The sequence below is a fragment of the Rhodococcus sp. NPDC058505 genome (assembly GCF_042720095.1).
In the GTDB taxonomy this organism is placed as follows: Bacteria; Actinomycetota; Actinomycetes; order Mycobacteriales; family Mycobacteriaceae; genus Rhodococcus_G.
In genome coordinates this window covers 1-56,426 of record NZ_JBHXNB010000023.1, presented here as the reverse complement: position 1 = coordinate 56,426, position 56,426 = coordinate 1, and the positions used below count along the sequence as shown (strand labels likewise).

56 protein-coding genes and 2 riboswitches (1 of these 58 running past the window's edge) are annotated in these 56,426 nt (G+C 70.8%); of the genes, 34 read left to right on the top strand and 22 right to left on the bottom strand.

Going from position 1 to position 56,426, the window contains the following annotated elements; genetic code table 11:
* Positions 1–439, top strand: the 3' portion of a protein-coding gene (locus tag ACFWPA_RS16415) for an NUDIX domain-containing protein (protein WP_378506072.1). The gene continues 434 nt to the left of window position 1, outside the view; only the last 439 of its 873 coding nucleotides appear in the window; its start codon lies off the left edge, out of view; the stop codon is at positions 437–439.
* An 85-nt stretch (positions 440–524) separates the two neighbouring features.
* On the opposite strand, the gene thiE is transcribed toward ACFWPA_RS16415, so the two are convergent.
* Positions 525–1,235 (bottom strand): thiamine phosphate synthase, encoded by a 711-nt coding sequence (thiE, locus tag ACFWPA_RS16410; protein WP_378506073.1) that lies wholly within the window; start codon positions 1,233–1,235, stop codon positions 525–527.
* 26 nt (positions 1,236–1,261) lie between these two features.
* A riboswitch (TPP riboswitch) is annotated at positions 1,262–1,373 on the top strand.
* On the opposite strand from thiE, the gene thiO reads away from it, so the two are divergent.
* From thiO to ACFWPA_RS16365, 9 genes are all read left to right on the top strand, one after another.
* On the top strand, positions 1,362–2,447 hold the full coding sequence (thiO, locus tag ACFWPA_RS16405) for a glycine oxidase ThiO (RefSeq protein ID WP_378506074.1): 1,086 nt from the start codon (positions 1,362–1,364) through the stop codon (positions 2,445–2,447). Its footprint overlaps the riboswitch before it by 12 nt.
* 4 nt (positions 2,448–2,451) lie before the next feature.
* The gene (thiS, locus tag ACFWPA_RS16400; protein ID WP_378506075.1) at positions 2,452–2,667 is read left to right on the top strand and encodes a sulfur carrier protein ThiS; all 216 of its coding nucleotides are present in this window, start codon (positions 2,452–2,454) and stop codon (positions 2,665–2,667) included.
* A complete protein-coding gene (locus ACFWPA_RS16395; RefSeq protein WP_378506076.1) occupies positions 2,660–3,415 on the top strand; it encodes a thiazole synthase in 756 nt (251 codons plus the stop codon). The genes thiS and ACFWPA_RS16395 overlap by 8 nt, the downstream gene beginning before the upstream one ends.
* Before the next feature lie 40 nt (positions 3,416–3,455).
* Complete coding sequence (gene ppk2, locus ACFWPA_RS16390; protein WP_378506077.1) at positions 3,456–4,454, top strand: polyphosphate kinase 2; 999 nt, start codon at positions 3,456–3,458, stop codon at positions 4,452–4,454.
* 107 nt (positions 4,455–4,561) lie between these two features.
* The gene (locus ACFWPA_RS16385) at positions 4,562–5,497 is read left to right on the top strand and encodes an ABC transporter ATP-binding protein (protein ID WP_378506078.1); all 936 of its coding nucleotides are present in this window, start codon (positions 4,562–4,564) and stop codon (positions 5,495–5,497) included.
* Positions 5,497–6,291, top strand: a complete 795-nt coding sequence (locus ACFWPA_RS16380) for an ABC transporter permease (RefSeq protein WP_378506079.1) — start codon at positions 5,497–5,499, stop codon at positions 6,289–6,291. Before ACFWPA_RS16385 ends, ACFWPA_RS16380 begins: the two co-directional genes overlap by 1 nt.
* A 48-nt stretch (positions 6,292–6,339) precedes the next feature.
* Positions 6,340–7,173: an adenylate/guanylate cyclase domain-containing protein gene (locus ACFWPA_RS16375; protein WP_378506080.1), complete on the top strand. Its 834-nt coding sequence runs from the start codon at positions 6,340–6,342 to the stop codon at positions 7,171–7,173.
* A gap of 102 nt (positions 7,174–7,275) precedes the next feature.
* Complete coding sequence (locus ACFWPA_RS16370) at positions 7,276–7,716, top strand: PLD nuclease N-terminal domain-containing protein (RefSeq protein WP_378570973.1); 441 nt, start codon at positions 7,276–7,278, stop codon at positions 7,714–7,716.
* 66 nt (positions 7,717–7,782) lie between these two features.
* On the top strand, positions 7,783–7,968 hold the full coding sequence (locus tag ACFWPA_RS16365) for a hypothetical protein (RefSeq protein ID WP_378506082.1): 186 nt from the start codon (positions 7,783–7,785) through the stop codon (positions 7,966–7,968).
* On the opposite strand, the gene thiD is transcribed toward ACFWPA_RS16365, so the two are convergent.
* Positions 7,956–8,822 carry a bifunctional hydroxymethylpyrimidine kinase/phosphomethylpyrimidine kinase gene (thiD, locus tag ACFWPA_RS16360; RefSeq protein WP_378506083.1) on the bottom strand — a complete coding sequence of 289 codons (867 nt, stop codon included), beginning with the start codon at positions 8,820–8,822 and terminating at the stop codon, positions 7,956–7,958. The genes ACFWPA_RS16365 and thiD overlap by 13 nt on opposite strands.
* Positions 8,823–8,833: 11 nt before the next feature.
* Positions 8,834–10,378, bottom strand: coding sequence for a phosphomethylpyrimidine synthase ThiC (gene thiC, locus ACFWPA_RS16355; protein WP_378570971.1), 1,545 nt, complete (start codon positions 10,376–10,378; stop codon positions 8,834–8,836).
* Positions 10,370–10,497, bottom strand: a riboswitch (TPP riboswitch). It overlaps the preceding gene by 9 nt.
* A gap of 133 nt (positions 10,498–10,630) precedes the next feature.
* Here thiC and ACFWPA_RS16350 point away from each other — a divergent pair.
* Positions 10,631–10,972, top strand: a complete 342-nt coding sequence (locus ACFWPA_RS16350) for a GNAT family N-acetyltransferase (RefSeq protein WP_378506085.1) — start codon at positions 10,631–10,633, stop codon at positions 10,970–10,972.
* Positions 10,973–11,078: 106 nt separating this feature from the next.
* A complete protein-coding gene (locus ACFWPA_RS16345) occupies positions 11,079–11,453 on the top strand; it encodes a GNAT family N-acetyltransferase (protein ID WP_378506086.1) in 375 nt (124 codons plus the stop codon).
* 16 nt (positions 11,454–11,469) lie between these two features.
* Here the strand turns inward: ACFWPA_RS16345 and ACFWPA_RS16340 are convergent, their stop codons facing one another.
* The 4 genes from ACFWPA_RS16340 to ACFWPA_RS16325 form a co-directional block, all read right to left on the bottom strand.
* Positions 11,470–12,531 (bottom strand): methyltransferase, encoded by a 1,062-nt coding sequence (locus ACFWPA_RS16340; RefSeq protein ID WP_378570969.1) that lies wholly within the window; start codon positions 12,529–12,531, stop codon positions 11,470–11,472.
* Positions 12,532–12,689: 158 nt separating this feature from the next.
* Positions 12,690–13,505, bottom strand: coding sequence for an exodeoxyribonuclease III (locus ACFWPA_RS16335; protein WP_378506088.1), 816 nt, complete (start codon positions 13,503–13,505; stop codon positions 12,690–12,692).
* An 85-nt stretch (positions 13,506–13,590) separates the two neighbouring features.
* On the bottom strand, positions 13,591–14,646 hold the full coding sequence (locus ACFWPA_RS16330; RefSeq protein ID WP_378570966.1) for a GNAT family N-acetyltransferase: 1,056 nt from the start codon (positions 14,644–14,646) through the stop codon (positions 13,591–13,593).
* A complete protein-coding gene (locus tag ACFWPA_RS16325; protein ID WP_378506090.1) occupies positions 14,639–15,229 on the bottom strand; it encodes a peptide deformylase in 591 nt (196 codons plus the stop codon). Before ACFWPA_RS16325 ends, ACFWPA_RS16330 begins: the two co-directional genes overlap by 8 nt.
* 232 nt (positions 15,230–15,461) lie before the next feature.
* Here ACFWPA_RS16325 and ACFWPA_RS16320 point away from each other — a divergent pair, with 232 nt between their 5' ends.
* From ACFWPA_RS16320 to ACFWPA_RS16295, 6 genes are all read left to right on the top strand, one after another.
* Positions 15,462–15,788 (top strand): DUF3263 domain-containing protein, encoded by a 327-nt coding sequence (locus ACFWPA_RS16320; protein ID WP_378506091.1) that lies wholly within the window; start codon positions 15,462–15,464, stop codon positions 15,786–15,788.
* 91 nt (positions 15,789–15,879) lie between these two features.
* Positions 15,880–16,440: a LytR C-terminal domain-containing protein gene (locus ACFWPA_RS16315; protein ID WP_378506092.1), complete on the top strand. Its 561-nt coding sequence runs from the start codon at positions 15,880–15,882 to the stop codon at positions 16,438–16,440.
* A 109-nt stretch (positions 16,441–16,549) separates the two neighbouring features.
* Positions 16,550–17,221 carry a superoxide dismutase family protein gene (locus ACFWPA_RS16310; protein ID WP_378506093.1) on the top strand — a complete coding sequence of 224 codons (672 nt, stop codon included), beginning with the start codon at positions 16,550–16,552 and terminating at the stop codon, positions 17,219–17,221.
* Between the two features lie 112 nt (positions 17,222–17,333).
* Positions 17,334–18,452, top strand: coding sequence for a glutamate--cysteine ligase (locus ACFWPA_RS16305; RefSeq protein ID WP_378506094.1), 1,119 nt, complete (start codon positions 17,334–17,336; stop codon positions 18,450–18,452).
* Positions 18,453–18,544: 92 nt separating this feature from the next.
* Entirely contained in the window at positions 18,545–19,795 is a 1,251-nt protein-coding gene (locus tag ACFWPA_RS16300) for a DUF5933 domain-containing protein (RefSeq protein ID WP_378570978.1), read from the top strand.
* Positions 19,796–19,934: 139 nt separating this feature from the next.
* Positions 19,935–20,753, top strand: a complete 819-nt coding sequence (locus ACFWPA_RS16295) for an endonuclease domain-containing protein (protein WP_378570964.1) — start codon at positions 19,935–19,937, stop codon at positions 20,751–20,753.
* Positions 20,754–20,808: 55 nt separating this feature from the next.
* Here the strand turns inward: ACFWPA_RS16295 and mnhG are convergent, their stop codons facing one another.
* From mnhG to ACFWPA_RS16255, 8 genes are all read right to left on the bottom strand, one after another.
* Positions 20,809–21,156, bottom strand: a complete 348-nt coding sequence (mnhG, locus tag ACFWPA_RS16290; RefSeq protein ID WP_378506096.1) for a monovalent cation/H(+) antiporter subunit G — start codon at positions 21,154–21,156, stop codon at positions 20,809–20,811.
* The gene (locus tag ACFWPA_RS16285; RefSeq protein WP_378506097.1) at positions 21,153–21,413 is read right to left on the bottom strand and encodes a monovalent cation/H+ antiporter complex subunit F; all 261 of its coding nucleotides are present in this window, start codon (positions 21,411–21,413) and stop codon (positions 21,153–21,155) included. The genes mnhG and ACFWPA_RS16285 overlap by 4 nt, the downstream gene beginning before the upstream one ends.
* Positions 21,410–21,967 (bottom strand): Na+/H+ antiporter subunit E, encoded by a 558-nt coding sequence (locus tag ACFWPA_RS16280; protein WP_378570962.1) that lies wholly within the window; start codon positions 21,965–21,967, stop codon positions 21,410–21,412. Before ACFWPA_RS16280 ends, ACFWPA_RS16285 begins: the two co-directional genes overlap by 4 nt.
* Positions 21,964–23,580: a Na+/H+ antiporter subunit D gene (locus tag ACFWPA_RS16275; protein WP_378506099.1), complete on the bottom strand. Its 1,617-nt coding sequence runs from the start codon at positions 23,578–23,580 to the stop codon at positions 21,964–21,966. The genes ACFWPA_RS16280 and ACFWPA_RS16275 overlap by 4 nt, the downstream gene beginning before the upstream one ends.
* On the bottom strand, positions 23,577–24,242 hold the full coding sequence (locus ACFWPA_RS16270; RefSeq protein ID WP_378570960.1) for a Na(+)/H(+) antiporter subunit C: 666 nt from the start codon (positions 24,240–24,242) through the stop codon (positions 23,577–23,579). Before ACFWPA_RS16270 ends, ACFWPA_RS16275 begins: the two co-directional genes overlap by 4 nt.
* The gene (locus ACFWPA_RS16265) at positions 24,239–27,070 is read right to left on the bottom strand and encodes a Na+/H+ antiporter subunit A (RefSeq protein ID WP_378570958.1); all 2,832 of its coding nucleotides are present in this window, start codon (positions 27,068–27,070) and stop codon (positions 24,239–24,241) included. Before ACFWPA_RS16265 ends, ACFWPA_RS16270 begins: the two co-directional genes overlap by 4 nt.
* A 232-nt stretch (positions 27,071–27,302) precedes the next feature.
* On the bottom strand, positions 27,303–28,592 hold the full coding sequence (locus tag ACFWPA_RS16260; protein ID WP_378506102.1) for a hypothetical protein: 1,290 nt from the start codon (positions 28,590–28,592) through the stop codon (positions 27,303–27,305).
* Positions 28,589–29,944, bottom strand: coding sequence for a hypothetical protein (locus ACFWPA_RS16255; protein WP_378506103.1), 1,356 nt, complete (start codon positions 29,942–29,944; stop codon positions 28,589–28,591). Before ACFWPA_RS16255 ends, ACFWPA_RS16260 begins: the two co-directional genes overlap by 4 nt.
* A 96-nt stretch (positions 29,945–30,040) precedes the next feature.
* Here ACFWPA_RS16255 and ACFWPA_RS16250 point away from each other — a divergent pair, with 96 nt between their 5' ends.
* Positions 30,041–30,793: an isocitrate lyase/phosphoenolpyruvate mutase family protein gene (locus ACFWPA_RS16250; protein WP_378506104.1), complete on the top strand. Its 753-nt coding sequence runs from the start codon at positions 30,041–30,043 to the stop codon at positions 30,791–30,793.
* 12 nt (positions 30,794–30,805) lie between these two features.
* On the opposite strand, the gene ACFWPA_RS16245 is transcribed toward ACFWPA_RS16250, so the two are convergent.
* The 5 genes from ACFWPA_RS16245 to ACFWPA_RS16225 form a co-directional block, all read right to left on the bottom strand.
* Positions 30,806–32,983 carry an AAA family ATPase gene (locus ACFWPA_RS16245; protein WP_378506105.1) on the bottom strand — a complete coding sequence of 726 codons (2,178 nt, stop codon included), beginning with the start codon at positions 32,981–32,983 and terminating at the stop codon, positions 30,806–30,808.
* Between the two features lie 10 nt (positions 32,984–32,993).
* Positions 32,994–34,112 (bottom strand): alpha/beta hydrolase, encoded by a 1,119-nt coding sequence (locus ACFWPA_RS16240; protein WP_378570956.1) that lies wholly within the window; start codon positions 34,110–34,112, stop codon positions 32,994–32,996.
* A gap of 5 nt (positions 34,113–34,117) precedes the next feature.
* Complete coding sequence (locus tag ACFWPA_RS16235) at positions 34,118–34,987, bottom strand: CDP-alcohol phosphatidyltransferase family protein (RefSeq protein ID WP_378506107.1); 870 nt, start codon at positions 34,985–34,987, stop codon at positions 34,118–34,120.
* Complete coding sequence (locus tag ACFWPA_RS16230) at positions 34,984–35,697, bottom strand: phosphatidylserine decarboxylase (protein ID WP_378506108.1); 714 nt, start codon at positions 35,695–35,697, stop codon at positions 34,984–34,986. Before ACFWPA_RS16230 ends, ACFWPA_RS16235 begins: the two co-directional genes overlap by 4 nt.
* 119 nt (positions 35,698–35,816) lie before the next feature.
* A complete protein-coding gene (locus ACFWPA_RS16225; protein ID WP_378506109.1) occupies positions 35,817–36,287 on the bottom strand; it encodes an SRPBCC family protein in 471 nt (156 codons plus the stop codon).
* 198 nt (positions 36,288–36,485) lie between these two features.
* On the opposite strand from ACFWPA_RS16225, the gene ACFWPA_RS16220 reads away from it, so the two are divergent.
* The 12 genes from ACFWPA_RS16220 to ACFWPA_RS16165 all read left to right on the top strand — a co-directional run bounded on the left by ACFWPA_RS16220 (position 36,486) and on the right by ACFWPA_RS16165 (position 48,227).
* Positions 36,486–36,650: a hypothetical protein gene (locus ACFWPA_RS16220; protein WP_378506110.1), complete on the top strand. Its 165-nt coding sequence runs from the start codon at positions 36,486–36,488 to the stop codon at positions 36,648–36,650.
* A 57-nt stretch (positions 36,651–36,707) separates the two neighbouring features.
* A complete protein-coding gene (locus ACFWPA_RS16215) occupies positions 36,708–37,157 on the top strand; it encodes a helix-turn-helix transcriptional regulator (protein ID WP_378506111.1) in 450 nt (149 codons plus the stop codon).
* A gap of 10 nt (positions 37,158–37,167) precedes the next feature.
* On the top strand, positions 37,168–37,581 hold the full coding sequence (locus tag ACFWPA_RS16210; protein WP_378506112.1) for a VOC family protein: 414 nt from the start codon (positions 37,168–37,170) through the stop codon (positions 37,579–37,581).
* Complete coding sequence (locus ACFWPA_RS16205) at positions 37,578–38,204, top strand: glyoxalase (protein ID WP_378506113.1); 627 nt, start codon at positions 37,578–37,580, stop codon at positions 38,202–38,204. The genes ACFWPA_RS16210 and ACFWPA_RS16205 overlap by 4 nt, the downstream gene beginning before the upstream one ends.
* Positions 38,205–38,274: 70 nt before the next feature.
* The gene (locus ACFWPA_RS16200) at positions 38,275–40,656 is read left to right on the top strand and encodes an ATP-binding cassette domain-containing protein (protein ID WP_378506393.1); all 2,382 of its coding nucleotides are present in this window, start codon (positions 38,275–38,277) and stop codon (positions 40,654–40,656) included.
* Between the two features lie 120 nt (positions 40,657–40,776).
* Entirely contained in the window at positions 40,777–41,127 is a 351-nt protein-coding gene (locus tag ACFWPA_RS16195) for a GntR family transcriptional regulator (protein WP_378570953.1), read from the top strand.
* Complete coding sequence (locus tag ACFWPA_RS16190) at positions 41,124–42,119, top strand: DUF1648 domain-containing protein (RefSeq protein WP_378570951.1); 996 nt, start codon at positions 41,124–41,126, stop codon at positions 42,117–42,119. The genes ACFWPA_RS16195 and ACFWPA_RS16190 overlap by 4 nt, the downstream gene beginning before the upstream one ends.
* A gap of 49 nt (positions 42,120–42,168) precedes the next feature.
* The gene (locus ACFWPA_RS16185; protein ID WP_378570949.1) at positions 42,169–42,948 is read left to right on the top strand and encodes an HAD-IIA family hydrolase; all 780 of its coding nucleotides are present in this window, start codon (positions 42,169–42,171) and stop codon (positions 42,946–42,948) included.
* 179 nt (positions 42,949–43,127) lie between these two features.
* Complete coding sequence (locus ACFWPA_RS16180; RefSeq protein WP_378506117.1) at positions 43,128–43,667, top strand: DUF6764 family protein; 540 nt, start codon at positions 43,128–43,130, stop codon at positions 43,665–43,667.
* Between the two features lie 333 nt (positions 43,668–44,000).
* Complete coding sequence (gene groL, locus ACFWPA_RS16175) at positions 44,001–45,626, top strand: chaperonin GroEL (RefSeq protein WP_378506118.1); 1,626 nt, start codon at positions 44,001–44,003, stop codon at positions 45,624–45,626.
* Positions 45,627–45,912: 286 nt separating this feature from the next.
* The gene (locus ACFWPA_RS16170; RefSeq protein WP_378506119.1) at positions 45,913–46,941 is read left to right on the top strand and encodes an alpha/beta hydrolase; all 1,029 of its coding nucleotides are present in this window, start codon (positions 45,913–45,915) and stop codon (positions 46,939–46,941) included.
* Between the two features lie 68 nt (positions 46,942–47,009).
* Positions 47,010–48,227, top strand: coding sequence for an anaerobic C4-dicarboxylate transporter family protein (locus ACFWPA_RS16165; RefSeq protein WP_378570948.1), 1,218 nt, complete (start codon positions 47,010–47,012; stop codon positions 48,225–48,227).
* A gap of 1 nt (position 48,228) precedes the next feature.
* Here ACFWPA_RS16165 and ACFWPA_RS16160 read toward each other — a convergent pair whose 3' ends face one another.
* Complete coding sequence (locus ACFWPA_RS16160; protein ID WP_378570947.1) at positions 48,229–49,335, bottom strand: N-formylglutamate amidohydrolase; 1,107 nt, start codon at positions 49,333–49,335, stop codon at positions 48,229–48,231.
* 45 nt (positions 49,336–49,380) lie between these two features.
* Between ACFWPA_RS16160 and ACFWPA_RS16155 the strand changes: the two genes are divergently transcribed.
* The gene (locus ACFWPA_RS16155) at positions 49,381–50,214 is read left to right on the top strand and encodes an alpha/beta fold hydrolase (protein WP_378570946.1); all 834 of its coding nucleotides are present in this window, start codon (positions 49,381–49,383) and stop codon (positions 50,212–50,214) included.
* A gap of 9 nt (positions 50,215–50,223) precedes the next feature.
* Positions 50,224–52,527: a serine/threonine-protein kinase gene (locus ACFWPA_RS16150; protein ID WP_378570945.1), complete on the top strand. Its 2,304-nt coding sequence runs from the start codon at positions 50,224–50,226 to the stop codon at positions 52,525–52,527.
* 81 nt (positions 52,528–52,608) lie between these two features.
* Here the strand turns inward: ACFWPA_RS16150 and ACFWPA_RS16145 are convergent, their stop codons facing one another.
* The gene (locus ACFWPA_RS16145; protein WP_378570944.1) at positions 52,609–54,645 is read right to left on the bottom strand and encodes a prolyl oligopeptidase family protein; all 2,037 of its coding nucleotides are present in this window, start codon (positions 54,643–54,645) and stop codon (positions 52,609–52,611) included.
* Between the two features lie 273 nt (positions 54,646–54,918).
* Between ACFWPA_RS16145 and lpdA the strand changes: the two genes are divergently transcribed.
* Positions 54,919–56,322 carry a dihydrolipoyl dehydrogenase gene (gene lpdA / locus ACFWPA_RS16140; protein WP_378506125.1) on the top strand — a complete coding sequence of 468 codons (1,404 nt, stop codon included), beginning with the start codon at positions 54,919–54,921 and terminating at the stop codon, positions 56,320–56,322.
* The last annotated feature ends 104 nt before the right edge of the window (positions 56,323–56,426 follow it).

Here is a 56,426-nt window from a genome sequence, read left to right as displayed (position 1 = left end):
CAGCTGGGCGGCGCTGCGGGCCGCCCCGGTGCGCCTGCTGCTCGACACCGCGAACGTCGTCGGCTCCCGCCCCGACGGGTGGTGGCGGGACCGCGCGGGCGCCACCGGCAGGCTGCTCGCGGGCATCGCGGCGACCCTGCCGAGGACGATCGAACTCCCCGACGGCGGCTTCGGCTGGCTGCCGCGGGTCGAGGCGGTCCTTGAGGGACGGGCGGCGCAGGTCGCCGCCGTCGACACCCGGGTGCCCGTGCACGTCGCGTCGGGCAGCGGGGACGACACGCTGGCGGAGCTCGCGGGTGGCCCCGCCGCGGTGGGCACGCTCACCGCGGCGCCCGGCGAACTGACCGTCGTCGTCACCGCCGACCGCGGGCTCCGCGACCGGCTGCCCGCCACCGTGCTCCGGCTGTCGCCGTCCACTGTCCTGTCCTGGCTCGACTAAGGTTCCGCGCCCCGCGGGTTCCCTAATGTCACATCGAGTATCGCTAAGTGAGCCAATGTGACATTAGGGAACCCGAGGAGGCGGGTTAGCGGGATGCGGCGGCGTTGCGGTCGAGGGCGTCGCCGAGGGCGCGGGCCGCGGCCTGCGGGTCGCGGGCCTCGGTGATCGCGCGGACCACGCAGATCCGGGTGGCGCCCGCCTCGAGAACCTCCGGCAGCCGCCGCTCGTCGACCCCGCCGATCGCGAACCACGGCAGCGTCGGCTCCGCGGCCGCGACCTCCCGGACCAGCTGGAGGCCCGCGGCGCCCCGGCCCGGCTTGGTCGGGGTCGCCCACACCGGCCCGGTCGCGAAGTAGTCGACGCCCTCCTCGATCGCGGCGAGCTGCGCCTGCGCGCGGCTGCCGGTGGACCGGCCGATCACGACGTCGGGTCCGACGATCCGGCGCGCGTAGTGCACGGGCAGATCGCCCTGCCCGAGGTGCAGAACGTCGGCGCCCGCCGCCAGGGCAAGGTCGGCGCGGTCGTTGACGGCGAGCAGCGCGCCGTGCCTGCGACAGACCGCAGCAAGTTCGGCGAGCGCGGCCAGTTCCTCGCGCGCCTCGATCCGGCCGAACTCCCGTTCCCCGACCGATCCCTTGTCCCGGAGCTGGATGATGTCGACGCCGCCGGACAGCGCCGCGTCGGCGAACTTCGCCAGGTCGCCGCGCTCCCGTCGGGCGTCGGTGCACAGGTACAGGCGCGCGGTCGCGAGACGTTCGCGCGGGGCGGGGCGTTGAGCGGCATGCGAGGTGGGCACGTGGCCAACGGTAGTCTCTGGGGGAACGATTGAGACACGGGAGTCCCGGCGGACGCGGGGCTGAGAGGGGGCGTGCGCGCCCCGACCGTCAGACCTGACCCGGATCATGCCGGCGCAGGGAGTGAGGTGGATGTGGTGAACGGAACCGTTGCGGTGGTCGGCGGCGGCGTGATCGGCCTGTCGATCGCGTGGCGCGCAGCCCGGTCCGGGTGGTCCGTGACGCTCTACGACCCGGCCGTCGGGTCGGGGGCGTCGTGGGTGGCGGGCGGGATGCTGGCCCCGCTGTCCGAGGGCTGGCCCGGCGAGGACGCGGTGCTCGCCGCCGGATCCGCGTCGCTGGACCGGTGGCCCGGCTTCGGCGGGGAACTGGAACGGTCGACGGGCGAGACGCTGTTCACCTCGCAGAGCTCGATGACGGTCGCGTTGGACGCCGCGGACGCCGCGGACCTGCGCACCGTCGCCGACTGGCTCGCCGGGCACGGCCACGACCTCGACCTGCTCACCCGGGCGCAGATCCGGGCCGCGGAACCGTCGCTTGCCCCGGCGATCCGGCTGGCGCTGGTCGCCCCGACCGAGCTCGCGGTCGACAACCGTGCGCTGGTCCGGGCCCTGCGGGCGGCCGCCACCGACGCGGGTGTGACGTTCCGGGCCGACACCGTCACCGACCTGGAGGCCCTGCCCGACGACCAGGTGGTGCTCGCCGCGGGGACCGCGTCCGCCCGGTTGTGGCCGGGGCTGCCGGTGCGCCCGGTGAAGGGGGAGGTGCTCCGGCTGCGGCACCGGCCGGGGGTGGCGCCCGCGCCGAGCCGAACCGTCCGGGCCAGCGTGCACGGTCGCCCCGTCTACCTCGTTCCGCGGGGGGACGGACTGGTGCTCGGCGCGACCCAGCACGAGTCTGGTGACGACACCGCCGTCACCGTTGCCGGGGTGCGGGACCTGATCGCCGACGCGCAGGCCCTGATGCCGAGCATCGGCGAGTACGAACTGCACGAGACGACCGCGGGACTGCGGCCGATGAGCCCCGACAACCTGCCGATTCTCGGCCGCGTCACGGACCGGGTTGTCCTTGCCGCCGGGCACGGCCGCAACGGCATCCTGTTGACGCCGCTGTCCGCGGACGCGGTGGTTGCCGAACTGGACGGGACACCGCTGCCGGAGGCGGTGTCCTGCCTGCCCGACCGTTTCGGCACACTGGTGTCGACGCACGAGTGAGGAAATGACGACCATGGTGAACATCGGCATCACCGTCAACGGCGAGGACCATCAACTGTCCGAGCCGATGACGGTGGCACAGCTTCTCACCCACCTCGACCTGCCCGACCGAGGGGTCGCGGTGGCAGTGGACGGCGCCGTCGTGCCCCGCTCGTCGTGGGATCGGAACGTCGAAAAGGGTTGGGAGATCGAGATCCTGACGGCGGTGCAGGGTGGGTGACCAGCTGACGATCGCCGGCCGCACGTTCGGGTCCCGGCTGATCATGGGGACCGGCGGCGCCGCAAACCTGACGGTGCTCGAGGAGGCACTGGTCGCGTCGGGCACCGAACTGACCACCGTCGCGATGCGCCGGGTGGACGCCGTCGGCCGCACCGGGGTGCTGGACCTGTTGCGGCGGTTGGACATCGCGCCGTTGCCGAACACGGCGGGCTGCCGGGGTGCCACGGAAGCGGTGCTCACCGCGCAACTGGCCAGGGAGGCTCTCGAGACCGACTGGGTCAAGCTCGAGGTGATCGCCGACGATCGCACCCTGCTCCCCGACGCCATCGAACTGGTCAGCGCCGCAGAACAACTCGTCGACGACGGCTTCACGGTGTTGCCGTACACGACCGACGATCCGGTACTCGCGAAGCGGCTGGAGGACGTCGGGTGCGCGGCGGTGATGCCGCTCGGTGCGCCGATCGGCACCGGACTAGGCATCTGCAATCCGCACAACATCGCGATGATCGTCGAGCAGGCCGGGGTTCCGGTCGTCCTGGACGCGGGCATCGGCACGGCCAGCGACGCGGCCCTGGCGATGGAACTCGGCTGCGACGCGGTGCTGCTCGCGACCGCCGTCACCCGGGCGAAGGATCCGGTGTCGATGGCGTCCGCGATGGCATCCGCCGTCACCGCCGGGCACCTCGCACGGCTGGCGGGGCGGATTCCGAAGCGGTTCTGGGCGCAAGCATCCTCCCCCGACCTGTAGATCCCGCCGAGGTCGTCGGTCCGGCGGTAGGCTCGACAGCGTGAGCGAGCAGCACGGGCAGTCGCGCGACGGGCACGCACCGGACGGGGTGTTCGAGCCGGCCGCACCGACGCAGATCGACGTCACCCCGGAGATCGACGAGATCGGCGAGTTGCTGCGCAAGTCGGGGCGGGTCCGGCCCGACGACGGGCCGGAGGCGCCGTGGCGGCACGGCTACCCGTACGACCGGAAGATGACCCGGCGCCAGTACGAGTTCCGTAAACGTGCCCTGCAGATCGAGATGCTCAAACTGCAGGCCTGGGTCAAGGAGAACGACGAGAAGATCGTCATCATCTTCGAGGGCAGGGACGCGGCGGGGAAGGGCGGTGCGATCAAGCGGTTCACCGAGCACCTCAACCCCCGCGGCGCGCGGGTGATGGCCCTCGAGAAGCCCACCGAGCGCGAACGGACGCAGTGGTACTTTCAGCGGTACGTCGCGCACCTGCCGGCGGGCGGGGAGATCGTGCTGATGGACCGGTCCTGGTACAACCGGGCCGGTGTCGAGCGGGTCATGGGTTACTGCACCCCCACCGAGTACCTCGAATTCACCCGCTCAGCACCGGAATTCGAGCGGATGTTGGTCCAATCGGGCATTCACCTGATCAAGTTCTGGTTCTCCGTCGGACGCGAGGAACAGCACGCCCGGTTCGTGGCGCGCAGCACCGACCCGGTCAAGCAGTGGAAGCTCTCGCCGACCGACCTCGCCAGCCTCGATAAGTGGGACGCCTACACCGAGGCCAAGGAGAACATGCTGTTCTACACCGACACCCCGCACGCGCCGTGGACGATCGTCAAGTCCAACGACAAGAAGCGTGCCCGCCTCGAGGCGATGCGGTGGGTGCTGGCGCGGTTCGACTACGCAGGCAAGGACCCGCGCGTCGTCGGAACACCGGATCCGCTGCTGATCGGGCCCCCGCAGTCGGTGTACGACGAGGGCGAGAACCCGGCGGACCGGTTCCCGACGACCCCGGATACCGTTGGCGGGAACGGGTCGCACTGACCCTGACGGCTCGGGGAAAACCCTGACGGCCTGTCAGCCCCACGGATGACACGGCGCGCCACCAGGGAATGATGTGCGCCTCCGGTTTTTCGGGAATGCTGGTGGTCATGATTGAAGTGAGGGGACTGACCAAGACATTCGGGGACGTGCGGGCGGTCGACGACCTGACCTTCACGGTCCGGCCGGGGATCGTCACCGGGTTCCTCGGGCCGAACGGCGCGGGCAAGTCGACGACCATGCGGATGATCCTCGGGTTGGACCGGCCGACCGCGGGCGTGGCACTGATCGACGGCAAGCCGTACCACGATCTGCCGCAGCCGCTCCGGACCGTCGGCGCACTGCTCGACGCCAAGTGGGTGCACCCCAACCGGTCCGCGCGGGCACACCTGCAGTGGATGGCCGCCTCCAACGGGATTCCGTCGTCCCGGGTCGACGAGGTGCTGCGTCTGGTCGGTCTCACCGAGGTCGCCGGGAAGAAGGCGGGCGGGTTCTCGCTCGGCATGGCGCAGCGGCTCGGGTTGGCCGGTGCGCTGCTCGGCGATCCGCAGGTGCTGCTGTTCGACGAGCCGGTCAACGGTCTCGACCCCGAGGGCATCGTCTGGATCCGCAAGTTCATGCAGCGCCTCGCCGGCGAGGGTCGGACGGTCCTCGTCTCGAGCCATTTGCTGTCCGAGATGGCTTTGACCGCAGAGCATCTCGTCGTGATCGGGCGAGGTCGGCTGGTATCCGATTCCCCGGTCAAGGAATTCGTCGACCGGTCCTCGGAGGCGTCGGTGCGGGTGCGCAGCCCGCAGCTCGAGGTGCTGCAGGCGGCCCTCGTCGGGCAGGGCCTGTCCGTGGAGTCCGACGGCGCGGGCCCGGACGGTGATGCCGCGTTGATCGTGCGCGGCGCCACGACCGACACCGTCGGGCAGATCGCCGGCGGGCAGGGCATCGTGCTGCACGAGTTGGCGGCGCAGCGCGGGTCGCTTGAGGACGCATTCATGAAGATGACAGGGGACGACGTGCAGTACCACGCCGACGTGATGGGAGGGACGCTCTGATGGGTGTCGTTGCAGCGGAACGCATCAAGCTCACCTCGACGAAGTCGCCGTGGTGGTGCACCGCCGCGATCGTCGTGTTGGGGCTCGTCCTTGCCGCCGTGATCGGCGTGACGGCGAAGGTGGGGCTCAGCGCATACCACGATCAGGTCGCGACCGGCGAGGACCCCGGCTACGACCCGTTCCTGCCGACCCTCGCGGACTCGGTCGGCGGCGTCAGCGGGTTCGGCGTTCTTATCCTGATGATCATGGCCGCGCTCGCGGTGACCAGTGAGTACCGGTTCGGCCTCATCCGCACCACCTTCCAGGCGGTGCCGAAGCGGGACACGGTGCTGCTCACGAAGGCCGGCCTGATCGGGGTCTTCGGTGCGGTGCTGACCTTCGGGCTGACGTTCGGTGCGTACGCGATCGCGAAGGCCACCGCGGGGAGCGAGGCGGGCGCGCTGCTGACGCTGTCCGGATCCGAATCCTGGCGAGCGATCTACGGGGTGCCGATCTATGCGCTGCTGTGCGTCGCGCTTGCCGTCGCGGTCGGGTCGCTGGTGCGGCAGTCCGCTGGCGCGATCACGCTGCTGTTGCTGTGGCCGCTGCTGATCGAATCGCTGTTCGGACTGTTCGGCAGGGTGGGCCGCGAGATCCAGCCGTTCCTGCCGTTTGCCAATGCGAATCATTTCCTCGGCTCCGACCAGGGCATCGACTGGCACTGGGGTCCGTGGGGGAGCCTCGTCTACTTCGCGGTGTTCGTCGCCGTGGTGTTCGGGGCCGCGCTGTTCGTCGTCAACAAGCGCGACGCGTAGGCGCTGCGCCGCAGGCTCCTGTCTGTGACGGGTGGTTACACTTTGCCGGTGACCGAGGAGCCTGCGGCCGGGCAGTCCGGCGACGGTGCGCGCCGCGTCGCGTCCGCGCTGGCCTGGCTGCGCGCGGTGGACAGCGCACCCGCCGTGGTCGACACGGTCCGGCGGGTCCGGCGCGCCCTGCCCGGCGATGCCAGCTTCGGGGACCCGCTCTCCACCGCGGGACCGGGCGGGGTGCGGGCGGTTGCCCGGGTCGCCGACCGGCTGCGGGGCGAACGGCCCGGCGCCGCCCGCGAGGCCGGGTTCGGCGCGCTGCAACTGTGGCAGGCGGTGCTCGAACGCACCGGTCACGGCCGGGGCACGCGGGAGATGACGCTCGTCTTCACCGACCTCGTCGGCTACTCCGACTTCGCGCTCGCCGCGGGCGACGAGGCGACGATCGACCTGCTCCGCGAGGTGGCCCGCGCGATCGAACCTCCCGTCGTCGAGCGCGGCGGACTCGTCGTCAAGCGGATGGGCGACGGGATGATGGCCGTGTTCGCCCGCCCCGACCGCGCCATCGAAGCCGTGTTCGCCGCCCGATCGGCGTTGGGCGGGGTGGAGTGCCACGGCCACCGCCCCCGGATGCGGGTCGGCGTGCACACCGGCATTCCTCGCCAGGTCGGCGCCGACTGGCTCGGGGTCGACGTCAACATCGCCGCCAGGGTGATGCAGGCAGGCGCCGACGGCCACGTGATGGCCTCCGCGGCGACCGTCGACGCGCTCGGCTCCGAGCGGCTTGCCGAGCTGGGCCTGCTTGCTCGACCGTTCCGTCGTGGACTGTTCTCGTCCGCGCCGCGGGGCGTGCCCGCGGACCTGCGGATGTACACAGTTCAGCGGGACTGACCCCGCGGTCGTCTGCCGCGGCCCGTAACGCGCCGGGGCCCGGCGTGGATGAAACTCCTGGGTCCGGTTTGTCCGGAGGAGGAACGTGGGAAGGGGCGGCGCGTGCCGTATCTCGGGTTGATCGTGATGGTGCTGTGGGTGGGGTGCCTCGTCGACGTGATCTGCGCAGACGAGCACCGGGTCCGGCACCTCCCGAAGATCCTGTGGCTGATCGTCGTGATCCTGGTGCCGCTGCTCGGATCCGTGCTGTGGCTGCTACTCGGGCGTCCACAGGGCGGCGTCGGTGTGCAGGCCCCGGCCCGGGTCACCGGCTTCCCGGAGTACGACCGGCCCGGTCGGCAGGCGGGCGTCAGCAGTGAGTCCGACGAGGAGTTCTTGCGGCGCTGCCGCGAACGAGCCGAGGAGCAGCGCCGCGTCGCGAAGGAGCAGCAACGGCGCAGTGCCAACGAGCGGCACCGCCGCGGTGCCAACGAGCGGCGCCGCCGCGGTGACGACGAGCGGCACCGCCGCGGTGACGAGGCCGACGGCGATCAGGCCGAATGACCGGCCATTGCGACCGCCGCGGGCGGCGCCATTGCCACCGCCGCTGTCCGCGCGGACACTGATGGTATGGCTGATCGGGAACAGCGGACGCCCCTGTACGGGATGGTGCTCATCCTGGCCGCAATGTTCGGCGCGTTCGCGGTGAACTACTACGAAGTCGGTCCCTACTGGTTCCGCATAGCGGTCTACATCGTCGCGGCGGCGGTGATCCTCGTCGCGGCCGTGATGACCTTCCGGGACTACTCGCACTGACCTTCCGCAGCGCCCGGATGCAGCCGCCACAGCGGGGAGACGGGGCCGTGTCCCGCCCCGAGGTCGTAGGACGCCGCGAGGCAGCGGGTCACCCACTGCTTCCCGAACGCGACGGCCTCGGGCATCGATCGGCCGTGCGCGAGCGCGCATGCGACCGCGGCGGCGAGGGTGTCCCCGCCGCCGTGGTCGTTGCCGGTGTCGATCCGCGGGCCGGTGAACTGGTGGAACGTTTCGCCGTCGAAGAGCAGGTCGGTCGATTCCGTTGAGGTACGCAGGTGACCGCCCTTGACCAGCGCCCACTGCGCGCCGAGCCCGTGCAGCGCCTCCGCTGCCCGGCGAGCCGACGCGTCGTCGACGACCTCGATGCCGGTGATCAGCCGGACCTCGTCGAGGTTCGGCGTGACCAGCGACGCGATCGGGATCAGCGTGTGCCGCACCGCGTCGAGGGCCTCCGCGTGCAGCAGTGGGTCGCCGTGCATCGATGCGCACACCGGGTCCACCACCAGCGGCACCGGCCTGCCCTTGCCGATCCCGACCTCGCCGCACACCTGCGCGACCGACTCGATGATCGCGGTGGACGCCAGCATCCCCGTCTTCGCGGCGCTCACCCCGATGTCGCCGACCACCGACCGCACCTGATCGGCCACGATCTGCGGCGGGATCTCGTGAAAACCGCTCACCCCCACCGAGTTCTGCACCGTCACCGCGGCGACGGCGACGCAGGCGTGCACACCGAGCAGCGCCATCGTGCGGGAGTCGGCCTGAATGCCAGCGCCGCCGCCGGAATCGGTACCGGCGATGGTGAGGGCACGGACGGGGGTCTGTCCGTCGGGGGTCAGCGGCAGCAGGTTCACGAGCAAGGAGCCTATCGACCCGCCGGAACGGTGGGCAGGTACACCTGGCGGACGTCGGCGGAGATCCGCATCGAGCAGAACTTCGGCCCGCACATCGAACAGAAGTGTGCAGATTTCGCTGGCTCGGCGGGCAACGTCTCGTCGTGATACTCCCGGGCGGTGTCCGGGTCGAGCGACAGCGCGAACTGATCGTGCCAGCGGAACTCGAACCGGGCCGTCGACAGTGCGTCGTCGCGTTCCTGCGCCCGCGGGTGCCCCTTGGCCAGGTCGGCGGCGTGCGCGGCGATCTTGTAGGTGATGACGCCGACCTTCACGTCGTCCCGGTTCGGCAGCCCCAGATGCTCCTTCGGGGTCACGTAGCAGAGCATCGCGGTCCCGGCCTGCGCGATCATCGCCGCGCCGATCGCGGAGGTGATGTGGTCGTAGGCGGGCGCGATGTCGGTGGCGAGCGGGCCGAGGGTGTAGAACGGTGCCTCCTCGCACAGCTCCTCCTCGAGGCGGACGTTCTCCACGATCTTGTGCATCGGCGCGTGCCCCGGGCCCTCGATCATCACCTGCACGCCATGGGATTTCGCGATTGCGGTCAGTTCGCCGAGGGTGCGGAGCTCGGCGAACTGCGCCGCGTCGTTGGCGTCCGCGATGGATCCGGGGCGCAGCCCGTCGCCGAGCGAGAAGGTGACGTCGTAGCGGGCGAGGATCTCGCACAGCTCCGCGAAGTGGGTGTACAGGAACGACTCCCGGTGGTGCGCGAGGCACCAGGCGGCCATGATCGACCCGCCGCGCGAGACGATGCCGGTGACCCGCTTCACGGTCAGCGGGACGTGCCGCAGCAGCACCCCGGCGTGCACCGTCATGTAGTCCACGCCCTGCTCGCACTGCTCGATCACGGTGTCGCGGTACAGCTCCCAGGTCAGTGCTGCCGGGTCGCCGCCAACCTTCTCCAGCGCCTGGTAGAGCGGCACCGTCCCGACCGGGACGGGGGAGTTGCGCAGGATCCACTCCCTGGTCTCGTGGATGTTCCTGCCGGTGGACAGGTCCATGATGGTGTCGGCGCCCCAGCGGGTGGCCCACACCATCTTCTCGACCTCCTCGGCGATCGACGAGGTGACCGCCGAGTTGCCGATGTTCGCGTTGATCTTCACCCCGAATCGCTTGCCGATCACCATCGGTTCGAGCTCGGGGTGATTGCGGTTGGCCGGGATCACCGCCCGACCGGCGGCGACCTCGTCGCGCACCACCTCCGGCGACACGCCCTCGCGGGCGGCGCAGTAGCGCATCTCGGCGGTGACGACGCCCGCGCGCGCCCAGCCCAGTTGGGTGCTGGCCCCGGCAGGCCGCGGCCAGCCCGACCGCACCGGCGGCAGGCCCGCCTCAAGGTCGATTCGCGCGTCGTCCTCGGTGTACGGGCCGGACGTGTCGTACAGGTCCAGATGATCGCCGGTGGTCAGGTGCACGCGGCGCACCGGCACCGACAGCCCGTCGACGTCCAGGTACCGCTTGCTGCTGCCCGCGATCGGTCCCGTGGTGACGGCCGTGGTGACAGAGGTGTCCCTCATTCGAATACTCCCTACGCCGGCATTACCCGGTCAGGTTCATACGGTCGACGGCCCTCATCGCTCGCGAAGGAGCTAGCCGTCCTCTCAGCCCGCTGGTGCGAGCCCCCGTGGGTGTTCAGTTGTCGCCGCAGACCCTAGCCCAGTTTCGCCCGATCCCTGTTGCGCACCCGCCAGCCGACCTATAGTGGCGTGGATCACATTTCTGTTACGGGCAGGCCTGCCCGGCGCTTCACCCAGAAGGAGACAGGACCGATGCTCGCGGACAAGGCGACGGCCGAGGTGACGAACAATGCCGCTCAGAGCCGTTTCGAGCTGTGGCTCAACGGCGACCTCGTCGGCATTCTGGGCTACTACGACCTCGAGTCGAACGATGGAGCCGCCAGGGGCCGACGGCGGTCGACGGCGCCGGTCGTCTCCTTCCTGCACACCGTGATCGTCGAGGACTTCGGGCACCGGGGGCTCGCCGCGCTGATGGTCCGGCGGGCGCTCGACGCGGCCCGCGGGTACGGCTGGAAGATCCGGCCCGTGTGCACCTACCTGCAGCGATTCGTCGCCGCGAACCCCGAGTACCGCGACATTCTGGTCCCGGTGTGAGCGCCGGGCGGCGATTCGGCCACGATTCGACGAAGGATGGGCGACAACTTGTCGACGGGGCCCGTCCCGGGCAGCGGCCCGGCCCGGATGCTGCTTGCATGGCGGCATGTTCAAGCGGAACCAGCACCGGACGGCGGCGGTGACCGCCGTCGCGGCCCGCGCCGACGCGGCGCGGGCTCAGGTTGAGGACAACCCCGCGCACTCGCGCTTCGACCTGTGGGTCGACGGCGAACTGGTGGGCATCCTCGGATACCGCCGCCTGGACGGCGTCGACTGCGCACCGGCGGACGGCGCCGCTGTCGCGTTGATGCACACGGTGGTCAAGGAGGAGCACGGCGGCCGCGGATGGGCGGCGGTGCTGGTCCGGGAGGTACTTGAGGAGGCGCGGGTGCGCGGATGGCGGGTGCACCCGGTCTGCACCTACGTGCGCCGCTATCTCGGCACCCACACCGAGTACCTGCCGCTGCTCGACGACGCCTGACGCGACGACGTCGCGGTCAGCCGTCGCGGGCCGCGAGCCGCCAGAGGGACACGACCTCCGCCGCCCGGACGGCCGCCAGCGGATCTTCGGGACCCCGGCTGCGTTGGCCGCGACCGCCGGACGCCCGCGGGTGCCGCGGGCGGACATCGCTGCGGCCGAGCACGATCAGTCCGGACCGATCGAACAGGTCGGTCAGCTGGGCGCGGGTGCGCAGGCCGAGACGCTCCGCAAGATCGGAGAGCACCAGCCATCCCTGCCCGCCCGCGGTGAGGTGGCCCGGCAGTCCGCGGACGAACTCGGCGAGCATCTGGCCCTTGCGGTCGAAGACCCCCAACTCGATCGACGACGTCGGCGCGGCAGGCACCCACGGCGGATTGCACACCACCAGGTCGGCGCGCCCGTCCGGATACCCGTCGGTGTGGACGATCTGCACCCGGTCCGCCAGCCCGAGACGGTCGATGTTGTCGGTGGCGCAGGCGACCGCGCGCGGTGCGATGTCGGTCGCGATCACCCGCTCGGCGCCGCGTCGGGCGAGCAGTGCGGCAAGCACTCCGGTGCCGGTGCCGATGTCGAACGCCGTGCCGACGCGTGCCGGGAACTCCGCCTCCGCGACCAGGTCGACGTACTCGTTCCGGGTCGGTGCGAACACCCCGTAGTGGGGGTGGATGCGGGCATCGAGCGCCGGGATCTGCACGCCCCGCCGCCGCCACTCGTGTGCACCGACGACCCCCAGCAGTTCCTGCAGGGACACCAGGCTGGCCTCCGAGGCGTCGCCGTACGCCTCGCGGCACGCCAGCCGGATATCGGGTGCCCGCCTCAGGTCGATGGCGTAGTCCGGGCCGAGTTCGATGACGATCATGCTCAGGATCCGGGTGCGGTGCGCCCTGGCCTGCCGGTGTCGGTGGAAGGTCAGCGTGAGGTCCGGGCCCGCCTGCACTCGCAGCCGATCAAGCCGCCGCTTCAGCGCATCGAGCAGTTGCCGGGCGCCAGGAAAGTCGCCTCGCCACAGCATGGCGGTGCCCTCGGACGCAAGCCGCATCGCGTCGTCGGCGCGGAGTTCATCCCCGGCGATGACCACCGTCTTCGGCGGCTTGAGGTCGCCGTTGGTGCGCCAGCGGGCCGATCGGTGTTGACCGTTCTCGACCCAGGCGGCGTCTATCCGGTCGGGTTGGTCATTGGCGGTCTCGACGGTGGACTCCTGAGGGAAGGGGGTGCGGCGGACGGACGAGCGCGAACCTAATCCAGGTCGACGATCACCGGGGCGTGATCGCTCGCGCCCTTGCCCTTGCGTTCCTCCCGGTCGATCGACGCATCGGTGACGCGGGCTGCCAGCGCGGGGGAGGCGTACTGGAAATCGATCCGCATGCCCTGCCGCTTCGGGAACCGCAGCTGCGTGTAGTCCCAGTAGGTGTACACCCCGGGCCCGGGGGTGTGCGGCCGGGTCACCTCGGCGAACCCGACCTCCTCGAACGCGGCGAACGCGTCCCGCTCCGGGCGCGAGGTGTGCGTCTTGCCCTCGAACAGCGCCGGATCCCACACGTCCTCGTCGGTCGGCGCGACGTTCCAGTCGCCGACCAGCGCGATCTGCGCGTTCGGGTCGTCGGCCAGCCACTTCGCCGCATCGTCGCGCAGGGTCGCGAGCCAGTCCAGCTTGTACGTGTAGTGCGGGTCCGACAGCTCGCGGCCATTCGGCACGTACAGGCTCCACACCCGTACGCCGCCGCAGGTCGCGCCGATCGCGCGGGCCTCGACGACCGGCGGGACGACGTCGAGGCTGTCCGGGGCCTGCTTCGCGAATCCGGGCTGGCCCTCGAAGCCGACCTGAATGTCGTCGAGGCCGACGCGGGACACGATCGCGACCCCGTTCCACTGGCTAAGGCCGACGTGCGCGACCTGGTAGCCGAGTTCGGTGAACCGTTCGGTCGGGAACTGGTCGTCCCGGCACTTGGTCTCCTGCATGGCGAGCACGTCGACGTCGGTCCTGGTCAGCCAGTCCACGATCCGGTCGGTCCTGGCCCGAACGGAGTTCACATTCCACGTCGCCAATCGCATGCCCGCAGCGTAGTGCGCTGCTCCGACAGCCCGCCCCGCCGGGTGAAGGGCACCTGCGCCCCGCCGGACCGGCTGAAGGTGCCCTTCACCCGGACCGGGCGGGCGCGGTGGCGTAGCGGTAGCGGTGGTGATCGATCAGCCCGAGGGTCCGGTACAACTCGAGGGCGCCGGGATTGTCGGCCCGGACCTGGACGTAGGCGTGCGTCGCGCCGTGGTCGCGGCCCCAGCGGATCATTTCCGCGCACACCAGCATCCCCAGCCCGCGCCTGCGGTGCGCCGGTGCGACCTCGACCGCGGTCAGCCCCACCCAGCGCCTGCCGTCCGGTGCCTCGGTGATCGCGGCCCGGGCGATGCCGAGTGGTTCCGACCCCGCGGCGCCGAGGACCCCGAATCCGAGTTCGCCGTCACGGACCGCGGTCAGCACCGCAACCTCCCGGTCCGACACCCCCGTTCCGGGTCGGCGCAGCGACCGCCAGCCCGCCCCCGGCGCCGGGTCGACCGTCACCATCGACTCGCCGTCCGGCAACGTCAGATTGGTGATGTCCGCCGCCATCACCTGAACCTCCGCCGACACGGTCCAGCCGTCGGGGGCCGCCCCGAGGCGGTCCGGCAGCAGCAGCGTCAGCGGCAGTCGCCGCTCCGCGTACCAGGCGTGCAGCCGGTCCAGGGTGTCACCGGAGTGCAGGTCACCGATCCGGTGCGCCCGACCGAGCGGGGCGGCGGAGTTCGCGCGGCCGGTGATCCCCGCGCCCGCCCGTGCCAGCCAGCCGTCGATCCAGGACTGGTCGGTCCCCGGCCAGCCGTCCGCCGCCGCGAGTTCGAGCGCCCGGATCTCGCGGGTCGCGACCGGGCGCGCCCCGATCTCCTTCAGCGCGACGACCTGGCCGCGCTCGACCTGCGCGACCCGACCGTCCTGGGCGCGCACCACGACCGCGGGCGTCAGCGCGACGAGTTCGCCGATCATGTCGGTCAGCGGCTGCGGATAGCCGGGCGGCAGCTTGTAGCGCAGCACCACCCGGCTGCCGAGGCGGGGCGCGGTCCTGGCCCGGTGCGGCACCGTTTCGGGACCGGGGGTGCCGCCCCCACCCGGCACGGGCGGCGGGTGGTGGTGCCTGCCGCTGCCCGCCGGGTCGTCAGTCATCGTGACCGAACGGGTCCTCGACCGTGCCGGGCGTCCAGGACAGGCCGGGGACACCCCAGCCGGACCGCTTGATGATCTTCTTCGCGGCGCGGGCGTTCCGCCCGATCAGCACATCCGTGTAGAGGAAGCCGTCCAGGTGCCCGACCTCGTGCTGCAGCATCCGGGCGAAGAAGCCGGTGCCCTCGATCGTCACCGGATCGCCGTTCACGTCGACCCCGGTCACCTTCGCCCAGTTCGCGCGGCCGGTGGGGAACTGCTCACCCGGGACGGACAGGCAGCCCTCCTCGTCGTCGTCGGGGTCCGGCATCGACTCGGGGATCTCCGAGGTCTCCAGCACCGGATTGACCACCTCGCCGCGACGCCGCTCCCCGTCCGGGTTCACGTCGTAGTCCGGGCAGTCGTACACGAACACCCGCAGGCCGACGCCCACCTGATTGGCGGCAAGGCCGACGCCGTTCGCGGCGTCCATCGTGTCGTACATGTCGGCGACGAGCTCGGCGATCTCGGACAGCGGCTGCGTCACCGGCGCAGTCGGCTGATGGAGAACCGGGTCACCGACGATCACGATAGGAAGAATTGCCATGCGACCGAGAATAGTGGTGGCGATCGGTGCGCCCTGTTGCCGGATGCCGCCGGGCCCCGCATCGCGACGCGCCAGCACCGCGAACCGGGGAACGGGTGCGGTCACCGTGGTTCAATAGCCGTCGGAAGTACAGGGTTGTCATTCGTCGCCGGATCGGTGCACCCGGATCTGTCGGTGGGGAGCTTTAGCCTTCGCTGATGGATGGGGCGAGAGTTCGACGTTGAGGAGTGAGATGGACGGCGCAGTCGCGCGTAGCCGGAATTCGCAGCCCACCGACCAGCCGGAGAGCGCCGGGGTCGGAGCGGACGGACTCACCCGCCGCGATCACGACATTCTGACCTTCGAACGCCAGTGGTGGAAGTACGCGGGCGCGAAGGAGGATGCCATCAAGGAACTGTTCGACATGTCGGCGACCCGCTACTACCAGGTGCTCAACGCGCTCGTTGACCGGCCGGAGGCCCTTGCCGCGGATCCGATGCTGGTCAAACGGCTGCGTCGGCTGCGCGCGAGCAGGCAGAAGGCGCGCGCCGCCCGCCGCCTCGGTTTCGACGTCACCTAGCCATGTCGCCCGATCCTCGTGGTGCGGCCCGCGCGATCGGCCCGCGTGCCCAGATGACGCAGATGGGGCCCCGACCCGTATGGTCGAACCCGTGAGCACCCCGCAGCCGGCACCGTCGGGACCCCCACTACGCGCACTCGCGATGGTTCTCATCGCCCTGGCCATCGCGTTCGCGGGCATCGGAGCGTTGACCCTGTCGAACTCCGGGTCGGACACCCGCTCGTCCGAGGTGCTGCCCAGCGTGGCCCCGGTCACGGGGGCGCCGAACGCGCCTGCGGCGTCGGCTCGGGCAACGACACCGGCGCCCGTCTCGCCGACCACCCTCGCTCCGGTCGCCGCTGCGGCGACGCCGACCACCGCCGCCGTCGACCGGTCGGCGGTCCCGGTGCGGGTCTTCAACAACAGCACCGTCAGCGGTCTTGCCGCGCAGACCGCGGGCACCCTCGAGTCGGAGGGCTGGACGGTGGCCGAGACCGGCAACTACAGCAGCGGCAACGTCGCGAAGACGACCGCCTATTACAGCGCGAACTCGGCGGCGGAGCGGCAGGCGGCGCAGCAGATCGCCGCGGATCTCGGCATCACCGCCGAACAGCGGTTCGGCGGGATCGCGACGGCGTCCCCCGGCGTGATCGTCATCGTCACCTCCCAGTAGACGAGGGGCGGAGCCGCTCAACTATGCGGCGTCGTAGACCACCGGTCGGCCGGTTCGCCCGGCTGGCTATGATCAGTGCACTTCCAGCCCATCTCGAAGGAGCGGTTTGATGGCCTTGCTTACCCGACGCGATTCGCAGACGACCCGGTCACGCCGCGTGTCCCTGCGCGTCGTCGCCCCGATGGTTGCGATCGCGGCCGTTGGCCTCACCGCCTGCAGCCCGCCGAACGAGGTGGCGAGCGACGTTCAGGGCACCACCCCTGCCGTGTGGACCGGCGCGCCCGCACCCGAGGGTGACGCAGGCGAGGGCCACGGCGCCGAGCATGCCGACCGGCTCAACACCGTGCTCAAGGGTGCGGACGGCAAGGCGGCCGGGACCGCGACGTTCGTCGGCTCCGGTGAGAACGTGGTCGTGACCGTCGCGGCGAACGGCCTCGAGCCCGGCTTCCACGGCCTGCACATTCACTCGGTCGGCAGCTGCGAGGGCGACTTCGTCTCCGCCGGTGGGCACCTGCAGGTCGAGGGCCACGGCGGCAACCCGGCCAGCGGCGACCTGCCGTCGCTGTTCGTGCGTGCGGACGGTACCGCGAACCTGACGACCACCACCGACGCGTTCACGATCGAGGATCTGCAGAACCACGGTGAGGGCACCGCGATCGTCGTGCACGCCGGTGCCGACAACTTCGCGAACATCCCGACCCGGTACGCCCCCGCGCCGGATCAGGCCACCCTGGACACCGGCGACGCTGGCGCCCGCGTCGCCTGCGGTGTGATCAAGTAACACCACCGCGCAGCGGAACCCGAGCTCGACCACCCGCCGCGATCGGAGACCTCGGCCACAGGCCGGTTTCCGGTCGCGGCGTCGTCGTCGGGACTGTGGTTGGATTCGGGCTGTGGCAGTCCATTTCGCCGGTTCGCCCCGGCCCACGATCGGCGTCGAGTGGGAGGTCGCGCTGGTCGACCCGGACACCCGCGACCTGTCCAACAGCGCCGCGCAGGTCCTGGCCGCCGCCGCGGACCTCGCGGACGCGCCGCGGTTGCACAAGGAGTTCCTGCGCAACACCGTGGAACTCGTCACCGGGATCTGCGACACCACCGCGGAGGCGATGGCGGACCTGCAGGAGACGATGACGCTGCTGCGCCGGGCGGCGCACCGCGAGAACGTCGAGCTGATGTGCGCGGGCACCCACCCGTTCGCGCAGTGGTCCACCCAGCAGGTCACGCCCAATCCGCACTACGACGAGATGATCGAGCGGACCCAGTGGTGGGGTCGGCAGATGCTGATCTGGGGGGTGCACGTCCACGTCGGGGTGTCGTCGGCGCACAAGGTGTTCCCGATCATCAACGCGCTGCTGGTCAAGTATCCGCACCTGCTCGCGTTGTCGGCGTCGTCGCCGATGTGGGCGGGCGTCGACACCGGATACGCCAGCAACCGGGCCCTGATGTTTCAGCAGCTCCCGACCGCCGGGCTGCCGTTCCAGTTCGAGACGTGGGCGCAGTTCGAGGGCTTCGTCCACGACCAGATGAAGACCGGGGTGATCGAGCGGCTCGGTGCCCTGCACTGGGACATCCGGCCCGCCCCGCAGTGGGGCACGATCGAGGTCCGGGTCTGCGACGGCGTCTCCACCCGCGGTGAGTTGGAGTCCCTGGTTGCGCTGATCCACTGCCTGGTCGTCCACTTCGACCGGCAGCTGGAGGCGGGCATCGAGCTGCCGGGGATGCCGCCCTGGCATGTGCAGGAGAACAAGTGGCGGGCCGCGCGGTACGGCCTCGACGCCGAGATCATCCTGGACGCCGCCAGCAACGAACGCCTCGTCACCGACGACCTCGACGATCTGCTCGAGCAGCTCGCGCCGCTCGCGGTGGAACTCGGCTGCGCGGACGAATTGGCCAGGGTCGCGGACATCCCGCGACGGGGGGCGTCCTATCAGCGGCAGCGGGCGGTCGCGGCGGGCAACGGCGGCGATCTGACCGCCGTCGTGGACGCACTCGTCACCGAACTGGAGCGTTAAAGCGCAGTTCACGCACCGTTTACTATGTACGGGTGCTGACTGACAACTCGACCGCCAGTGCGGCGTGGCGGGCGGGTGGACGGCGGGTCCTCGTGCCCGCCGCGGTGGCCACCGTCGTGGTGGCAATGCTGGTGCTGCAGGTCGTCGCGACCCGATCCGGGTTCGAGGGGCCGGTGCAGTCACTCGCCAGGGACTTCGTCGGCACCCCCAAGTCGATGTCGGTGCCGTGGGCCGGGCTGGCGCTTGGCCTCGTCGGGTTGACGAACCGGCAGCGCGTTGCCGCGGTCGCGGCGGCCGTCGGCATCGACCTGGTGTTCCTCGCGGGTCGGCTGCTGCAGGGCGGGCCGTTCGCGGTCGGGAACGGCCCCACCTGGGTGTTGACCCTGATCGCCGTGGTCGCGGCGGTGCGGTGGACCGGTGAGCGCAGGCGCAGCGTGCTGCTCGGCGTCGGGTTCGGGGCCCTGCTGATCGTCGCGACGAAGATCGGTGACGTCTGGTTGCAGATCACGGTGATGACGCGCCCCGCCGTCCTCGACGAGTACCTCGAGCTCGCCGACCGCGCGTTCGGCAGCCCGTCGTGGGTGATGGGGCAGGTCGTCGACGCGCTCGGTCCCGTCGGGTACGGCGTCCTGCACTGGGTGTACATCGAGCTGCCCGTCGCGGCGATCGTCGTCGCGCTCTGGCAGCTGCGGGCAGGTTGGGCGGGGCACCACCTGGTCCGGACGTTCCTCGCGATCGGCCTGATCGGCCCGGTGTTCTACCTGCTGTTTCCCGTCGTCGGACCCGACTTCGCGTTCGGCACCGCCGGGCAGGGCGCCCAGCTCGGCGACTACTGGCCCACCGTCATCCCGACCGGCACCGACCCGGCGGCGTTCGTGTTCACCGGCGACGCGCCCCGCAACTGCATGCCGAGCCTGCACACCGCGTGGGCGTTGGCGATCTTCGTGCATTCGCGCCGGGGGCCGACGTGGCTGCGGTGGGGCGGCACCTTCTGGCTGGTGTGCACCCTGATGGCGACGCTCGGCTTCGGCTACCACTATGCCGTCGACCTGGTCGCCGGGGTCGTGCTGTGCCTGACCATCGAGGCGGCCCTGCGCGAACCGGAACGCGGCTGGGGCTGGTTCCGGGTCCGGCTCGTCGTCGGCGGCGCGGTCGCGTTCGCCGCGCTGCTCGGCGGCTACCGCTACCTGGCTGTGCCGATCGCGGCGGCCCCGTACCTGTCGGTGCCGCTGATCCTCGGGGTGATGGGTGCGGTCGTCGTCGCCTTCCACGCCACCTTCTTCGCCGCGCCGGACACGGCGTTGGGTCGCTGGGGTGGACGGCCGCGGCTGGTCGTGAGTTAGTCGTCGTCGCGAATTAGTTGTTCTACTGTCGATTTCGGTCACTACCGCCTGAAAAGGACTAACTCGCGGTTAGGGTCCGGGGATGGTGCGTGATCCGAGACCTGTCGGACCGATTCGCCGGTCCCGGCTCCTCGAGGGCATGACGCCCTGGCAGGTCGAGCGCGACTACCGGGCGGTGCTGACCGGGGTATACATCCGCGCGGACCAGCCGCTCGACTTCGCACAGCGGTCGCGGGCGCTGGGGGTCACCTATCCGCAGGGCGTGCTGGCCGGGTGGTCGGCGGCCGCGCTGCACGGCTACCGGTACGTGCCCGAGGATGTGGAACCGGAGATCGTCCTGCCTGCACCTGCGCGCAGGCGGGCGGGCGTCCGGCTCCGCTACGACACCCTGCTGTCCGGCGAATCGGAGGAGGTGCTCGGCTATGCGTTGACGTCGCACCTGCGGACCGCGTACGACCTCGGGCGGTGGCTGCCGTTCGACGCCGCGATCGAGGCGGTCGACGGGCTGTGCAATATCGGTCGGCGCGACCCGAAGGATCTGCTGGTGATGGTCGCGCAGCATCGGGGCGACCGGGGGCTCAAACAGCTCAGGCGCGTCGTGGACCTCGCTGACGGCGGCGCCGAATCACCGTGGGAGACGCGGACGCGGCTGCTGGTCGTCCGCGCGGGATTCACGAAACCGGACACCCAGGTCCTGCTGACAGACGAGCGGGCCCGGCTGGTCGCGCGTGTCGACATGGCGTGGCCGCAGTACCGCGTCGTGCTCGAGTACGACGGCGACCACCACCGCGAGCGGGGCCGGTACTCGCGCGATGTCCGGCGCCGCAACAGCGTCCGGCGGCTCGGCTGGGATGTGGTGGTCGCGACGAAGGAGTTGGTGGTGCGCTATCCCGACGAGCTGCTCGAGCGGGTCGCGGACGCGTTGCGTGCGGGCGGCGCGACAGAACTGCCACGGTGAGGTCCGCGAGTTGGTCGTTCTCGGGTCGATGCCGCGTGCAACAACGGTAAAACGACTAACTCGCGGGGGGATTCTGTTCCCGGTCGAGGTCGCCGACGATGCCGAGCCCGTCCCGACCCCGCTGCTCGCGGTAGGCGACGCGGCCGACGACGTGCGCGATGACCGGCGCGGTGACGAGGGTGAACAGCCCGACCAGCACCAGCATCCAGATGTCGACGTTGCCGCGCAGCCGGACGACGCACCCGAACAGCACCAGGAGCATGCCGATGACCTGGGGTTTGGTCGCCGGGTGCATGCGGGAGAGGGTGTCGGCGAAGCGGACGATGCCCAGCGCCGCGGTCATCGCGAGCAGCGCACCGAGCAGGATCGCGATCGCGGCGAGGACGTCGAGTGCGGCGCTCACTGGTCGTCACGCACCCGGAAACGGGCCACCGACACCGAGCCGATGAAGCCGACCAGCGACAGCGCGACGATCGCCGGGACCAGGGTGGTGTCCATGCTGTACGCCGCCCACAGCGCGAGACCGCAGATCGCGACCGCGACCAGGGTGTCCATCGCGACGAGGCGGTCCAGGGTGTGCGGGCCCGCGAGGAGCCGGTACGAGGTGAGCACGGCGGCGATCGACATCATCACGCCTGCGATCACGATCACGGTCGTCATCGGGGGCTCCTTTCGGTGGCGTTGTCGTCGGGCAGCGGGGCGGGTGTCCACTCGGTGTCCCGCTCGAAGGCCTGGATGAACAGGCGGTCCAGCTGCCGGACGGTCCGGTGGAAGTGGCGCACCGCCTTGTCGGTGCCGATGTCGAGGACGTGCACGTACACGACGCGCTTGACGCGGTCGACCTCGAGAACCAGGGTGCCGGGGATCAGGTTCAGCACGTCAACGCACAGCGTCAGCACGAGGTCGGACTTGATGCCGAGCCTGCAGCGCAGCACCCCGGTCACCGGCAGCGGCCCCGGCCGCACCGACAGCCACGCGACCTGCACGCTCGACTGCGCGGCGTAGCCGAGCGCGAGGCCGATCAGCTTGATCACCGACCACAGGTGGATCCGCCCCTGCACCGGCACCCGGGGCAGCGGCAGCAGCACCGTGATCAGGGTGGCGACGACCACCCCGCCGAGAATGTTGGCGGCGGACACGGTGCCCCACAGCAGCACCCACACGAGGACCAGCCACACCAGCGACGCCGCCCGCAGCGCCAGCGCCCGCGTCATCGGTCGCCCCCGGACGCCGTCGCCTGCTCGTGGTGGCCGGGCCCGAGGACCGCCTCGATGTAGATGGACCGGTCCTGCAGGTCCGCGGCTGCCCGGTCGGTGACCGCGATGATCTGACCGGCGAACACCGTCAGCGCGATCCCGACACCGACCAGCGCGATCGTCGGTGCCAGCATCAGCGCGGGCATCCGCCCGACGTCCTCGCGGTCGACGAACGCGATGTCTTCCTCGGACTCGTCGATCAGGGCGGACGGGCTGACGTCCGCGAGGTCACCCTCCGGGGCGTCGGCGCGGGCCCGCCAGAAGGCCTTCGTCCATACCCGGGCGACGACGTACAGGGTCAGCAGGCTGGTGACGGTGCCGCCGGCGACGAGGATCCACGACAGCACGCTCGGGTGCGCGGCACCGGCCTGCAGCAGCGCGATCTTGCCGATGAATCCGGAGAACGGGGGGATACCGCCGAGGTTGAGGGCCGGGATCAGGAACACGATCGCCAGCACCGGGCTTGCCGCGGCGAGACCGCCGAGCCGCCGCAGCGACGACGATCCGGCCTGCCGTTCGATCAGACCGACGACCAGGAACAGTGTGGTCTGCACGATGATGTGGTGCGCGACGTAGTAGATGGCGCCGGACAGGCCCTGCTCGGTGGACAGTGCGATGCCGAACACCATGTAGCCGATGTGGCTGATCAGCGTGAACGACAGCAGTCGCTTGATGTCGGACTGGGCGATCGCACCGAGGATGCCGACGATCATCGTCAGCAGCCCGCACACCAGCAGGACGTCGTCGAGCTCGCCCTGCGGGAACAGCAGCGTGTGCGCCCGGATGATCGCGTACACCCCGACCTTGGTGAGCAGGCCGGCGAACACCGCGGTGACCGGGGCGGGCGCGGTCGGGTAGGAGTCCGGTAGCCAGGTGGACAGCGGGAACACCGCCGCCTTGATCCCGAACGCGACGAGCAGCACCCCGAAGATCGCCATCCGTGTCCCGGCGGGAATGTCATCGAGCCGGACCGCCATCTGGGCCAGGTTGAGGGTGCCGGTCGCGCCGTACGCGAGGGCGATGCCGATCAGGAAGATCAGCGACGACACCATCGACACCATCACGTAGGAGACGCCCGCGCGGACCCGGTCGGCGCTGGCACCGAGGGTGAGCAGCACGAACGACGCCGCAAGCAGCACCTCGAACCCGACGTACAGGTTGAACAGGTCGCCAGCGAGGAACGCGTTGGAGATGCCCGCGGCGAGCGCGAGGTAGGTGGGCAGGAAGATCGACACCGGCTGGCGTTCGGTGCCGTCATGGATGCCCTGACCGACCGCGAAGGCCATGACGGCGAGCAGCACGGTGTAGGAGACGACGAGCATGGTCGCGGACAGCCGGTCCACGACGAGGGTGATGCCGATCGGGGAGTCCCACCCGCCGACCTGCAGCGCGGAGATGCCGTCCCGGTCGGCGAGGTAGAGCAGCGCAACGGACACCGCGAGCCCGGCGGTGAGCGCCGCGATGGTGATGGCGCGCTGGAACCGGGGCCGGCGGCCGCCGACGAGGGTGACGGCCGCGGCCAGCATCGGCACCAGCACCGGCAGCGGGGTGAGGTTCTGGACCAGCGTCATCGGCGGTCACCACCGGTGGGCAGCGGGTCGCGTGGATCGTCGTCGCCGTCCGGGTCGGACTTGTTGTCGCCGTCCGGGTCGGACGTGTTGTTGCCGTCCGGGTCGGACATGGTGTCACCGTTCGGGTCGAACTCGTCGAAGTCGCCCTCACGCAGGTCCTCGTACACCTCGAGGTCCTCGAGGTTCTTGAGCTGTTCCAGGGGGATGGGATTGCCCTTGTCGTCGAAGGCGTCGCCGCTGAACGTGGAGTCGCCGGTGATCGGGTCGTCGGAGCGGTCGTGGTCGGGGGCCTCGGCCGGGCTGCGGCGGGTCTTGACCTTGGTGTCCTCGACGTCGTCCTCGACCGCGTCCTTGGTGTTGATCTTGTAGGACCGGTACGCCAGGGCCAGCACGAACGCGGCGATGCCCATCGTGATCACGATCGCGGTCAGGATCATCGCCTGCGCCAGCGGGTCGGCCATCGTGTCGTACACGTCGTTGGACCGGCCGACGATCGGGGCGCTGCCGGGCGGGCCGCCCATCGTGAGGATCAGCAGGTTGACGCCGTTGCCGAACAGCAGCAGGCCCAGCAGCATCTTCGTGATGGACCGCTCGAGCAGCAGATAGACGCCGGTCGCGATCAGGACGCCGATGACGAGGAGGAACCCGATGTTCACGCTCATCGCGCTGCCACCTCCTCCGGCCGGGTCTCGACCTCGGCGTCGAGGCGCGCCCCGAGGCTGCGCAGCACATCGAGGACGAGCCCGACGACGATCAGATACACCCCGAGGTCGAAGAACAGCGCGGTGACCAGCTTGATGTCGCCGAGCAGCGGCAGCGTCACTTCGATCGTCGCGGACGACAGCGCGGGTGCGCCGAGGAACAGTGAGGTCAGCGCGGTTCCCGCGGCGAAGATCAGGCCGAGGCCGAGGATCTTGCCCGCGTCGATCGGCACGGTTTCGCCGAGTTCGTAGCGGCCGCCGGCAAGGTAGCGCAGGACCAGTGCGAGCCCGGCCGTCAGGCCACCCGCGAAGCCGCCGCCGGGGGCGTTGTGGCCGGAGAAGAAGAAGTACACCGACAGCACCATCATCGTCGGGAAGATCATCCGGGTGGTGACCTCGAGGATCAGCGACCGGTGTCGGGGGTCGATCAGGTCGCCGCCCCGCAGCCACGTCGTCTCCGAGGCCGGGGACTCGAACTCGGGAACGTCCGCGACCCGCGGCGCGCTGCCGAATCGGCGGTTGCGGAACACCAGCGAGGCGACGCCGGTCGCGGCGACCAGCAGCACGCAGATCTCGCCGAGGGTGTCCCAGGCGCGGATGTCGACGAGCAGCACGTTGACGACGTTCTTGCCGTTGCCGACGTGGTAGGCGAGGTCCGGCATGTGCACGGAGATCGGTTCGGTGCTGCGGGCGCTCATCGCGAAGGCGCCGAGCGCGGTCACCATCGCGCCGACCGCCGCGCCGAGCAGCGCCCGCCCCGGCTTGAACCCGACGGACTGGCGTTCGTCGGTTTCGGCGGGCAGTTTGCGCAGCACCAGCACGAAGATCACCAGGGTCAGCGTCTCGACCAGGAACTGGGTCAGCGCGAGGTCGGGGGCGCCGTCGAGGGCGAAGATGACGCCGCAGCCGTAGCCGGTGACGCCGACCAGGATGACGGCGGCGAGCCGGTTGCGCATCACCGTCGCGGCCAGCGCGGCCGCGATCATGATGAGGCCGACGGCGAACTGGATCGGCGACTCCCACAACCGCAGCCGGGTCGTGGTGTCGGTGCCGAGCACCAGCAGGATTGTCGGCAGCAGCACCAGCGTGATCAGGATGGTGGCCTGGGTCAGTGGCAGCGAACCACGCTGGGTGGTGCCGGTCAGGCGCAGCGAGACGGTGTCCATGCCGCGCAGCGTCGCGTCGTAGACCCGTTCGGCGTTGCCGAGCGGGGCGTGCTCGAATCGCAGCCTGCTGACCCGACGGTGCATCAGGTACACCCCGACGCCGCCCGCGACGACCAGCACGGTCAGCCACAGCGCGAGCCCGAACCCGTGCCACAGCGCGAGGTGGTAGTGCTGGCTGCCGGGCAGGCTGTTCGCGTACGCGCTGAGCAGGGCGTCCATCACCGGCGAGATCAGGCCCGTGACCAGCCCGGCCGCCGCCAGCACCGTCGGAACCGCAAGGAACAGCAGACCGGGCCGGTGCATGGCCGCGACCGCGGGGCTCGGGTGGGTGAGCTGCTTGCGGCCGAACGCGCCCCAGATGAAGCGGATGCTGTAGGCGACGGTGAGGATCGACCCGGCAACGATGCCCGCCAGTTCGATCCAGCGGACGGTCGGATTGAGCACCGACGCGGTGGCGATCGCCTCGAGGGCGCCCTCCTTGCCGACGAACCCGAAGAACGGGGGCAGCCCGGCCATGCTGGCCGCGGCCGCGATCGCGACGAGGCATAGCACCGGCGCGGCCCTGCCGAGGTGCGCGAGCTTGCGGATGTCGCGGGTGCCGGTGGTGTGGTCGATGATGCCGACGACCATGAACAGGGCGGCCTTGAACATGGCGTGCGCGACGACCAGCGCCATCCCCGCGAGGGCGGCGTCGCGGGTGCCGGTGCCGACCAGGACGGTGAGGAAGCCGAGCTGGCTGACGGTGCCGAAGGCGAGGATCAGTTTGAGGTCGAACGCCCGCATCGCCCGCCAGCCGCCGAGCAGCATGGTGCCGAGGCCGAGCGTCATCACGGTGACCCGCCACGGTCCGGAGTCGGCGAACCCCGGTGCCAGCCTGGCGATCAGGTAGATGCCCGCCTTCACCATCGCGGCGGCGTGCAGGTAGGCGCTGACCGGGGTGGGTGCGGCCATCGCTCCGGGCAGCCAGAAATGCATCGGGATGATCGCGGACTTCGACAGCGCGCCGATCAGCACCAGCACTACGCCGACCGCGGGGAGCCAGCCGCCGGGCGGGTTCTCCAGCAGCACCGAGATCTGGTAGCTGCCGCCGACCTGACCGAGGATGATGAAGCCGACCAGCATCGCGAGGCCGCCCGCGGTGGTCACCAGCAGGGCCTGGGTGGCGGCCCGTCGGCTCGACGCGCGTTCGGCGTAGTGACCGACCAGCAGGAACGACAGGATCGTCGTCAGTTCCCAGAACGTGTAGAGGATGAGCATGTTGTCGCTGGTGACCAGGCCGAACATGGCGCCGGCGAACGCGACCATCTCGGCGGCGAAGATGCCGAGCCGGGTCTCGTCGTTCTGGAAGTACCGCGAGCAGTAGATCAGCACGAGGGTGCCGATGCCGAGGATCAGCGCGGACATGATCGCGGCGAGGGAGTCGAACCGCATGTCGATGTCCATCGACAGGCCCGGAGCCCAGCTGATGTGCAGCGACTGTTCGGTGTTCCAGTTCGCGATCACCCACACCAGTGACCCGGCGGGCACCAGCGACAGCGGCAGAAATGCGTTGCGCCCCATTGTTCGCACGGCAGCTGGCGCCAGAACGGCGGCGATTGCGTGGGCGAACAATATAGCGAGCAAGGGCACTCCGTCGGGGGTCGTTGCCGTGCGGCGGCGGGGTGTCGATACGCCCGGGAGTATCCGGGCGGTGATGTCCAGTTTAGGGCACGCCAGCTTTCTTCCTGCAGGCGGCTCCGCCTACCCCACGAAGCATTGAACGGGGGTTCATGTGCCATCCGCCGTCCGGAACTGGCACATGAACCCCCGTTCAATGCATGGGGCGGGGCGGGAGGCGCGGGGCGAGGCGGCGGTGTCAGCGATCCTCGGTGCGCTGCCGCAGTGCCCCCACCGCGGCGACGAGGGTCAGCGTGACCAGCGTCATCGCCAGGGCCACCGCGGGCAGGTCCGGCGGCGCGGTCGCCAGCGCACCCCGCGGCAGCTCGGTGAACGGGGACTGCGCCCCCAGCAGCCCCGACTCCGATGCCTGCCCGGCGACCGTCAGCGCGCTCGGCACGAACAGCACCGCGAGGCCGGCCACCGTCGCCCCCGACCTCGCGCCGACGCAGGAGCCGACCGCATACCCGGCGACCGGGGCGAGCGCGAACGAGCGGAGCACGTCGCCCAGCCCATCCGCGACGTCCGGCAGCACGCCGATCAGGCACACCGCCGCCAACAGGGTCAGCCCGACCACGACGCCCGGCCACCGCACGCCGGCCACCACGCCCACCGTCACCCCGACCGCCAGGATCGCGACCCCGACCCAGGTGAGGTCGGACGTGCCGGGCAGCGTGCCCGCGGCCGCGGCGACGATCGCGGTGGTCGTGAGCAGCAGTGTCCCGTCCTGCCCATCGAGCAGGAACGCGGCCCCGATCACGACCGTGACGAACGCCCCGAGCAGCACCCAGGTCACGGTGCGATTGTCCTGTGTCGCACCGATCGCCGCGTTCGTCACCAGGGCGGCGAGCACGACGGCGAGGGTGACGGTTCCGCCCCGCGTCGACGGCCGCGCGGCGCGCCCGCCGCCGAGCAGCAGCGCGAACAGCGTTGCGACCGCCGCGGGCAGCACCAGCCACCACGGCGCCGGATCGACGGCGTTGCCCGCGTCGGTGAGCGGCGCGTACGCGGTCCAGCCGACCGTCATCGGGAGATCGAGCCGTGCGGTGGCATAGGGCACGAGCAGGAACGCGGCAAGCGCACCCCCGGTCACCGCCACCTCCTCGGCCCGGCCGGTGGCGGCGACCACCGCACCGCCGAGCGCAAGGCCCGCGCCGATGCCCGCGACGTAGGTCGCCGCGATCAGCCACTCCACCTGTCGCGCATCGCTGTTCACCACCAGCACCGCGACCGACAGGCCGAGCCCGAGCAGCGCCGCCAGCCGCGCGGTGCGGACCGAGCCGCGCCGCGACAACGCCCCGGCGGCCGCGACCGCCACCAGCAGTCCGACCGCGGCGGCGAGCGACCGGCTGGTCAGCAACGCCCGGATCTGCCCCTCCGATCCGGCAACCCCGAAGGTTGCCGCCAGCGGGGTCATCAACGCCCAGCCCGCCGCGGCCGCGGTCAGCAGCGCGGCCAGGAAGGCGACGGTGCTCCGCGCGGTCGTCACCGGACCGCCCGGACGCCGCGAACGCCCCACGCGCAGAACGCGACCGCGACCGCGAGGGCGATGCCCGCCATCCGATCGTCGTAGCTACTGATCGCAAAGAAGGCGTCGAGGTCCTCCGAATACGCTCGTGACATCTCGACGCCACGCAGCGGTTCGTAGGCGCCGTCGAAGATGACATTCGGGGAGTGCGGCACGATCACCGTCGCCGCCGCGTGGAACACGGTGGACGCGAACGGGATCGCCAGCCCGACGGCGGCGACCGCCGCCGACCCGGGCAGGGCGGATGCCAGCGCCCAGCCCGCGCCGACCCCGACCACCGCGAGCCGCACCAGCAGCAGCGGTCCCTGGGCGCCGAGGTCCGGCCAGATCGCGCCGACCACCGGAACCGCCGCTGCCACCGCCAGTCCCGCGATCGGGGCCGGACGGCGGACCGCGACCGCGACGCCGACGGCGACCGCGACGGCGGCCACCGCGACCACGGCGGCGGACGGGACGTCGCGGAACGGGTTGCGCAGATCGACGAGGACCGGCATCGCGGCCGCCGCGACGCCGGTCGCCGCGAGCACGATCGCCCCGTCACCGGACCGGGTTCGGCGGGCGATCAGCCGGGCGCATACCTCGGTTGCGACCAGAACCACCACCATCGCGACCGCGATCACCACCCACTGCCGGAGCCGGGTGTCGTTGCCGCCCTGCCCGATCCAGGCGATCTGCAGCCGGTTGACCGCCGCGAGCACCACGACGGTCAGCAGCGCGGCACCGGCCTCGGGGCCGGTGATCCGGGGGATCCGGGACGACACGTTCGCGGTGGCCGCGGCGGCCGCCGCCAGCGCGAGGGTCACCCCGATCAGCCACCACGCGGGCTCGCCGAGGGTCGAGGTGCTCTCCCGTGCCGCCGCGGCACCCCACGCGGACACCGACAGAAAGCCCGCGAGCCCGCCAGCGGCGACCGCGCGCTGCGCGCCCCGGTGACCCCACCCGGCGGCGACCGCGGCGCCGAGCAGCGCCCCGGCGGCGAGACACTTGACGGTGTGCAGCGCGATCAGCCCGTCGACCCCCGCGACGCCGGGCACCGCGAGGCGGACGCCGAGCAGGACCGCGACGCAGGCCGCCGCGACCGCCCACCCGATCCGCCTCGACCCGTTCCGCGCCAGCGCAGCACAGGTTGCGGCCGCGACCACCACGGCGACGGCGATCGCGGTCGGTTGCGCGCTCAGCCACCGGTCGAGTTCGCGCCCCGAGGTGTGGACCGCCCACCTCCCGCCGGGCGGATCGGTGAGCACGAACGCCGCCAGGTAGCCGCCGAATAGTCCGGCGAGCGCGGGGACAGCGGCGCGGGGCGTGACAGGCATTGCCCGACGCTAACCGAACACGTGCCCGGATGCGCCGAGTGTGGGGCCCGGGCGTGCCACGATGTGCGCACCACAACACGAGGCGAGGAACGCACCATGGAATCGATCACCGAGAAGGCCACCACGCTCCTCGGGCTGCACCGGCCCGGGGAGCCGGTGATCCTTCCGACCGTCTGGGATGCGTGGTCGGCGAAGCTCGCCGTCGAGGCCGGTTTCGCGGCCCTCACCGTCGGTTCGCATCCGGTGGCCGACTCCCTCGGTCGCGCCGACAACGAGGGCATGAGCTTCACCGAACTGCTCACCCGTGTCGCCCAGATCACCGCGGCGGTCGACCTTCCGGTCTCGGTGGACATCGAGTCCGGTTACGGCCAGACGCCGGAGACCCTGATCAACGGTCTCGTCGAGGCCGGGGCGGTCGGGCTCAACATCGAGGACACCGTGCACGGTGAGGGCGGCAGGCTGCGGGAGGCGCAGGAGCACGCCGATGTTGTCGGGGGCCTGCGCCGCGCCGCGGACGCGGTCGGGGTGCATGTGGTGATCAACGCCCGCACCGACCTGTTTCTGCGGCGGGTCGGTGACGAGTCGGATCGGGTGCAGCGGGCCATTGCCCGGCTGACCCTCGCCGCGGAGGCGGGCGCGGATTGCCTGTACCCGGTGGGCTTCCACACCGACGAGGTGCATCGCGAGCTGACGGCGGCGCTGCCGCTGCCGGTCAATGCGATCGCCGACCCCGCCAGCGGCGAGAGGGCGAGCTATGCGGCGCTCGGCGTCGGACGGGTCAGCTTCGGCCCGCTGCTTCAGGCTGCGCTTGCGGTGCGCGCCAACGAGATTCTGGCGGGTTGGCGCTGACCGGCCCCGCTATCAGCGGCCCTCGGCGTAGGCGGCGAGGTGGGCGACCTGATCGGGGTCGAGGGACGGGCGGACGGTTGCGCGGGCGGTGGCCACGTCGTCGGAGGTGACGTCGGCGGCGTCCACGTTGCGGCGCATCGCGGACAGCGCCGCCTCACGCAGCAGCGCGGAGCAGTCGGCGGCGGAGTAGCCGTCCAGGTCGGCGGCGAGTGCTTCGAGGTCGACGTCGGCGGCCAGCGGGACGGAACGTCCTGCCGTGCGCAGGATCTCGAGCCGGGCCTCGGCGTCCGGCGGCGGAACGAACACCAGCTTCTCCAACCGTCCGGGCCGCAGCAGCGCCGGGTCGATCAGGTCCGGCCGGTTGGTGGCACCGACCACGACGACGTCGCGGAGCGGCTCCACCCCGTCGAGTTCGGTGAGCAGCGCCGCGACGACCCGGTCGGTGACCCCCGAGTCGGTGGACTGCCCGCGCCGCGGGGCCAGCGCGTCCACCTCATCGAGGAAGATCATCGACGGTGCCGAGTCCCGTGCCCGCTGGAACAGTTCGCGCACCGCCCGCTCCGATGCGCCGACCCACTTGTCCATCAGCTCCGCGCCCTTGACCGCATGCACCGACAGCTGACCGGAACTGGCAAGCGCCCGAACCAGATACGTCTTTCCGCAGCCGGGAGGTCCGTACAGCAGTACGCCGCGCGGCGGATCGACGCCGAGGCGCGCGAACGAATCGGGGTGCTGCAATGGCCACAGCACGGCCTCGGTCAGCGCCTGCTTGGTCTCCACCATGTCCCCGACGTCGTCGAGGGTGACCGACCCGACCGCCAACTCCTCGGTCCCGGACCGGGACAGCGGCCGGATCACGTCGAGCGCGCCGAGCAGGTCGGCGTGTTCGAGTCGCGGGTCGGTGCGGTCGGCGCTGGCGCGTGCGGCCGCCCGCATCGCCGCCTCCCGTACCAGTGCCGCGAGGTCGGCGGCAACGAATCCCGGGGCGCGGGAGGCGATCACGTCGAGGTCGAGGGTCGCGGTCGGCACCCGGCGGAGCAGCAGCTCGAGCAGTGATCGGCGGGTGCCTGCGTCCGGGAGTGGGATGGTCAGTTCGCGGTCGCAGACGTCCTGCCCGCGGGCCCGGCCGTCGAGGGCGTCGGGGTGGGCGGTGGTGGCGACGAACGCGACCCCCGGGGTGTCCACCGCGCGCCGCAGCTCGTCGAGGATCAGCGTCGACACCGGATCCGGCTCGGCGGGCAGCAGCGCATCCAGGTCGGTGATCAGCAGCACGCCACGGTCGTGGCGGAGGTGCGCGACGGCGTCGGCGACGCGCTGCAGCCGCGCGGCGGAGTCGAGTGCGCCGACGGTGGGTCCGTCCAGCTCGACCACGCCGCGCCCGGCGAGCACAGCCCGCGCCAATGTCGCCTTCCCTACCCCGGCGGGCCCGGTGACGAGGACGCCGAGATGGGCCGACGCACCGAGGGTGTGCAGCAGTTCCGGCTCGTCGAGTGCGAGGGTGAGCCATTCCGCGAGCTTGGCTGCCTGTGCGGCGACCCCGACCAGGTCGCGCACCGGCACCGCGTCCGTGCGGCGCACCTCCGGCTCCCGGACCGCCCGCGGTTCGGCGTCGGGTGACGCGGCGGCGCGGTGGGTTTCGCCCCAGCCGACGGCCGAGTTGGGTTGCACGCTCACCGGTCCGGCCGGGTCGACGGCCGTCACCGTCAGCAATTCGGATGTCCAGGTCACCCCGAAGGTGCGGGACAGCGACTGGGTCGCCACGGTGGTGGAGGTGCCGGGGCCGAGGTCGCGGGGCAGCAGGGACACGGTGTCCCCGACGGTGACGACCTTCCCCAGCAAGGCCTGCCGCAGCGTGGTGTCGGAGATCGAGCGGGTTGCCAGCGCGGATCCGCTGACGGTGACGGTGCGGGCGCCGTACACGGTTTCTGGTGAAATCACCACCCGCGCATCTTCTTTCACTCGCGCATTCGACAGGGTGACGTCGTCGAGGAGGGCGGTGCCGGTGGGGGTTCCGGACGGCGCGAGCGCGACAACGGCGGCGGTCCGGCGGCCGCCGACGACCGCGATCCCGTCCCATTCCCGCAGTCCCAGCGCGGCAAGGGCCTCGGGGTGCAGGCGCACCACCCCGCGGCGGGCGTCGGCGGCGGACGTGTTCAGTCGGGCGGTGAGGGCGAGTTCCGGGGACGTCACGGAACCCACCCTAGTTGTGATCGGTGGGGAACCGCGCCGACCAGTCGTGCAGCGCCGCGCTGAACTCCAGCGACTGCGGGAGCGGCACGATCATGTCCAGCGGGCCGGGCGGGAGCGGGCCCAGCTCGTCGAGCAGGTGATTGGCATTGGTGAAATGCGCGAAATGCAGGTCGGTGTGGCCCAATTCGTCGCGGATCGGCCCCACCTGCGCGCAGTTGACGTTCAGGTCCTTGTCGGAACACGTCAGCAGGACCGGGGTGCTGTCGGGGACGGCGGCGGCCAACCGCACCGGGTCGAGCGCGTCGGCTTCGGCGAGGAATTTCGCGTTCGAGCGGACCAGGCCGATGCTCGCGAGCAGCGGATCCGGTCGGGCGGGCAGGGTGCCGGACTCGCGCAGGCCCGCGATGGTGTCGCGGAGCGTGGCGCGGGCGGCGTCGGCGTCGGCGACCGACATCTGGCCGATCCGGACGGCCTGATCGAGTTGGGTGTTCAGTTGCGCGGTGAGCAGGTCCAGGTAGCGCATCGGGAGCGGGGCAAGCAGCCCGAGGCCGCCGTGCCCGATGCCGCGCTCGGCGAGGGCGAGCGCCGTGAAGGCGCCCTCGCTGTGCCCGACCAGGATCAGCCGGTCCGTCGGAACGCCGGTGCGCTCGGCCAGCACCCGGGCGGCGGCCGCCGCGTGATCGACCTGCGCGGTAAAGCCGAACTCGGCGAGGCGTTCGGGCGGCAACCCGGCGAGGCCGGTGGCGCCGCTGCCGAGCTTGTCGAAACGCAGACTCGGGATGCCCTGCGCGGCCAGGTCGTCGGCTATCCGGCCGATCGTGTTCGCGGTCAGGCCCGGCTGGTTGCCGTTCCGGTCGGTCGGGCCGCTGCCCGGCAGCAGCAGGACCGCCGCACCCGTGCGCGGGTGCGCCGGTGCGCGGAGGCTGCCGTGCAGCACGAGGCCGCGCGCCTCGAAGGTGACTTCGGTGTCGGTGCCGGACGGGGCAACCGACGATCCGGCAACCGGAATCGGCCCGCGGACCGGGAGCGCCGAGGCCGTGGCGGGCAGGCCAACCGAGCCGATCGCCACCGCAGCGGGAAGGCCCGCGGCGAACATCCGTCGCATCGCCCGTCGCATCGTCGTCGTCATCTCTCTCATTTCGATCGCGGCCTGCGGAGCCCGAGGCGTTGCGCCGAACGCTTCGGCCGGTGACCGTCGGGTGCTCGTCGGATCGCGCGCCGCTCCGCGGGTTTGACGTCCCAGACCTCGGGTCGGGCGGCGACCCACCGCTTGGATCGGACCGCGAACGGGATGTGCACCAGGTACGCGAAGACGAGAACGATCAGCAGCACGTACGGGTAGGTGATCAGGGCGGCGCCGATCAGGGCGACCAGGATCAGCAGCACCGCCGCCATCCGCCGCGGAACGGAGAAGGTCTTCATCGCCAGCGTCGGGATCCGGCTGACGATCAGGACCGCCGACAGCACCGTCCACACCGACACCGGCCAGAACGACGACCACCAGCCGTCCCCCCACGCCTCATACGCGGCGATCGGGGTCAGGGCGATCAGGGCCCCGGCCGGGGCGGGCACACCGACGAAGAACTCGTTCGTGTACGACGGCGCGGACTCGTCGTCGAGAAGGGTGTTGAAGCGGGCCAGTCGCAGCACGATGCTCACCGCGTAGACCAGCGCCACCATCCAGCCCGCGTTGCTGCCGTCCAGCAGCGTCACGTACAGCACCAGTGCCGGTGCAACGCCGAACGAGATGGCGTCGGCGAGGGAGTCGAGCTCCGCGCCGATCTTCGTCGTCGCGTCGAGGAGGCGTGCGATCCGGCCGTCGAGCGAGTCGAGGACGGCGGCGACGCCGATCATCCCCAGCGCGACCCCGAGCTGGCCGCCGAGCGCGAACTTCACCGCGGACAGGCCGCTGCACAAGGCCAGGATCGTCAGCGTGCTCGGCAGCAGCAGCAGCCCGCTGGTTGCGACGCGGCGGGTGTTCGTCACGACCTCCGGCTGGCTCACGGGAGCTGCGCGAGCACGGTCTCGGCGCCGACGGCGCGCTGTCCCCTCTCCACCATCAGCGTGGTGCCGACGGGGAAGTAGGTGTCGACGCGGGAACCGAACCGGATCAGGCCGTACGTGTCACCGATCGGCAGTCGGTCGCCGACCTCGGCCTGGCAGACGATGCGCCGCGCAAGCAACCCGGCGATCTGCACGACCGCGACATCATGTCCGGACGGCGTCCGCAGCAGCATCGAGTTGCGCTCGTTGGCGTCGCTGGCCTCGGCCAGATCGGCGGACAGGAACTTTCCCGGCCGGTGCACGACCCGAAGGACCTCACCCGCGACGGGGCTCCGCTGCACGTGCACGTCGAGCACCGACAGGAAGATGCTGACCCGCGGCACCGGCTGATCGCCCATCGCCAGTTCCGCGGGCGGGACGGCGGTGTCGACGAGCGCCACCTCGCCGTCCGCGGGGGAGACCACCACGTTCGGCCGGTTCGGCGGCACCCGATGCGGGTGCCGGAAGAACGCGGCGCTCGCGCCGGCGGCGAGCAGGCCGGTGCGACGCAGCCACGGGCGACGGCGGCCGAGCACGGCAACGCCGAGCGGGGCGAGGACGAACGGCAACCCGGCGGGGTGCAGGGGTGGGATCGTGGTCCGGACCAGGTCGACGATGTGGGCGAGCCCGGTCGGCTGCGGAGTGCCAATGGGCATGGGTCGGCGGGCCACGAGATCCTCTTCGGTCGGGGACGGTGCGGGCGGCCGCGGGCTCGCCGCCCGCGGGCACTGCACAGGCTAGCCGAGTGGGGCCCGGTCGCCCCACCCCGAAAGCCGGCCTGGGCCCCCGGTCACCCGGCGTGCGCGGTCGCGGACTCCACCTCGCTCTTGATCCGGGCCAGTGTGGTGTTCATTCCCGACACCATCTCGACCTCGAAGTCCGCGGTCCCGCCCATGAATTTGTCGACGAGGAACGCGGAGACCTTGCTGGTCCCGGTCGGGGCCTCGCGGCGTTCGGTGACGCGGGTGCCGCGCTCGGTCGGGGTGAGCTCGTAGCTCCAGATGGTGCGGTTCTCCGCCACCCGCCAGGCGATGGCCGTGTTCGGGTCGAACCGGATGACCTTGCTGCTCGTCGGCCAGACGAGCAGGCCCTTCTTGTTCACGTTGACCGTCCTGGTGCCGGTGCGCACCGGCCCGCCGAAGACCTTCATCACCTTGCACTGCGGGCTCCACCTGCCCATGCGCTCGAGGTCGGAGATCACCCGCCAGACCGCGTCCGGTGCGGCGTCGATCTCGATGGTGGCTTCGAGGGTGTTCGTCACGGGGCTCTCCGGTTCGTTCGAAGTGTGTGGTACCGACGGTTACAGATGAGTCGGCTACCTATGATTCGTCGGCAGGTCGGGTTCGTCAAGGTCTCGCATCGCGCCTGCGGTAATGACTTGCCGGTGGACGGCGATGAACAGGGTATCCAGCCCATCGCCCGCCGCCCCCGTGGTCGGCACCCGCACCCGGAGCCTGCCGTGAAGATCCCCGTCGTTCGTCGCCCCGCCCATCGCGACCCGGTCCCGATGCTGCCGATCGGGCACGGCCTCGGCAGGCGGCCGTCCTGGCCGAGCGAGCGGCTCGAACGGCTGCTCACCCCGCACGAGGTCGACGACCTCGCCCGCGGCCACTTCACCCGCTGACGGGCCGGGTCGCGTCGCCGGGCCCGGCGGGCCCCCGGCCGTGGCACGATCGGTCGAATGACCGGATCGACCGACGAGGCCGCAACCGCCCAGCGGCTGCGCGACCTTGCCCGACTGCGACGCGTCCGGGACCGGATGGACCGCGACTACGCGCACCCGCTCGACGTCGAGGCCCTCGCCCGCGGCGTGCACATGTCCGCAGGGCACCTCAGCAGGCAGTTCCGGAAGGAGTACGGCGAATCCCCGTACTCCTACCTGATGACCCGGCGCATCGAACGCGCGATGGCCCTGCTGCGCCGCGGCGACCTCAGCGTCACCGAGGTCTGCTTCGCGGTCGGCTGTTCCTCGCTGGGCACGTTCAGCACCCGCTTCGCCGAACTCGTCGGCGTCCCGCCGAGCGTGTACCGGGACCAGCAGCGGTCCGACGCGGAGATGCAGTCGTGTGTCACCAAGCAGGTCACCAGACCGGTCAGGAATCGAGAAGCGCGGCCCGCCGCGCGGCCCTAGCGTGATGGACATGAACCTCACCATTCACTCGGCCTTCCTTCCCCACGACGACCGCGACGCCGCACTGGCGTTCTACCGCGACCTCCTCGGCTTCGAGGTCCGCAAGGAGGTCGGCTACAACGGGCTGTACTGGATCACCATCGGGCACCCGGACCAACCCGACACCTCCCTCGTCCTGCACCCGCCCGCCGCCGACCCCGGCATCACCGAGGACGAGCGCCGCACGATCACCGAGATGATGGCGAAGGGGACCTACGCGATCCTCACCCTCGCCACCCCCGACCTCGACCGGACGTTCGCGAAGCTGGAGTCCAGCGGCGCGGACATCGTGCAGGAACCGATCGAGCAGCCGTACGGCATCCGCGACTGCGCCGTCCGCGACCCCGCGGGCAACCTGCTGCGCATCAACGAGGTGACCCGATGAGCACCGCAGGGTCGACGATGGTGACCTCGGTGCTCCTCGGCGCCGCCGACGTCGCGGCCGCGGAGACGTTCTACCGCGGTCTCGGGCTCGGGTCCCGGATCGGCGTGCGCGCCGAGCAGGAGCCGTCCACCGGGTTCCGCGGCTACACGCTCTCGCTGGTGGTGTCCCAGCCCGGCAACGTCGACGCGTATGTCGCGGCCGCCCTCGCCGGGGGTGCGACCGAACTGAAGCCGGCTAGGAAGAGCCTGTGGGGGTACGGCGGCGCAGTGCAGGCCCCGGACGGCGCGATCTGGACGATCGCGAGTTCGTCGAAGAAGGACACCGGACCGGCGGTCCGACAGTTCGACGAGCTGGTCCTGCTGCTCGGGGTCGCGGACGTCAAGGCGAGCAAGCAGTTCTACGTCGACCGTGGGCTCGTCGTGCAGAAGAGCTTCGGCCGCAAGTACGTTCAGTTCGAGGCCGCGCCCGACGGCGTCACCCTCGCGCTGAACGGGCGTGCGGCGTTGGCGAAGAACGCGGGCGTGTCCCCCGAGGGCACCGGCTCGCACCGCATCGCGGTCCGCGGCACCGCGGGCCCCTGCACCGATCCGGACGGCTTCCGGTGGGAGACGGCGCCCGTATAAAGGGTTCGGACAGGCACGGAGACCACGGCCGCGACGGCGGCACCGTTCGACGGATGGAGACCACGTGAGCATGGCACCGACGACAACGCAGCCGGCCGGGCTGCCCGCCGCCGACAGCCACGACCTGATCCGCGTGCACGGTGCGCGGGAGAACAATCTCAAGAACGTCAGCGTCGACCTCCCTAAGCGGCGGCTGACGGTGTTCACCGGCGTCTCGGGGTCCGGCAAGAGTTCACTGGTGTTCGCGACGATCGCCGCCGAATCGCAGCGGATGATCAACGAGACCTACAGCGCGTTCGTGCAGGGCTTCATGCCGACGCTCGCGCGGCCCGACGTCGACGTGCTCGAGGGCCTGACGACGGCGATCATCGTCGACCAGGAGCGGATGGGCGCGAACCCGCGCTCGACGGTCGGCACCGCCACCGACGCGAACGCGATGCTGCGGATCCTGTTCAGCCGAATCGGCACGCCGCACATCGGCTCGCAGCAGGCGTTCTCGTTCAACGTCGCGTCGATCAGCGGTGCCGGGGCGGTCACCGTCGAAAAGGGCGGACTGGAGATCAAGGAGCGCAGAAGTTTCAGTGTCACCGGCGGGATGTGCCCGCGCTGCGAGGGCATGGGCACGGTCTCCGACTTCGACCTGACCGCGCTGTACGACGCCGACAAATCGCTGAACGAGGGCGCGCTGACGATCCCCGGCTACAGCATGGACGGCTGGTACGGCCGGATCTTCCGCGGCTGCGGATTCTTCGACCCCGACAAGCCGATTGCCAGGTTCACCAAGAAGCAGCTCGGCGACCTGCTGTACAAGGAACCAACCAAGGTCAAGGTCGAGGGCGTCAACGTCACCTACGAGGGCCTGATCCCGAAGATTCAGAAGTCGTTCCTGTCCAAGGACCGTGAGGCGATGCAGCCGCACATCCGGGCGTTCGTCGACCGTGCGATCACCTTCCAGACTTGCCCGGACTGCGCGGGAACCCGGCTCAGCGAGCTGGCCCGGTCGTCGAAGATCGCCGGCCTCAGCATCGCCGACGTGTGCGCGATGCAGATCAGCGACCTCGCCGAGTGGGTCGGCGGGCTGGACGAGGACACGGTGGCGCCGCTGCTGACGGCGCTGCGTCGCACGCTCGACTCGTTCGTCGAGATCGGCCTCGGTTACCTCAGCCTCGACCGCCCGGCGGGCACCCTGTCCGGGGGAGAGGCGCAGCGCACCAAGCTGATCCGGCATCTCGGGTCCTCGCTCACCGATGTCACCTATGTCTTCGACGAACCGACGATCGGTCTGCACCCGCACGACATCGCGCGGATGAACAACCTGCTGTTGCAGCTGCGCGACAAGGGAAACACCGTGCTCGTCGTCGAGCACAAGCCGGAGGCGATCGCGATCGCCGACCACGTCGTCGACCTCGGCCCGCGCGCGGGCACCGACGGCGGCGAGATCGTGTTCGAGGGCACCGTCGGCGAGCTCCGCGCCAGCGGCACCCTCACCGGACGGCATCTCGACGACCGCGCCTCACTCAAGCCTGCGGTGCGCACCGCCGCAGGCGCACTCGAGGTTCGCGGCGCCGACGCGCACAACCTGCGGGACGTGGACGTCGACCTCCCGTTGGGTGTGCTCGTCGTGGTGACCGGCGTCGCGGGCTCCGGCAAGAGTTCGCTGATCACGGGGTCGGTCGCGGGCCGGGACGGCGTGGTGTCCATCGATCAGGGCGCGATCAAGGGCTCGCGGCGCAGCAATCCCGCCACGTACACCGGGCTGCTCGATCCGATCCGGAAGGCGTTCGCGAAGGCCAACGGCGTCAAGCCGGGCCTGTTCAGCGCGAACTCCGACGGTGCGTGCCCGAACTGCAACGGCGCCGGGGTGATCTACTCGGACCTCGCGATGATGGGCGGCGTCTCGGCTCCGTGTGAGGTGTGCGAGGGGAAGCGGTTCCAGGCCGAGGTTCTCGAGTACACGTTCGGCGGCAGGGACATCAGCGAGGTGCTGACCATGTCGGCCGCCGAGGCCGAGGCGTTCTTCGGCAGCGGTGACGCGAAGCTTCCGGCGGCGCACCGGATCCTGGCCAGGCTCGTCGACGTTGGCCTCGGTTACGTGAAGATCGGTCAGCCGCTGACCACCCTGTCCGGCGGTGAGCGGCAACGCCTCAAGCTCGCCACCCACATGGGGGAGAAGGGTGACGTCCTCATCCTCGACGAGCCGACGACCGGCCTGCACCTCGCCGACGTGGAGAACCTCCTCGGCCTGCTCGACCGGCTGGTGGACTCCGGCAAGTCGGTGATCGTCATCGAGCACCATCAGGCGGTGATGGCGCACGCCGACTGGATCATCGACCTCGGTCCGGGTGCGGGCCACGACGGTGGTCGGGTGGTCTTCGAGGGTGCGCCCGCGGACCTGGTCGCCGCGCGCTCGACCCTCACCGGCACGCACCTCGCGGAGTACGTCGGCGCCTGATCCTCCACCGAACGGGCGGTTGTCGGGGCATCGGTCGAGAGCCCGTCCCGACAACCGCCCGTTCGGCCGTGCACGGTCGGGCAACTTGTTCTATTGGAGATAGAACAATACGATGAAGTCGTGCTCATCCGAATCGACCCCGCGTCGCCGGCACCGCTGTTCGAGCAGGTGGCGGCCAGCGTGCGTCGGGCCATCGCCGACGGCGGCGTCGCGCCCGGCGATCGCCTGCCCGGCGCACGAGACCTCGCCGCCTCCCTCGACCTCAACGTGCACACCGTGCTGCGGGGCTATCAGCTGCTGCGCGAGGAGGGGTTGATCGAACTCCGGCGCGGGCGGGGTGCGGTCGTCGTCGCGGACGGCGGCCGCCGCGGCAGGCTGCAGGAGGTGGTGCGGGCCCTCGTCGTCGAGGCGCGCCGACTCGGCGTGAGCACGGATGAACTCGTGACCCTCGTGACGAAGGAGATGGGATGACCGACTCGATGGAAACACCCCGGGTGTCGTGGCCGCGGGCCCTCGTCGCCGCACTGGCGGCGCCGCTGCTGGTCGGTGCGGTCGCGGTCGTGCTGTTCGGTGCCTGGTCCGCGGACCTGCCGGACCCGCTCGCCGTGCACTTCGGGCCGGGCGGCGACGCGGACGGCTTCGCCTCGCCCGGCGCGGCGCGCTGGTCGGTGCTCCTCGGCCCGGCCACCGCGGCCGTCCTGGTGACGGTGCTGGTCCTGATCACCCGCCGCGATCTGCGCACCGCGCGGACGGGCGTCGCGGCCGCGGCCGGGATCGGGTCGTTCGTCGCCGCGGTTCCGCTGCTGATGGCCGCCCCGCAGCGGGGCGTCGCCGACGCGGCCGACGTCACCGTTCCCGTCTGGGGACTCGTCGCCGCGGCCGTGATCGGCGCGATCGCCGCCCTGCTCGGTGCCCGTGCGGTGCCGTCCCCCGGCCCGGCGCGGGCGAGCACCGCGCCGCCCGCGGACGCTCCGCGGATTCCGCTCGCGGACCGCGAGCGGGTCGCCTGGTCGGGGTCCGCGTCGATGCCCCGGTGGGTCGGGGTGGGCGTGGGGGTCGTTCCCGTCGTTGTCGCGGGCGCATTGCTGGCCACCGGCGGCGCGAGCGCCCTCCTGGTGCTCGTCGTCGCCGTGATCTCCGCGGCCCTGATGGCACTCGTTCTGGCGCCGGTCCGGGTCGGCATCGACCATCGCGGGCTGACCGCGCGCGGACTCGTCCCGGTTCGAGCGATCACGATCCCGCTCGGTGAGGTGGCCGAGGCGCGGGCCGTCACCGTCCGGGTGCTGAACGGGTTCGGCGGCTACGGCTACCGGATCGGGCCGCGCGGTGTCGGGCTGATCGCCCGCCCGGGGGAGGCGCTGCAGGTCACCCGGGGCGACGGGTCACGGTTCACCGTCACCGTCGACGACGCGGCCGGCGCGGCCGCCGCGCTCAATGCCCTCGCCGCCCGCGGGCGCGTCTGACGCGGGGCGCGTCCGCCGCTCGCCGCCCGGCCCGGCGCATACTTGATCGGTGAGCGTCGACGGGGTCCTGTTCGACATCGACGGAGTGCTCGTCACCTCGTGGCGAGCACTGCCCGGTGCCCGGGCGACCCTGGATGCGCTGCGCGCCCGCGGACTGCCCCGGGCCTTCCTCACCAACACCACCTCCCGTACCCGCCGCGAGATCGCCGCCGCGTTGCTGTCCTGCGGCATGGACGTCGACACCGGGGAGATCGTCACCGCGGCCGTGCTGACCGCCGAGTATCTGCGGTCCACCTACCGGGACGCCCGCTGCCTGCTGATCAACCATGGCGACATCGCGGAGGACCTGACCGGGATCACCCTCGTCGACGAGCATCCGGACGTGGTGGTGCTCGGCAGCGCGGGCCCGGAGTTCGATCACCTGACGTTGAGTCGGGTGGCCGAGATGATGCAGCGCGCGGTCCCGGTCGTCGCGATGCAGAGCGGGCTCACCTGGGCCACCGCGGACGGGCTCCGCATCGACACCGGTGTCTACCTGCCGGGGCTCGAGGCCGCAGGCGGTGCGCGGGTCACCGTGATCGGCAAACCCGCCCCGACCGGGTTCACCACCGCGGCAGCGCTGATGGGCACCGAACCCGAACACGCCATGATGATCGGCGACGACCTGGTGGGCGACGTGCTCGCCGCGCAGTACGTCGGATATGTCGGGGTGCTGGTCCGGACCGGGAAGTTCCGGCCTGCCGTCCTTGACTCGCCGCCGGTCCTTCCCGACCATGTCATCGATTCGGTGGCGGACCTGCCCGACCTGCTCGACCGGCTCGATCCATGAGTGGCGACCGGCCATCGCCCGGGGGAGATGTCCGTTCTGTCGGACCTGCGCCTGCCCCGGGAAATCGGCAGGGCCGGACCGGCAAACCGGCCGCGAATCGTCACCGACGATGGGCTTGCGAAACCCGGGGGCCGAGCGCCCGGTTGTTCGGTACGGTCGACCCCATCCCATCCCACTTCATGCCGCCGAGGAGTTTCGTGCGCACTGCGTTCCGCCCCCGTTCCCTGACCCTGTTCGGCACCCGATTCGCCCGCGTTGGCGCGTCGATCGCGACGGGTGTCGCCGTGATCGGCGGCCTCGCCGTCGCGGGCGGCGGGGTCGCGTCCGCGGCCCGCGTCGACTGCGTGTCCCCGCCGTCGGCCGACGACATTCGCGTGATTGGTGACGCGAGTTGCGGCGCGACCGCAACGGTCGGTGGCACCGCGACGGCGGGCGCGACGGACAGCGGCACCGCGGTCAGCGTCGCCGAGGTCGGCGGCGCGAACACGTTCGCGACCGGTTTCGGGGTCGCGCTCAGCACGACGAAGGGCCCGGGCCAGGCGCACGCCTTCGCGATCGGTGGCGGCATCGCGAAGGCGGGGGGCGGCAACGGCAACACCACGTTCGCGCTGGCCGGCTGGGGCTCCGGTGCCACCGCAACACCGGACGGCGTGGACTGCATGGGCCCGCTGTCGTTCGCGGTGAACCTCAATACCGGCGCGGTGTGCCTGATTCGCTGAAGCACGGTGATCCGCTGATTCCGCGGAGCAATCGGGGCGTGTCGGCCGGGTCCGGAGGGGCCCGTGCTGGCGCGCCCCGCGCACGTGGAGGGGGTCGTGAGTCCTTGCACTCGCCTCGGGTGAGTGCTAAAAATGCACTTGGCACTCGCAACACGTGAGTGCCAGGTCGGGGCGGTGAGGCCGGGATCCATCGACACCCTCGGTCGTCCGTCGCGGGCACCGAACCTGGCCGAGTGAACGGGGCGAACGCATGCGCTCGCCCTGCGCGCCAATGAGGCGACCCGACGAGCGGTCGCCTTGTGTGTCACCCCCAATCCGGAGGATCACTTCGCAATGGCCAAGATCATCGCGTTCGACGAAGAGGCCCGTCGCGGCCTTGAGCGTGGCCTCAACAGCCTCGCCGACGCCGTCAAGGTGACGCTGGGACCCAAGGGTCGCAACGTCGTGCTCGAGAAGAAGTGGGGCGCCCCCACGATCACCAACGACGGCGTGTCCATCGCCAAGGAGATCGAGCTCGAGGACCCCTACGAGAAGATCGGCGCCGAGCTGGTCAAGGAGGTCGCCAAGAAGACCGACGACGTCGCTGGCGACGGCACCACCACCGCCACCGTCCTCGCTCAGGCGCTCGTCCGTGAGGGTCTGCGCAACGTCGCGGCAGGCGCCAACCCGCTTGGCCTCAAGCGCGGCATCGAGAAGGCCGTCGAGGCCGTCACCGCCAAGCTGCTCGACACCGCCAAGGAGGTCGAGGGCAAGGAGCAGATCGCCGCGACCGCAGGCATCTCCGCGGGCGACGCGTCCATCGGTGAGCTGATCGCCGAGGCCATGGACAAGGTCGGCAAGGAAGGCGTCATCACCGTCGAGGAGTCCAACTCCTTCGGCCTGCAGCTCGAGCTCACCGAGGGCATGCGCTTCGACAAGGGCTACATCTCGCTGTACTTCGCGACCGACGCCGAGCGTCAGGAAGCGGTCCTCGAGGATCCGTACATCCTGCTGGTCAGCTCCAAGATCTCGACGGTCAAGGACCTGCTGCCGCTGCTGGAGAAGGTCATCCAGGCAGGCAAGCCGCTGCTGATCATCGCCGAGGACGTCGAGGGCGAGGCCCTGTCGACCCTGGTGGTCAACAAGATCCGCGGGACCTTCAAGTCCGTCGCCGTCAAGGCTCCCGGCTTCGGTGACCGCCGCAAGGCGCAGCTCGCCGACATCGCCATCCTCACCGGTGGCGAGGTCGTCAGCGAAGAGGTCGGCCTGTCCCTGGAGACCGCGGGCATCGAGCTGCTCGGCCGCGCCCGCAAGGTCGTCGTCACCAAGGACGAGACCACCATCGTCGAGGGTGCAGGCGACGCCGACGCCATCGCCGGTCGCGTCAACCAGATCCGCGCCGAGATCGAGGCGTCGGATTCGGACTACGACCGCGAGAAGCTGCAGGAGCGCCTCGCGAAGCTGGCCGGTGGCGTCGCCGTCATCAAGGCCGGTGCCGCGACCGAGGTCGAGCTCAAGGAGCGCAAGCACCGCATCGAGGACGCCGTCCGCAACGCGAAGGCCGCCGTCGAGGAGGGCATCGTCGCCGGTGGTGGCGTCGCGCTGCTGCAGGCCGCTCCGGTCCTAGACGACCTGAAGCTCGAGGGCGACGAGGCCACCGGTGCCAACATCGTCAAGGTGGCCCTGGAGGCCCCGCTCAAGCAGATCGCGTTCAACGCAGGCCTCGAGCCCGGCGTCGTCGCGGAGAAGGTTCGCAACCTGCCCGCAGGCAGCGGCCTGAACGCCGCCACCGGCGAGTACGAGGACCTGCTCGTCGCGGGCATCAACGACCCGGTCAAGGTCACCCGCTCGGCGCTGCAGAACGCGGCGTCCATCGCGGCGCTGTTCCTGACCACCGAGGCCGTCGTTGCCGACAAGCCGGAGAAGGCCGCCGCTCCGATGGGCGACCCGACCGGTGGCATGGGCGGCATGGACTTCTGAGTCCGACGCACGCTCGGGGCGGCCCGGCCGCCCCACCCGGTTGACCGAGGCCGATCCACCGTCCGGTGGGTCGGCCTCGTCCGTCCGGTCACCGCGGCGTCGTCGATCCGACGGGTGATGTTCATCCGATACTTCGACGATTCCGTGGACAACGGGTGCGCACTCGGCCACACTGTCCGGGCGTACACACGTCTCGAGGCCCCATTCGGTAACGATGGGGCCCCGGTACTGTATATATACGCGAACGCACCGCTAACGAACGTAGACGACACACCAAGGTGGGAAGATGCCCAAGTTTCGTGGATCCGCACGTCGGATCGGCCGCCTCGCGGCCGCGACGGCCGCGCTGACCGTCCTGCCCCTGCTCGGCGTCGGCGCCGTCGCCAACGCCGACGAGGTCCCGAGCGCGGTCGCACCGAACGGATCCAAGCTCGAGCGCATCGACGGCTCCGGACGCCAGATCACGGCCTACGTGCACTCGGTGTCCATGGACAAGACCATCCCGCTGAAGATTCAGCTGCCCGCGGACATGAACTCCGAGCGCCCCACCCTGTACCTGCTCAACGGTGCTGGCGGCGGCGAGGACTCCGCGACCTGGCAGCGTCGCACCGACGTCGCCTCGTTCTTCGCCGACAAGAACGTCAACGTCGTCACCCCGGTCGGCGGCGCGTTCAGCTACTACACCGACTGGATCAAGGACGACCCGGAGCTCGGCCGCAACAAGTGGACGACGTTCCTCACCCAGGAGCTGCCGCCGATCATCGACGCGGCGTTCAAGGGCAACGGCACCAACTCGCTCGCCGCGATCTCGATGACCGGCACCAGCGTGCTGAACCTCGCGATCCAGGCCCCCGGCGTGTACAAGAGTGTCGCGGGCTACAGCGGCTGCGCCGAGACCACCACCCCGGCGGGTAAGGCGTACATCAAGCTGGTCGTCGAGTCCCGCGGCGGCGGCGACACCGAGAACATGTGGGGCCCGGACGGTAGCCCGGAGTGGATCGCCAACGACCCGGTCGTCAACGCGGAGAAGCTGCGCGGCACCGAGATCTACATGTCCACCGGCAACGGCCTGCCCGGCCCGCACGACACCCTGGAGGCGACCGGCGGCACCGGAGCACTGGCGAACCAGGTGATCGTCGGCGGCGTGATCGAGGGCGCCACCCTGCTGTGCACGAACAACCTGTTCAAGCGGCTCAATGACCTGAACATCCCGGCCACCTTCGACTTCCGTCCGAACGGAACCCACTCGTGGGGCTACTGGCAGGACGACCTGCACAAGTCGTGGCCGTGGATCGCCCGCACCATCGGGCTCTGACCTAACGCACACCAACGGCGCCGGTCCCGCAGTCGCGGGGCCGGCGCCGTTGCCGTGTTGCGGTCCTCGTGTTCGTCTTCGGGGAGGACGTCGGCACCCCTCCCGTCGACGCGCTGCTCATCGTCCTGTCGGTGGTGCTGGCGTCGTCGATGATGCAGGCCGCTGGCGGCATTGACTGGATGGTGTCGATCGCCGCGAACCTGATCGCCAAGCGCCCCAAGCAGATCACCCTCATCGCTCCGCTGGTGTCGTTCCTGTTCTCGGTCGGCGCAGGCACCTCGAACATTCTGTATCCGCTGTTGCCCGTCATCTACGACGCCTCCTACCGCAACGGGATCCGGCCGTCCCGCCCGCTGTCGTTGTCGGTGGTCGCGACTGGTGTCGCGCTCGCCTGCAGCCCGGTGTCCGCGGCGATGGCGGCGATGGTCACCCTGACCGATGTGGCGCCGTACAACTTCGAGCTGATCGACATCATCAAGATCACCCTTCCCGCGGCGGTGATCGGCATCGTCCTCTCGTCGGTCGTGGTGAACCGGCTCGGCAAGGACATCGCCGAGGACCCGGAGATCCAGGCGCGCATCGCGTCCGGCGACCTCGCCGCACCGTCCGGCGGCCTGAGCAGGATCGAGCTGAAGGCGTCGACGCAGGGGCGCAACGCCGCGCTGATCTTCCTCGTCGGCGTTGTCGCGATCGTGGTGTTCGGGCTGTTCAAGGGCATTCGACCGGACGCCTCCGACGGCACCCCGCTCGGCATGACGCCGATCATCGAGATGATCATGTTCGTCGTCGGCACCCTGATCCTGCTGGTGAGCAGGCCGCCGGTCGCGGACGTGCCGACGATGTCGGTGTTCCGGGCTGGCATGGTCTCGGCGATCGCACTGTTCGGTCTCGCCTGGATGACCGACACCTTCATCAGCGCGCACGAAGAACTGATCACCGACACCGTCGGCGACCTCGTCGAGGCGGCGCCGTGGATCTTCGCGCTCGGCGTCTTCCTGGTGTGCGTGCTGACCACCAGCCAGTCGACCGCGACCCGAACCATCGTGCCGATCGGCCTCACCGCGGGACTGGCGCCGGGACTGATCAGCGGCATGTGGGCGGGCGCGTTCGCCGGCGTCTACCTGCTGCCCACCAACGGTTCCCAGATCGCGGCCGCGAACTTCGACGAGTCGGGCAGCACCAAGCTCGGCAGCAAACTCGTCGACCACTCGTTCTTCCTGCCGACCCTGATCCTCGCGGTCACCACGATCGCGGCGGGTTCGGCGCTCGGGGTGATCCTGGGCTGAGTCAGCGGGCGCGGTACGCGTCCCACGCGGCCCGGCACGACTCCGCGATCGACTCGACCTGGTCGGGGTCCGCCACCGGCCACCCGACGCCCGGCTCGTGCAGTTCGGCGGTGAGGGTGGGGCCGAGCAGGAACTCGCGGCGGAACTCCGCCTGCACCGCAGCGAGGGTCACTCCGGCCGCCGCGGCCTGCGGCGCCAGCTCGGCGAATCGGCGTCCGGCAGAGATGATCTCCTGACTTCCGAGGTATGGCTGATTCAGAGCAACCGCCTCGCCGTCGACCGCGAAGCCGGTCCGGTGCGCGTCCGCGAGCGCCCGGATCATCCCGGGTGCCATCGTCACCGGGTGGTCGCCGCGCGGATCCCCGTTGTGGTCACCACGATTGGACAGGGCAACCACATCGGGCAGCCGATCCTCCGGTGCACGAGCGACATTCACCGCACCGTCCCGCGTGGTGGTGGTGTTCATCGTGTCGTGGAAGGACAGCGTGGTGAACTCGACGGGGCGGCCGGTGTCCCGTGCTCTGGTGAACGCGAGGTCGACCATCCGGCCGATCAGGTCGTCCCTGGTCCGTTCGTACACCTCGAGCCCGCGGGTCGCCACGGCGGCGAGGGAGTTCGCCAGCACCCGCATCCCGGCGGCGCTGTCGGGCTCGACCAGCAGCGGGAAGAACGAGAACGTGACCGGGCGGATCGCGTCCACCCCGGTGAGGTCGACATGGTTGTACCGGCCTGCCGCTCGAACCCGGGCGAACGCCTCGACCAGGTCCGTGTGCAGGTCGGCGGGCCTGGCCCGGTTGGGGTCGCGCACCAACCGCGGATGCGGGTTCTCGACGTACACGATGCGCGGGTCGAGCTCGGCCCAGCGCCGCACGATCGGGCTGGTGGAACAGTCGGTGAAGTCGAACTGCAGCCGGCGGGTGAACTCCGGGGCAAGGAATTCGGCGAGTTCCGCGGGAATCAGCGATCCCGCGTGCGGGCAGCTGACCAGCAGGTCCGCGTCCGCGAGCGCCTCGTCCAGGGTGCGGCTGTCCCGATCGGCGTAGAAGATCAGATCGTCGGGCGTGAACTCGGTTCCGGCGGGAAGCAGCAGCGGGTCGGAGAGTGCCATGGTCGAACACTATCGGCAGCAGCGCTCAGGGGAGAGTATTGAACGGTGGAGACGATTCCGATTCAGATGCCGGACGGAACCGAGGTTCCGGTGCGGCTATTCGCGGGCCGGGACGCGGCGCCGGTGGTGGTCATCTTCCCCGGGCTCGGGGTGCCGGGCGGCTACTACGACACCGTTGCGCGGGCCCTGGTCGGCCACGGTTTCAACGCGGCGATCGGGGAACTGCGCGGCCAGGGCGACAGCAGGCCACGGCCCGGCCCGGCAAGCAGCTACGGCTATCAGGAGCTGGCGTCGGTGGACTACCCGGCGATCTTCGAGGCCGTCCGGGAACGGTTCGACGAGAGCACCCCGTTCCTGCTCGGGCACAGCATGGGCGGGCAGCTGGGGGTGATGTACGCGGCCCGCATCCACGGTGCGCTCGGCGGGGTGATTCTGGTCGCGTCCGGGTCGCCGTTCCACCGCACGCACGGGATGGTGCGCGGCGCGGGACTGCTCGTCGGCTCGGCCGCGATGTCGGTGACCGCCAACGTGGCGGGGTTCTGGCCGGGCGACCGGTTCGACGTCGGCGGCTTCGGACGCCAGTCGAAGGTCCTGATCTCGGACTGGTCCCGGTTCGCGCGGACCGGCCTGATCGACCCCGCGGACGCCGACATCGACTACGAGCAGGCGCTGGCGGGGCTGACCCTTCCGGTGCTCTCGATCTCCGTCGAGGCCGACGACCTCGCCCCGAAACCCGCGATCCGGGACCTGGTCCGGAAGCTGCCGAACGCGGACGTCACGACATGGCACCAGGGGGAACCGTTGGGACACAACGGGTGGATCCGCAACTGCGGAAGCACCGTGGACCGGATCGTGGCCTGGCTGCGGGACCGGGAGTGACGACCGGCCATGGATCGTCCCGCCCGACCCGCGGGTGACGAGACCGTTGCGAGCGGTCCGCCACCGGGGCCGGGGACGGAACCCGACCCTTATGGATACATCGAGCCCGACCCGGGAGGTGGCACCCACCCGAGCACGCCCGGTGCGAGCCCCGGATTCGTCGTCGACTCGGGGGTCGGGCGCCTCGTCGCGGACTGGGAGGAAGCGCGGGCGTCGGCCGACCTGCGGGAGTACCTGCCGGACACGGCCGCGATCCGGCGGGCGGCGCTCGTCGAGCTGATCGCCGTCGACCTCGCGTACCGGTGGCTGCGCGTGCACCGGCCGAAACGGATCGCCGACTATTGCCTCGAGTTTCCGGAACTGCTTGCCGAGCCGCTGCCGCCGGAGCTCGTCTACGAGGAGTACCGGGTGCGCAGGCTCAGCGGGGACACCGTCGACCCCAACGACTACGTGGCGGAGTTCCCCGCGCAGGCCGACCGCTTCGACTGGCTGCGGGAACACGACCCGAGAACCGTGGGCACCGGCGGCCTGGAGCTGCCCGGCAGCGACGACCTCGCAGGCGAGCACCGGCTCGACGACTTCGACCTGGTCACCGAGCTCGGCCACGGTGCGTTCGCCAGGGTGTTCCTCGCCAGGCAGCGGTCGATGCAGCGCTGGGTCGCGCTGAAGATCTCCCGGGACGTCGGGAGCGAGGCGCGGACCCTGGCCCGGCTCGACCACCCAAACATCGTGCGGGTCTTCGACCAGCGGGTCCTCGAGGACCGCAGGCTGCGGATGCTGTTCATGGAGTACGTGTCCGGCGGCACCCTGCTCGACGTGGTGCGGCTGGTGCGGCGAACACCGCAGGACCAGCGGGACGGACGGCTGCTGCTCGACTCGATCGACCGGATCCGGGCAGGCAAGGGTGAGATGCGGCCCGCCGAGTCGAGCGTGCGCGAGGAGGTGGCGGCGCTGTCCTGGCCGGAGACGGTGGCGTGGATCGGGCTGCGGCTCGCCGAGGCGCTTGAGTACGCCCGCGCGCACGGGGTTCTGCACCGCGACATCAAACCGGCGAACGTGCTCCTGACGCCCGAGGGGGTGCCGAAACTCGCCGACTTCAACGTCAGTTCGGGCGACACCCCCGCGGTGCCCGGCGCATCGGGCGCGGTGGCCGGGTCGGCGGCGTACATGTCACCCGAGCAGTTGGCGGCGGTGGCGGGCGCCGCGGCGGAGGCGTCCGCCCCGATCGACACCCGCAGCGACATCTACTCACTGGGCGTGCTGCTGTGGGAACTGCTGACCGGGTCGCGGCCGTTCCCCGACGCCGCGCCGGGTCAGTCGTGGGACGAGCCACTCGCGCGGCGTCGACGCGGGGTCGACGACGACCTCGCGGGCCGGTTGCCCGCCGACTGTCCCGCCGCGCTGCGACGGGTGCTGATCGGGTCGCTCGCACCGGACCCCGCCGACCGCTGGTCGGACGGCCGGAGGCTGGCCCGCCAGTTCGCGTTGTGCCTGGACCCGCACGCCCGTGACCTCGTCGACCCCCGCCCGGGCAGTGTCCGGGCGTCGTTGTGGCGGTGGGCACTGCCGATCCTGCTGCTGTCGATCGGGATCCCGAATCTCGTTGCCGCGGGCTACAACTACTACTACAACCGGGAGCTGATCATCTCGACCCTGTCGGTGCGGGCGCAGCAGCACCTCGAGTTCGTGCACCTGGTGGTCGGGGCGGTCGCCTTCCCGATCGCGGGCGTGCTGATCGTGTGGTGGTGCAGGCTCGCGCTGACGGTGCCCCGCGGGATCCGCCGCGGCCGGAGCTACGACGCCGCAACCCTGGGCCGGGCGCGGGTCGCGACGCTGGGCCTCGGGCATCGTGCCGTCGTCGTCAGTTTCGCGGCGTGGCTGGTGGCGGGGATCGGGTATCCGATCGCGCTGCGGATCGTGGCGGGCGGCATCCCGCAGCGCGCCTACTCCCACCTGCTCGCATCGCTGGTGGTGTGCGGCGCAGTCGCCGTCGCCTACCCGTACTTCCTTCTGACCTACTATGCGGTCCGCTGCCTGTATCCGATCGTGTTGTCCCACGGTGAGATCCGCGGCACCGACGGCCGCGACATCCGCGCGCTGCGGCGCGTCGGGACCCGCTATCTCGCCGTCGCCGCGTCTGTGCCGCTGATCGGGGTCGCTGGGCTCAGCTTCGTCGGCGACCATCCGGGCAGCGCCGTCGATGTGACCGTTCGGGTGCTGTGCCTCGGCGGGATCGCCGCGTTCCTCGGGGTGTACCAGCTGTTCCGGCGGATCGAATCCGACCTGCGTGCGCTCGCCAGGATCGTGCACTGACCGCCCCTCCCGACGCATTGAACGGGGGTTCATGAGTCATCCGCCGGCCGGACGTGACACATGAACCCCCGTTCAACGGGGTCAGCTCAGGGTGCGCCAGAGGAACTCGTACGCCAGCGCCGACTTGAACGCGAGCTGCGCGTTGTCGGCGGCGCCGCCGTGCCCGCCCTCGATGTTCTCGTAGTACCGGACCGGGTGGCCCTGCTCCTCGAGGCGGGCGGCCATCTTCCGCGCGTGCCCCGGATGCACCCGGTCGTCGCGGGTGGACGTGGTGATCAGCACCGGCGGGTAGGCCCGGTCCGGGTCGGTGTTCTGGTACGGCGAGTACTCCCCGATGTAGGCCCACGCGTCCGGGTCGTCGGGGTCCCCGTACTCGGCCATCCAGGAGGCGCCGGCGAGTAGCAGGTGGTAGCGCCGCATGTCGAGCAGCGGCACCTGGCAGACGATGGCACCGAACAGTTCCGGGTAGCGGGTGAGCATCACGCCCATCAGCAGTCCGCCGTTGCTGCCGCCCTGGGCGCCGAGCTGCGCGACAGTGGTGATGCCGGACGCAACGAGGTCGCGGGCGACGGCCGCGAAGTCCTCGTACGCCCGGTGCCGCCCCGCCTTCAACGCCTGGGTGTGCCAGCCCGGACCGTACTCGCCGCCGCCGCGGATGTTCGCGACGACGTAGGTGCCACCGCGTTCGAGCCAGCCGCGGCCGAGGGCGCCGCTGTAGCCGGGGAGCAGCGAGTTCTCGAAGCCGCCGTAGCCGTAGAGCAGCGTCGGGCCCGGCGCTGCGTTCGCGCGGCGGACCACGAAGTAGGGGATCGCGGTGCCGTCCTCGGAGGTCGCGAACCGCTGGGACACCGACAGGTCCGCCGCGTCGAAGAAGGCGGGGGCCTGCTTGAGTGCCTCGACGGGTTCGCCGACGTACCCGTGCAGCAGCGTCGCTGGAGTCAGGTAGCCGCCCGAGTTGAGGAAGAACTCGTCGGAGTCCACCGGATCCACGTCGAGCACGTCGGTGGACGTCAGGTCCGGGATGCCGTCCAGCGGGATGTCGGTCCACCCGGACGGGCCGGGGGTGAGGACCCGCATCCGGGTCTGCACATCCGCCAGCGTCACCAGCAGCAGGTGATTGCGGGTCCACACGTACTGCTCGAGTGCGGTGTGCGCGTCCGGTGCGAACAGCACGGTCAGGTCCCGGGAGCCAGCCAGGTAGTCGGTGTACCTCGCGGCGAGCAGGGTGCCCGCCGGATGGGTGTCCGCGCCGACCGTCCAGGGGGAGCGGGTGCGGATCAGCAGCCACTCCCGGTGCGCGGACACCCGCGCGTCCTCGGGGGCGTCGATGCGGATCAGGCTTCCGTCCCTGGCGATTTCGAACCGCTGCGAGGTGTAGAAGTCGACAGAGCGTTCGGCGAAGCTGCGTTCGAAGCCGGGGGTGCGGTCGAACCATGCCGAGACCGCGACGTCGGTGTGCTCGCCCTCGAACACGACCGGGGCGTCGCGGACGTCGGTGCCGCGACTCCACCGGGCCGCGATCCGCGGATAGCCGGAGTCGGTGAGGGCGTCGAGGCCGGTGTCGGTGCCGACGTAGACGGTGTCGATGTCGATCCAGTCGATGTCCGTCTTCGCCTCGGGGAGCACGAATCCGCCGTCGGCGACGAATTCGCGTCGGACAAGATCGAATTCACGGATCACCACGGCGTCGGCGCCGCCACGGGACATGCTGACCAGCGCCCGGGTCTGGTCGTTGCCGTCCTCGGTCCGCAGGACCTGGGCACCGGACCACACCCAGTTCTCGCCCTCCGCTTCCGCGACCGCGTCGAGGTCGACGAGGACCTCCCACTCCGGGGCGGCCGTGCGGTACGAGTCCATCGTGGTGCGTCGCCACAGCCCGCGCACGTGGTCGGCGTCGCGCCAGTAGTTGTAGAGGAACGCGCCGCGCCTGCGGACGTACGGGATGCGCGCGTCGGTGTCGAAGACGGCCCGGATGCGGGTCTGCAGGTCGGTGAAGTCCGGGGTGGACGCGAACTCGGCAACCGTGCGGTCGTTGCGGGTCCGGACCCAGTCCAGGGCGGCGTCGCCGGTGACGTCCTCGAGCCAGAGATGCGGGTCGTTCGGGTCGGGTGCAGCCATTCATCATTGATACTCCGCGGCGCGGCACGCCGGACGGCCGGGCGCGTCGGGCCCCGGCCAGCGCGGATTCCGGCGGGCCGGGCGGTGGTCGTGGACTCGGTCCTGACGGGCCCACGACCACCCCCTCGATTGTCCTCCCCGACCCGGTCGTTCGGCGCGATTTCGGCGGGATGCCGCGCGAGCGGGTCGGGCCAGCTCGCGCCGCGGACCCTACTCGTCGGTAACCGGACCGTGTCGGGACAGGGAATTCGGGCGGGACTACCCTGGGGAATCGTGACCTCACACTATGACGTCGTTGTCCTCGGTGCCGGTCCCGGCGGGTATGTCGCAGCCATCCGCGCGGCGCAGCTGGGTCTGAAAACCGCCATCATCGAAGAGAAGTACTGGGGCGGTGTTTGCCTGAATGTGGGCTGCATCCCGTCCAAGGCGCTTCTCCGCAATGCCGAGCTTGCGCACATCTTCACGAAAGAGGCGAAGACCTTCGGCATCTCGGGGGAGGCGTCGTTCGACTTCGGCGCCGCGTTCGATCGCAGCCGCCAGGTCGCGGACGGCCGCGTCAAGGGCGTCCACTTCCTGATGAAGAAGAACAAGATCGACGAGTTCGACGGCCGCGGCACCTTCACCGGCCCGAACGCGATCTCCGTTGCGCTGGCCAAGGGCGGCACCGCGACGGTCACCTTCGACAACGTCATCATCGCCACCGGCAGCACCACCAAGCTGCTCCCCGGCACGTCGCTGAGCAGCAACGTCGTCACCTACGAGGAGCAGATCCTCACCCGCGACCTGCCCGGATCGATCCTGATTGTCGGCGCGGGCGCGATCGGGATGGAGTTCGGCTACGTCCTGAAGAACTACGGCGTCGACGTCACCATCGTCGAATTCCTCGACCGCGCGCTGCCGAACGAGGATGCCGACGTCTCCAAGGAGATCGCCAAGCAGTACAAGAAGCTCGGCGTCACGATCAAGACCGGCGCCGCGGTCCAGACCATCGAGGACGACGGCACCAAGGTCACCGTCGCGATCAAGGACAACAAGTCCGGCACCGTCGAGACCGTCGTCGTGGACAAGGTGCTGCAGTCCGTCGGCTTCGCCCCGAACGTGACCGGCTACGGCCTTGAGAACACCGGTGTCGCGCTGACCGACCGCGGCGCCATCGCGATCGACGAGCGGATGCGCACCAACGTGCCCGGCATCTACGCGATCGGCGACGTCACCGCGAAGCTGCAGCTCGCGCACGTCGCCGAGGCGCAGGGCGTCGTGGCTGCAGAGACCATCGGCGGCGCGGAGACCCTCGAACTGGGCGATTACCGGATGATGCCGCGCGCCACCTTCTGCCAGCCGCAGGTCGCGTCGTTCGGTCTCACCGAGGAGCAGGCACGGGCGGAGGGCTACGACGTCAAGGTCGCGACCTTCCCGTTCACCGCGAACGGCAAGGCCCACGGCCTCGCCGATCCGACCGGCTTCGTCAAGCTGATCGCGGACAAGACGCACGGCGAGCTCATCGGCGGCCATCTGATCGGCCCCGACGTCTCCGAGCTGCTGCCGGAGCTGACCCTTGCGCAGAAGTGGGACCTCACGGTCAACGAGCTGGCCCGCAACGTGCACACCCACCCGACCCTGTCGGAGGCGCTGCAGGAGGCCATCCACGGCCTCGCAGGCCACATGATCAACTTCTAGGCAGCTCCGCTGCCCGTGAGTCTTTTTGGCCCACCACGGGGCCAGAAAGACTCACGGGTGGCGTAGCCGCCTCCACGGCGAAGGGCGCCCGACCATTCCGGTCG

What these genes read in the sequence shown, in the direction of transcription:
- thiS (WP_378506075.1), top strand. Translation starts at nt 2,452, where the DNA reads ATGACGACCATGGTGAACATCGGCATCACCGTCAACGGCGAGGACCAT.
- ACFWPA_RS16385 (WP_378506078.1), top strand. Translation starts at nt 4,562, where the DNA reads ATGATTGAAGTGAGGGGACTGACCAAGACATTCGGGGACGTGCGGGCG.
- ACFWPA_RS16380 (WP_378506079.1), top strand. Translation starts at nt 5,497, where the DNA reads ATGGGTGTCGTTGCAGCGGAACGCATCAAGCTCACCTCGACGAAGTCG.
- ACFWPA_RS16365 (WP_378506082.1), top strand. Translation starts at nt 7,783, where the DNA reads ATGGCTGATCGGGAACAGCGGACGCCCCTGTACGGGATGGTGCTCATC.
- thiC (WP_378570971.1), bottom strand. Translation starts at nt 10,378, where the DNA reads ATGAGGGACACCTCTGTCACCACGGCCGTCACCACGGGACCGATCGCG.
- ACFWPA_RS16350 (WP_378506085.1), top strand. Translation starts at nt 10,631, where the DNA reads ATGCTCGCGGACAAGGCGACGGCCGAGGTGACGAACAATGCCGCTCAG.
- ACFWPA_RS16345 (WP_378506086.1), top strand. Translation starts at nt 11,079, where the DNA reads ATGTTCAAGCGGAACCAGCACCGGACGGCGGCGGTGACCGCCGTCGCG.
- ACFWPA_RS16335 (WP_378506088.1), bottom strand. Translation starts at nt 13,505, where the DNA reads ATGCGATTGGCGACGTGGAATGTGAACTCCGTTCGGGCCAGGACCGAC.
- ACFWPA_RS16330 (WP_378570966.1), bottom strand. Translation starts at nt 14,646, where the DNA reads ATGACTGACGACCCGGCGGGCAGCGGCAGGCACCACCACCCGCCGCCC.
- ACFWPA_RS16325 (WP_378506090.1), bottom strand. Translation starts at nt 15,229, where the DNA reads ATGGCAATTCTTCCTATCGTGATCGTCGGTGACCCGGTTCTCCATCAG.
- ACFWPA_RS16320 (WP_378506091.1), top strand. Translation starts at nt 15,462, where the DNA reads ATGGACGGCGCAGTCGCGCGTAGCCGGAATTCGCAGCCCACCGACCAG.
- ACFWPA_RS16310 (WP_378506093.1), top strand. Translation starts at nt 16,550, where the DNA reads ATGGCCTTGCTTACCCGACGCGATTCGCAGACGACCCGGTCACGCCGC.
- ACFWPA_RS16295 (WP_378570964.1), top strand. Translation starts at nt 19,935, where the DNA reads ATGACGCCCTGGCAGGTCGAGCGCGACTACCGGGCGGTGCTGACCGGG.
- ACFWPA_RS16285 (WP_378506097.1), bottom strand. Translation starts at nt 21,413, where the DNA reads ATGACGACCGTGATCGTGATCGCAGGCGTGATGATGTCGATCGCCGCC.
- ACFWPA_RS16280 (WP_378570962.1), bottom strand. Translation starts at nt 21,967, where the DNA reads ATGACGCGGGCGCTGGCGCTGCGGGCGGCGTCGCTGGTGTGGCTGGTC.
- ACFWPA_RS16275 (WP_378506099.1), bottom strand. Translation starts at nt 23,580, where the DNA reads ATGACGCTGGTCCAGAACCTCACCCCGCTGCCGGTGCTGGTGCCGATG.
- ACFWPA_RS16270 (WP_378570960.1), bottom strand. Translation starts at nt 24,242, where the DNA reads ATGAGCGTGAACATCGGGTTCCTCCTCGTCATCGGCGTCCTGATCGCG.
- ACFWPA_RS16255 (WP_378506103.1), bottom strand. Translation starts at nt 29,944, where the DNA reads ATGCCTGTCACGCCCCGCGCCGCTGTCCCCGCGCTCGCCGGACTATTC.
- ACFWPA_RS16250 (WP_378506104.1), top strand. Translation starts at nt 30,041, where the DNA reads ATGGAATCGATCACCGAGAAGGCCACCACGCTCCTCGGGCTGCACCGG.
- ACFWPA_RS16240 (WP_378570956.1), bottom strand. Translation starts at nt 34,112, where the DNA reads ATGACGACGACGATGCGACGGGCGATGCGACGGATGTTCGCCGCGGGC.
- ACFWPA_RS16215 (WP_378506111.1), top strand. Translation starts at nt 36,708, where the DNA reads ATGACCGGATCGACCGACGAGGCCGCAACCGCCCAGCGGCTGCGCGAC.
- ACFWPA_RS16210 (WP_378506112.1), top strand. Translation starts at nt 37,168, where the DNA reads ATGAACCTCACCATTCACTCGGCCTTCCTTCCCCACGACGACCGCGAC.
- ACFWPA_RS16205 (WP_378506113.1), top strand. Translation starts at nt 37,578, where the DNA reads ATGAGCACCGCAGGGTCGACGATGGTGACCTCGGTGCTCCTCGGCGCC.
- ACFWPA_RS16200 (WP_378506393.1), top strand. Translation starts at nt 38,275, where the DNA reads ATGGCACCGACGACAACGCAGCCGGCCGGGCTGCCCGCCGCCGACAGC.
- ACFWPA_RS16190 (WP_378570951.1), top strand. Translation starts at nt 41,124, where the DNA reads ATGACCGACTCGATGGAAACACCCCGGGTGTCGTGGCCGCGGGCCCTC.
- ACFWPA_RS16180 (WP_378506117.1), top strand. Translation starts at nt 43,128, where the DNA reads ATGCCGCCGAGGAGTTTCGTGCGCACTGCGTTCCGCCCCCGTTCCCTG.
- groL (WP_378506118.1), top strand. Translation starts at nt 44,001, where the DNA reads ATGGCCAAGATCATCGCGTTCGACGAAGAGGCCCGTCGCGGCCTTGAG.
- ACFWPA_RS16170 (WP_378506119.1), top strand. Translation starts at nt 45,913, where the DNA reads ATGCCCAAGTTTCGTGGATCCGCACGTCGGATCGGCCGCCTCGCGGCC.
- ACFWPA_RS16160 (WP_378570947.1), bottom strand. Translation starts at nt 49,335, where the DNA reads ATGGCACTCTCCGACCCGCTGCTGCTTCCCGCCGGAACCGAGTTCACG.
- ACFWPA_RS16150 (WP_378570945.1), top strand. Translation starts at nt 50,224, where the DNA reads ATGGATCGTCCCGCCCGACCCGCGGGTGACGAGACCGTTGCGAGCGGT.
- ACFWPA_RS16145 (WP_378570944.1), bottom strand. Translation starts at nt 54,645, where the DNA reads ATGGCTGCACCCGACCCGAACGACCCGCATCTCTGGCTCGAGGACGTC.